The sequence below is a fragment of the Massilia cavernae genome, from assembly GCF_003590855.1.
Classification (GTDB): Bacteria; Pseudomonadota; Gammaproteobacteria; order Burkholderiales; family Burkholderiaceae_D; genus Telluria_A; species Telluria_A cavernae.
On sequence record NZ_QYUP01000124.1, the window covers coordinates 54469 to 96756 of the forward strand.

Below are 42288 nucleotides of genomic sequence, written 5' to 3' on the forward strand. Positions count from 1 at the left end.
ATGTCGGGCCGGGTCGGCGCCATTGACGTCCACCCGGGCAGCCTGGTGCAGCTGTCCACCTCGCTTACGACGATCACCCAGGTCGACCCGGTCAACGTCGCCTTCACGCTGCCGGAATCGGCGCTGTCCGACCTGCTCGCGGCCCAGCGCGCCGGCACGGTGGACGTGGTGGCCGAAACCGCGGGCGGCGAGCCGGCCGTCGGCAAGCTGAACTTCATCGACAACACGGTCGACCCGAAGGCCGGCACCATCCGGGTCAAGGCGCAATTCGACAACCGCGATTCGAAGCTGTGGCCGGGCCAGTACGTGTCCACCCGCGTGACCTTGCGCACGCTGAAGGACGCTACCGTCGTCCCGCAGAATGCCCTCATCATTAATACGCGTGGTACCTTCGTATACGTGGTCGGCGAAGGCCAGGCCGCGCAGGAAGTACCGGTGCAGCGGGTCCACGCCTTCGGCACCGACGCGGTCGTCACCGGCCTGTCGGGCAGCGAAAAAGTCATCACCGAGGGCAAGCAGAACCTGCGCCCGGGCGGCAAGGTACGCCTCGCGGACGAAGCCCCGAAGGGTGACGGCGGCAAGCGCGGCGGCGCCCGTCGCGACGGCGCACCGCCGGCACAGAAGGAAGCAACGACATGAGCATCTCCGAAATCTGCATCCGCCGTCCGGTGATGGTGGTGCTGTTGTCGATCAGCCTGGTGCTGGTTGGTATCCTCGCCTACATCAACATTCCGGTCGCGGCGCTGCCGAGCTATAACACCCCGGTCATCAACGTCAACGCCAACCTGCCCGGCGCCAGCCCGGAGACCATGGCTTCGTCGGTGGCGCTGCCGCTCGAGAAGCAGTTCTCGACGATTTCCGGCATCAAGATCATCACCTCCACCAGCACCCAGGGCAACACCAGCCTGACCCTGGAATTCGACCCGAAAATCGACGTCAACGAAGCCGCAGTCGACGTGCAGGCGGCGCTGCTCGGCGCCCAGCGCGCGCTGCCGCAGGAGATGACGGACCTGCCGTCGTACCGCAAGGTCAACCCGGCCGACGCGCCGGTGCTGTTCATGGCGATGACCTCGCCGTCGATGAGCCTGTCCGACCTGAACGACTACGCCGAAAACCTGATCGCGCCCAGCCTGTCGACCCTGCCGGGCGTGGCGCAGGTGACGGTCAATGGCCAGAAGCGCTTTGCCGTGCGCGTGCGCACCAAGGCCGACCTGATGAACGCGCGCGACATCTCGCTCGACGAGCTGGCCGCCGCGCTGCGCGCCGCCAATTCGAATTCGCCGCTGGGCGTGCTCGATGGCCCCAACCAGACCCTGACCATCCAGGGCAATGCCCAGCTGATGAAGGCGTCCGAGTTCGCCGAGATCATCGTCGCCACTCGCAACGGCCAGCCGGTGCGCCTGCGCGACGTCGCCACCGTCGAGGACAGCTTCCAGTCGGTCAAGGCCGCCGGCAGCTTCAACGGCGAACGCTCGATCGTGCTGATGGTGCAGCGCCAGCCGAACGCGAACACGGTGCAGGTGGTCGACGCGGTGCGCGCGCTGCTGCCGCGCTTCCAGGCCCAGGTGCCGGCATCGATCAAGCTCAGCCTCGTCAACGACGGCTCGGTCTCGATCCGCGAGGCGATCCATGACGTCGAGCTGACGCTGGCGTTCACGGTGGTGCTGGTGATCCTGGTGATCTTCCTGTTCCTGCACCGTGCCTCCGCCACCTTCATCCCGGCGGTTACGATGCCGATCTCGCTGCTCGGCGCGGTGGGCCTGCTGTACTGGCTCGGCTACAGCCTCGACAACGTGTCCCTGCTCGGCATTACGCTGGCGGTCGGGTTGGTGGTCGACGACGCCATCGTGGTGCTGGAAAACATCGTGCGGCATATCGAAATGGGCAAGCGCCCGCTGGCCGCCGCCCTGATCGGTTCGAAGGAGATGGGCTTCACCATCATCTCGATCTCGATCTCGCTGGTGGCGGTGTTCATCCCGATCTTCTTCATGCCTGGCGTGATCGGCCTGCTGTTCCACGAATTTGCCGTCGTGGTCGGCCTGGCGGTGCTGGTGTCGGCCGTGGTGTCGCTGACCCTGGTGCCGATGCTGGCCAGCCGCCTGCTGCCGGCCCATGGCGACCACGGACCGGGCAAGAAAAACTTCGTCGGCCGCCACTTCGAGGCGGGCTTCGAAAAGGTCCGCACCGGCTACCAGAAAACCCTCGACATCGCGCTGGCGCACCGCACCATCGTGCTGCTGGTCGCGGTCGGCACCTTCGCGCTGACCGTCGTCATGTACGCCACCATCCCGAAGGGCTTCTTCCCCGAGGAAGACCTGGGCCGGCTGCGCATCAGCGTCGAAGCGGCGGAAGAAACCTCGACCGACGCGATGGCGCAGTTGCAGGACAAGGTGGTGGCCATCGTGCGCGCTCATCCTGCGGTGCAGGATGTGACCTCGTTCACCGGCGGCGGCAATACCGGCCGCATGTTCGTGATGCTCAAGCCGCGCGACGAGCGCAAGAAGATGCCGGAAGTCGTCGACGAACTGCGCAAGGACACGCGCGCGGTGCCGGGCGTGTCGGTGTTCCTCAGCCCGACCCAGAACCTGCAGCTTGGCGGACGCCAGAGCAAGAGCCGCTACCAGTACACGCTGCAGAGCGTGCGCGCGGACGACCTGAACGAATGGGCCAACAAATTCCTCGACCGCATGCGCGCCGACCCGGACTTCCGCGACGTCACCAGCGATTCGCAGCAGGGCGGCCTGCAGGCGCGCCTGAACGTCGACCGCGACAAGGCCGCCACCCTCGGCGTGGAAATGGCCGACGTGCGCACCGCGCTCTACGCGTCCTTCGGCGAGCGCCAGGTCTCGACCATCTACTCGCCGGCGGCCAGCTACAACGTCATCATGGAAGCCGATGCGGCCGACCGCCAGTTCGACGACGCGCTGACCCGCGTCTCGGTGCGCAGCAACACCGGCGCGCTGGTCAAGCTGTCCAGCTTCGCCACGGTGGAGCGCACTGTGGGCCCGACCTCGGTCAATCACCAGGGCCAGCTGCAGGCGATCACGCTGTCGTTCAACCTGCCGCCCGAAGTCCCGCTGGGTAACGCCACCGCCAAGATCGACCGCATGGCCACCGACATGAAGCTGCCGGCCTCCGTCATCACGCGCTACGGCGGCGACGCGGCGGTGTTCGAGGAATCGCAGGCCAGCCAGGTGATCCTGATCGTCGCGGCGCTGGGCGTGATCTACGTGCTGCTCGGCGTGCTGTACGAAAGCTATATCCACCCGCTGACCATCCTGGCCGGCCTGCCGTCGGCCGCGGTGGGCGCGCTGCTGACCCTGGAGCTGTTCGGCCTCGACCTGACCATGATCGCCATCATCGGCATCCTGATGCTGATCGGGATCGTCAAGAAGAACGCGATCATGATGATCGACTTCGCGCTGCACGCGCAGCGGGTCGAGGGCAAGAGCCCGCACGACGCGATCCGCGAAGCTTGCCTGCTGCGCTTCCGCCCGATCCTGATGACGACGCTGGCGGCGATGATGGGCGCGATCCCGATCGCGCTGGGCATGGGCGCCGGCGCCGAACTGCGCCAGCCGCTCGGCTTGGCCGTGGTGGGCGGCCTGCTGTTCTCGCAAGTGATCACGCTGTACATCACCCCGGTGATCTACCTCTACCTCGACAAGTACAGCGGCACCGGACCGCTGTCGGACGAGCAGCTGGCCGCGCGCGACGCCGCCTCGCTGCCGCCGCTGGCCGAACAGCCGGCCCCGCGCGAGCCGGGCGACGCCGGGGCGCCGGAAGGCGGGCAGGTGGCCGCCCGCGCCCGCCTGCTGCGCGAGGAGCAGTTGAAGCGCGACGCCGCAGCAGGTTGAACTTGCCGCAAGGTTTCAATTGACCTGCAACAACGTGTGCGATTGACCGTCTGCCTACCATGGGCCTTGCTTTGGACATGGCAGGCGGTCGACTTGACATCCTCCCCTTCGTGAACGAAAGGGGATTCCCACTGCTGGCGTCTGATGCCCCAGACGGAGGCCGGACTGAAACGAGCCCAGCTTCTTATTCAATCCACAGGATATCTCTCGACCTCGCCTAAGGCGTCTGCGGATTGGAAAAAGCGGTACTAGTAAGTCATGCCCCAGCGCGTAATCGCATACTGAAGCACTTACGGAGTTTGACCGTGGACCAACACCAAAGTTCAAAACATTTTTTCACTTGGACGGCTGCGGGCGCGTCGCGCCCGGCTCCTTTCACTCCCTGCCCTGGAGGACAGGGTTTCTCGGAGCAATTCTGATGGAACGGTCCAGCGTCACCATCATCGGCATTGGCCCGCGCGGCATGTCCATCCTCGAGCGGATCGTCGCCTTCGCGCGCACAGTGCCGCTTCCCCTTCAGGTCAACCTGGTCGACCCGGGCGAATGCGGGCCCGGCGTGCACCTGCCGCGCCAGCCGCAGCACCTCCTGATTAACACCCTGGCCAGCCAGGTCACCATCTTCCCGTTCGCCGAAGCGGTGCAAATACCGTGCGCCTGCGAGGCGCCTTCGCTGACCGAATGGGCGCGCGCGCAGGGCTACCGCCGCTTCGGCGAACAGTTCGTCAAGGCCGGCGCCGCCGGCGGGGGCGAGGAAATCACCGACGACGATTACCTGCCGCGCCAGCTGCTCGGGCTCTACCTGTCTTGGGCCTACGCGCAGGTGGCGGGCGCGGCGCCGCCGTCGATGACCATCCGGCACCTGCGCCAGCGCGCCGCCGACATGGCGCCCCAGCCCGGCGGCGGCTACCTGGTCGAGCTGGAAAACGGCTTCTCGCTGGCCAGCGACTTCGTTTTCCTTGCCACTGGCCACTGCCGCAACAAGCTCACCGACGAAGAAGCCTGGTACCGCAACTTTGCCCAGGACCATGCGCGCTACAACAGCAAGCTGGGTTTCGTGCGCCACGTGTACCCGCTGGACCGGCTGGCCGGCATCGCCGCCGACGCCACCGTGGCGGTGCAGGGCCTCGGCCTTACCGCGCACGACGTGGTAGCCGAGCTGACGGTAGGTCGGGGCGGCGAATTCGTCACGGAAGACGGCGAGTTGCATCACATCCGTTCCGGGATGGAGCCGCAACTGATACTCTTCTCGCGCAACTGCATGCCGGCACTGGCGCGCGGCGTCAACCAGAAAGGGCTGGCGGGCCGCCACCAGGCCCGCTTCTTCACGCGCGACGCGGTCGCGGAAATGCGCGAGCAGCGCCTGCGCGCGGGGCTGGGCGGCCAGCTCGATTTCGACCGCGACCTGTTTCCCCTCGTGATCAAGGAAATGGGCTACGCCTGGCGCACGGTCGCCGACGGCGTGGCGCCCGACGCCGGCTGGTATGCGGTGGGCGAGGACGAGAAGGAAGCCATCGACGCCATGCTGTTCCCGCTGCGCGGGCGCAGTTTCGGCAGCGCCGCCGAATTCCGCGCCTTCTTCCGTAACTGCCTGGAACAGGACCTGTGCGAAGCCGGGCGCGGCAACCTTGGCAGTCCGGCAAAAGCCGCGGCCGACGTGCTGCGCGACGCCCGCGCGGTGCTGCAGGACGTGGTCGAAAATGGCGGGCTGGCGCCGGCCTCGCACCGCAAGTTCCTCAACGTGTATAACCCCGCCATCAACCGCATCACCTTCGGCCCGCCGTGCCAGCGCAACGCCCAGCTGCTGGCGCTGATGGACGCCGGCGTGCTGTCGGTGGCGCCGGGGCCCAACGCCGCGCTGCGCATCGACGAGGAACGCTCCCGGTTCGCGCTGTATACGAAAATCGGTAACGGAACCGTCACCGCGCACGCCGACGTGCTGGTGGTGGCGCGGCTGGATACCTACTCGCCCGAGAGCGACGATTCGGTGTTCACCCGCAACCTGGTCAAGCGCGGTATCGTGCGGCCGTACTTCAATGGCGGCTTCCATCCCGGCGGGCTGGATATCGATTACGCCAACCACCCGGTCGGACGCTCGGGGCGCGCCAGTTCCACCCTGTGGGCGGTCGGCTGCCTGGTCGAAGGCGCGCATTACTACACCCACGCCTTGCCGCGCCCGCGCATTCATTCGCGCCAGGTGCTCGACGCCGACCGCTGCGTGCGCGAGCTGTTCACCCAGCTGGCGGCGCGCCATCCGGCCGCTCCGAAAAAACGGGCTCCGCGCCTGGCCAGCGGACTCGCACTCCAGCGCTGCTGATACATCTTGTAACAACTATCGCTCTCCGCACCTTGTAAGCTCTACAAGGTGTCCTGCCCGTGCGCAATTATCCCAAAACGTATAGACTGCGCCCTCATCCCCCATTTCGACTTTGCTGCAGCCTGGAAAGCCGTATTTGAACTTGCGTGACCATTCCCATTCTTCCCCGGCAAACACCGGATACTGCGAGCACTGCGGCCAGGCGCTGCCGTCCGCGGTTCCCGTGTATGGAAGCGCGCGCGTCAACCGGGTCGGCCTGGCTGTCACGGTGGGGCTGCACCTGCTGCTGGTCGCGCTCTACCTCTTCAAGCCAGACAAGGACATCACCCTCAAGCCGCCGGCCGGCGGCGGGATGGTCTATGTTTCGCCCATCAGCGAAAGGCCGAAGGCGCAGCCGAAGCCGAAAAGCGAGCCGCGCAAGCAGGCCAGCAAGGCGGCCAAGGCCAGGCCGGAGCCGGTGCTGAACGTCGAACGCCTGCCGGACACGATTACGCTGCCGAACGAGAAGCCGGTCAAGCTGGCGGAGGAACCGCCGAAAAAGCTGGAGGCGCCGCAGGACGAGGACATGGCCGCGCGCATCGCAAGGAAGCGCGCGGAGCGGGGACAGTCGGAAGAACCGCCGGCGCCGGAAAGCGAAGCGGCGCGCGGCATGAGGAATGCGCTGGCCAACATCGCGGCGGCCAATGGGCGCGCCCAGAACGACAGCAACGAGACTGGCGGAATTTTCGAGGTCACCGACAAGACGTTTTCAAGCGCGCAGCTGAAATTCCGCGGCTGGAATCCGAACTTCAAGCGCAGGTGGCTGCAGCAGGTGAACGTGGAGCTGGGCCGCGAACCGGATATCGAGACGGCGATCGTCAAGAAGATGATCGAGCTGATTCGCAAGGAGAAGGTAGGCGATTTCGACTGGGATTCGCGCAGGCTGCAGCGGGTGGTGAGGATGAGCGCGCGGGTGCAGGATACGGCGGAACTGGAGGCGTTCCTGTTCAGGGAGATGTTCGAGGATTACAAGCCGCCGCGGGGCAGGCGGTAGGGGAGGCCGCATCGGGATCGTAGGGCGGATAAGCGAAGCGCATCCGCCGTTTTCGGTCCGGGCCAACACCGTTGACGAAAAAAAAAGCGGCGGATGCGCTTACGCTTATCCGCCCTACGGCCTTTCGGTCAATTACGCCTTCGACTTAAGAATCCGCGCGATATCTCGCGCGAAGTAGGTCAGCACCCCATCCGCCCCGGCGCGCTTGAACGCCATCATCGATTCCATCATCACCTTGTCATGATCCAGCCAGCCATTCTGCGCGGCGGCCTTGATCATCGCGTATTCGCCGCTGACCTGGTAAGCGAAGGTCGGCACCTTGAATTCGTCCTTCACGCGGCGCACCACGTCCAGGTAAGGCATGCCCGGCTTGACCATCACCATGTCCGCGCCTTCGGCGATATCCAGCGCCACCTCGCGCAGCGCTTCGTCGCTATTGGCCGGGTCCATCTGGTAGGTGTTCTTGTCGGCCTTGCCCAGGTTCGAGCCCGAACCCACCGCATCGCGGAACGGGCCGTAGAACGCCGACGCATACTTGGCCGAGTAGGCCATGATGCGGGTATGGATGTAACCCTTTTCTTCCAGCCCCTTGCGGATTGCACCGATGCGTCCGTCCATCATGTCCGACGGCGCCACCACGTCCACGCCTGCCTCGGCCTGGGTCAGCGCCTGGCGGATCAGCATCTCGATGGTGACGTCGTTCAGCACGTAGCCGTTGTCGTCGATCAGGCCGTCCTGGCCATGGGTGGTGAACGGATCGAGCGCCACGTCGGTGACGATGCCCAGTTCAGGGAAGCGGCTCTTGAGCGCGCGGACGGCGCGCGGCACCAGGCCGTCCGGATTGGTCGCTTCGATGCCGTCCGGCGTCTTGAGCGAGGCGTCGATCACCGGGAACAGCGCCAGCGCGGGGATGCCCAGGTTGACGCAGTCGTGCGCCAATTCCAGCAGCAAATCGACCGACACGCGCTCCACGCCCGGCATCGAGCCAACCTGCTGGCGCTGGTTGCTGCCGTCGAGGATGAATACCGGATAGATCAGGTCCGATGCGGTGATGGTGTTTTCGCGCATCAGGGCGCGCGAGAACGGGTCGCGGCGCATGCGGCGCATGCGGATTGCCGGGTAGGTGGCTGGTATCGTCATCTCAGGGTTCCAAAGAAGTGATAAAAATTATTTGGCGCCGTCGCGCGACGCTACGCCGGCCTCTTGAGCCGGTGCGTCGTCAGCAGGCTTGTCATTCAGGCCGAGCAGTTCGAGGATCTTGGCGTCCGCCTCTTCGATGCCGATGCGCTTGAGCGCCGAGAACATCTGCACCGTGAACGGGAAGCCTTCGCCGTTTTCGTCGACATAGCTGTCGAGCATGGCGCGCGCCTTGCGCAAGGCGTTGGCCGTCTCGTTGTTGTTGAGCTTGTCGGCCTTGGTCAGGATGCAGTGGATCGGCTTGCCGGTCGGGGCGAACCATTCCAGCATTTGCACGTCGAGGTCGGTGAACGGGCGGCGCGAGTCCATGATCAGCACCAGCGCCGCCAGCTGTTCGCGGCGCTGGACGTAGTCGCCCAGCAGTTTTTGCCAGTGCAGCTTGGCCGAACCGGACACTTCCGCGTAGCCGTAGCCCGGCAGGTCGACCAGCAAGCCCTGGATTTCCTCGACGATGGTCGGGTCCTTGCGGTGCTGGCCGACGTGGGCGCCGCCGATCGAGAAGTAGTTGATGTGCTGGGTTCGGCCCGGCGTCTTCGATGCGAATGCCAGGCCCTTCTGGTTTGTCAGGATGTTAATGGCGGTCGATTTTCCCGCGTTGGAACGGCCCGCAAAAGCGATTTCGGGGACCTGCGTATCGGGCAGGTCGCGCAGTTGGTTAACGGTCGTAAAGAAGCGGGCTTGCCAGAGTTTGGACATGGGGATGGGCAGAAATTGCAACAAAGGGGGCGATGACCCGAGAAAGCTATTGTACAATAAGGGGTTGCGTATTGTTGCGGCGCGGTAGCTCCAGCGTCGATGAGGCAATACGGTTGCACTGCCAAATTTTCAAAGAACTCAATTTTTACAAGTCAGGGTGTGTGAATGAATCGTGCGTTTTTCCCGGCCGCCGGTGCGGCGTTTGTGAAGTCCTTCCTGGTTGCCGCGCTGGCAGTATCGAGCCTCGCGACGGCCGCTGAACAACACGCGCAGCCAGCCGCCAAGGCCGATGCCGCCAAAGGCGCAACCCTGTACGACAGCGGCGATGCAGCACGCGGCCTGCCTGCCTGCGTGTCCTGCCACGGCGCCGGCGGCAACTCGACCATCGCCGCCAACCCGAAACTGACCGCGCAGTTCGAAGCCTACACCCACAAGCAGCTGGTCGACTTCACCACGCCGCAGCGCCAGCAGCCGGTCATGAGCCTCTACGCCAAGATGCTGACCGAAGCGGAAAAGAAAGATATCTCCGCCTACCTGGCAATCCAGAAGGCAAAGCAGGGCGCAGCGAAGAACAAGGACACCGTTGAACTGGGCAAGAAGATCTACCGCGGCGGTATCGCCGAACGCGGCGTAGCAGCATGCGCAAGCTGCCACGGCGCCAACGGCAACGGCATGCCGATCCAGTTCCCACGCCTGTCCGGCCAGCACGCCGACTACACCGTGGCCCAGCTGCAGGCATTCAAGGGCGGCGCGCGCAAGAACAGCGCACCGATGACCACCCTGGCCGAGCGCATGTCCGATCAGGAAATGAAAGCCGTTGCCGATTACATCGCCGGCTTGAAGTAACAGTACCGGCACCCGCGTGGTGCCTTAAAACTGAGCTTGCCGGGATTTTATCTCCCGATGCAAGATCCTCTAGGGCGGCGGCGCGCAAGCGGGCTGCCCTTTTTGTTTACGCGGATAAGCCCACCAAATGTCGTTTCTTTGTGGCCGCTTGAGCGCGAACTGGAAGTGAAATGAGCACCGCCACCGGAATTGAATTGAAGACGAAAAGGCGCCGGCTTGCCGAAGCGGTCGAGCTGGTATCGTCGATGCGCTTTGCGATCAGCCTGCTGACGATCATCTCGATCGCCGCCATGATCGGCACCGTGATGAAGCAGAACGAACCGATGACGAACTACGTCAACCAGTTCGGCCCGTTCTGGTTCGCCGTGTTCGACAAGCTGGGACTGTACGCCGTGTATTCGGCATGGTGGTTCCTGACCATCCTCGGCTTCCTGATCCTGTCGACCGGCCTGTGCATCGTGCGCACCACGCCCAAGCTGATGAAGGACATGCGCAGCTGGCGCGAGAACGTGCGCGAAATCTCGCTGCGCAATTTCCACCACAAGGCCGAATGGGTAGCGCCGCTGGGCCGCGCCGCGCTGGCGCAGCAAAGCGCGCAGCGCCTGCTCGATGCCGGCTATTCGACCAAAGTCGTCGACAAGCCGAACGCCACGCTGGTGACGGCCAAGAAGGGCGCCGGCAACAAGTTCGGCTACATTTTCGCGCACTCGGCCATCATCATCATCCTGGTCGGCGGCATGCTCGACTCCGACCTGCCGATCCGCTTCCAGCAGTGGTTCCTCGGCAAAACGCCATTTACCGGCAGCGGCCTGATCTCGGCCATTCCGGCGCAGCACCGCCTTGGCCTGGGCAACCCTACCTACCGCGGCAACACCATGATCCCGGAAGGGGCGGCCAGCGACGTCGCCCTGATCCCGCAGGCGTCGGGCGTGCTGGTGCAGGAGCTGCCGTTCACCATCAAGCTGGCCAAGTTCCACATCGACTTCTACTCGACCGGCATGCCGAAGCTGTTCGCCAGCGACGTGATCGTGCAGGACCACGAAACCGGCAAGACCTTCCCGGCCACCATCGAAGTGAACAAGCCGCTGATCTACAAGGGCATCGCGGTCTACCAGTCCAGCTTCGAGGACGGCGGCACCAAGCTGAAGATGACCGGCTTCCCGATGGCGGGCGCCGATGCGACGCAGTTTACGATGTCCGGCGAAGTCGGTTCGGCGACCGAACTCAGGCGCGGCGGCGAAACGTACTCGGTCGAATGGTCGGGCTTCCGCCCGTTCAACGTCGAAAACATCGGCAGCACCGACGTGCGCGCCGTGACCAAGACCCAGTCGCTCAACCAGCAGCTCGCCGAAGGGCTGGACAAGCAGCTTGGCTCCGGCGCCAAACGCGACACCAAGGACCTGAAGAACGTCGGCCCGAGCGTGACCTACAAGCTGCGCGACAAGACCGGCCAGGCGCGCGAATTCCAGAACTACATGCAGCCGGTGATGCTGGACGGCGCCCAGGTTTACCTGGCCGGCGTGCGTTCGACCCCGTCCGAGCCGTTCAGCTACCTGCGCATCCCGGCCGACGACGAGTACAGCGTGCGCGAGTGGATGCGCCTGCGCGCCGCACTGGCCGACGCCGGCCTGCGCGACTCCGCCGCCGCCAGCTACGCCAAACGTGCGCTGACCGGCTCCGGCAGCAGCGGCATGGAACAGCAACTGCGCGACTCCGCCGCGCGCAGCCTCGCCATCTTCGCCGGCGACGGCAAGCAGGGCGGCTACATGGCGGTGTCGCAGTTCCTCGAGAAGATCCCGCGCGACGAGCAGGAAAAAGCCGCCGGCATCTTCATGAAGATCCTCAACGGCACCATGTGGGAGCTGTGGCAGGCCGCGCGCGCGAAGGACGGGCTGGCGCCGGTGACGGTCGATGAAACGCACGCGCGCTTCCTGCAGCTGTCCACCAACGCGCTGTCCGACAGCGTCTTCTACGGCGCACCGGTGTTCCTGCAGATGGACGAATTCAACGAAGTGAAGGCGTCGGTGCTGCAGGTGACGCGCTCGCCGGGCAAGCCGGTGGTGTACGTCGGCTGCCTGCTGCTGGTGCTTGGCATCTTCGCCATGTTCTACATCCGCGAACGCCGCGTGTGGATCTGGGTGCGCGACGAAGAGGGTGGCAGCGCGCACGCCCTGATGGCGATGAGCACCCAGCGCAAGACGCTCGATTTCGAACATGAATTTAACGACCTGAAAGCGAAGCTGCCGCAATCGGCGTAAGCTGTAAGCCGCCGGATTCCGGCGGCGGTTCCTGGAGAAAACAATGGAAATTTCGCAAACCCAAACCTACACCCAGACGCCGGGCTACTTCAAGCGCCTGACGGTGATCGACTGGCTGTACGCCATCGCCCTGATGGCGGGCGCGCTGTACGGCCTGAGCCAGTATGGCGCCTACATGGACGGCTACGAAAAAGCCATCCTGCTGCTGTCCGCCCCTACCTTCGCCGTGGTCGGCTGGCACTGGAAGCCGATGCGCTGGCTGCTGCCGCTGGTCGCGCTGCTGGCGCTGGGCGCCATCGGCCTGTACGGCGGCGACCTGGCCAACGCCAACAAGAAATTCTTCCTCAAGTACATGCTGTCTTCGCAGTCCGCCATCTTGTGGATGAGCGCGCTGTTCGTGTTCTCGACCGTGTTCTACTGGGTCGGCCTGCTGTCCCGTTCCGACTTCGGCACCTCGGTCGGCTCCAAGCTGTGCTGGGCCGCGGTGGTGCTCGGCTGGACCGGCATGATGGTGCGCTGGTTCGAGTCCTACCTGATCGGCGCCGACGTCGGCCACATCCCGGTATCGAACCTGTATGAAGTGTTCATCCTGTTCGCGCTGATCACCGCCATGTTCTACCTGCACTACGAACAGCACTACGCCACGCGTGCGCTGGGCGCCTTCGTCATGCTGATCATCTCGGCGGCGGTGGCCTTCCTGCTGTGGTACACGGTGTCGCGCGGCGCTTCCGGCATCGAACCGCTGGTGCCGGCGCTGCAGAGCTGGTGGATGAAGATCCACGTACCGGCCAACTTCATCGGCTACGGCACCTTCGCGCTGGCCGCGATGGTCGGCTCGGCCTACCTGCTCAAGTCGCACGGCATTTTGGCGGACCGCCTGCCGGCGCTGGAAGTGCTGGACGACGTGATGTACAAGGCCATCTCGGTCGGCTTCGCCTTCTTCACCGTGGCGACGATCCTCGGCGCGCTGTGGGCGGCCGAAGCGTGGGGCGGCTACTGGTCGTGGGATCCGAAAGAGACCTGGGCGCTGATCGTCTGGCTCAACTATGCCGCCTGGCTGCACATGCGCCTCGTAACCGGCCTGCGCGGCCGCGTGGCGGCGTGGTGGGCGCTGGTAGGCCTGCTGGTCACCACCTTCGCCTTCATCGGCGTCAACATGTTCCTGTCGGGCCTGCATTCCTACGGGGCGCTGTAAGCCGGGCAGCCGTGTCTTGCCGCTCCGGCAAAATGGTGTAATGTTTAGATGTTACTACTCATTTTCCGGAGCACGCCATGCTGATCAAACGCAGTCCGAACGGTGCCGATATCCCGTTCGGATCGGAAATTACACCGCAAGAAGTCTACGAATCGCGGCGCCGCTTCATCGCACAGATGGCGGTCGGCGCCGTGGCCGGCAGCGCACTGTGGGAAATGGCAAACCGCCAGGCGTTTGCCCAGGTTCCCGCACAACGACTCGCCGGCAAACCCAATCCCGCCTACGCGGTTCCTGAAAAGCAGACGCCTTTCCGGGACGCGGCCAGCTACAACAACTTCTACGAATTCGGGCTCGACAAGTCCGACCCCGCCGAATACGCGCACACGCTGAAGACCCGGCCGTGGACGGTTTCGATCGAGGGCGAGGTCAGGAAGCCGATGACGATCGACATCGACAGCCTGGTCAAGCTGGCGCCGCTGGAAGAGCGCGTGTACCGGCTGAGGTGCGTGGAAGGCTGGTCGATGGTGATCCCATGGGTTGGCTATTCGCTGTCGCAGCTGATCAAGAAGGTCGAGCCCACCGGGAACGCCAAGTACGTCGAGTTCACCACGCTGGCCGACCGCACGCAGATGCCCGGCCTGGGCAGCCGCGTGCTCGACTGGCCGTATGTGGAAGGGCTGCGCATGGACGAGGCCAACCACCCGCTCACGCTGCTCACCCTCGGCATGTACGGCCAGACCCTGCCCAACCAGAACGGCGCGCCGGTACGGGTGGTGGTGCCGTGGAAGTACGGCTTCAAGTCGGGCAAGTCGATCGTCAAGATCCGCTTCGTGCGCGACCAGCCGAAGACCGCGTGGAACGAGTCAGCGCCGCAGGAGTACGGCTTCTATTCGAACGTGAATCCCGACGTGGACCACCCGCGCTGGTCGCAGGGCACCGAGCGCAGGGTCGGCGTGGACGGCTTCTTCAACAAGAAGCGCAAGACGCTGATGTTCAACGGCTATCCTGAGGTGGCATCCATGTATGCCGGCATGGACCTCAAGAAGTACTTCTGATGGCGATGACGTTCAACCCGGGTTCGAAGCAGCTGAGCGGCATCAAGGCGGCAATCTTCGTGCTGGCGCTGGTGCCGCTGGCGCGCATGGTGTGGCTGACCTACAGCGGACAGCTGGTCGAGCCGCTGGAATTCATCACGCGCGGGACCGGGGACTGGACGCTGCGCCTCCTGTGCCTGACCTTGCTGGTGACACCGCTGCGGCGCCTGACCGGAATGAACTGGCTGAACAGGCTGCGGCGGATGCTGGGGGTATTCGCGTTTTTCTACGCGTTCCTGCACTTCATGACCTTCCTGTGGTTCGACCACTTCTTTGACGTGGTGGCGATGTTCAGGGATGTGGCGAAGCGGCCGTTCATCCTGGTGGGGTTCACGGCGTTTGTGCTGCTGATACCGCTGGCGCTGACGAGCACGAATGGGATGATGAAGCGGCTGGGGGGCAAGCGCTGGATGTGGCTGCACCGGCTGATCTACATCATCGCGCCGCTGGGCATCTTGCACTTCTGGTGGATGAGGGCGGGGAAGAGCAACTTCACCGAGCCGTTCATTTTTGGCGTGATCGTGGCGGTGCTGCTGGGGGCGAGGGTGTACTGGAGCTTCTTTGGTTCGAAGCAGAAGCAGAAGCAGAAGGCGGCACAGGCGTCCGGCGGATGACTTCGTAAAGGTGTCAACCGCCGAACGCCAACGCGATTACTTGATCACCGACTCCAGCGCAAACAAATCCGCCGGATTCTCGCGCTTGCGAATGAGGTGAACCTTGTCGCCATCGACCATCACCTCGGCTGCGCGGCCGCGGGTATTGTAATTGGACGACATGGTCAAGCCATATGCGCCGGCCTGCATCACTGCCAGCAGGTCGCCCGCATTCACCGCCAGCGCCCGCTCGCGCGCCAGCCAGTCGCCCGACTCGCACACCGGCCCTACCACGTCATACGTCACCGTCTCGCCTGCGTGCGGCACCACCGGCTGCACAGCCATCCACGCCTGGTAAAGGGCAGGACGCATCAGGTCGTTCATCGCCGCGTCGACGATGCAGAAATTCTTCTCCGTGCCCGGCTTCAGGAACTCGACACGGGTCAGCAGCAGGCCGGTATCGCCCACGATCGAGCGGCCCGGTTCGAACGCCACCTTGATCGGCTTGCCGTCGTACTTCTCCGCGCGCCAGGCGTCGATGCGCGCGAACACGCGGCGCAGGTAATCGCCCACCGGCACAGGCTCGGCCTCGCCGGCTTCGCCGTAGTTGATGCCGATGCCGCCGCCCATGTCCAGGTGATGGATGGTGAGGCCTTCCGCGGCCAGCGTATCGATCAGCTCGATCACCTTGTCCAGCGCCTCCAGCAGCGGCGCGTCGTCCAGCAGCTGCGAGCCGATATGGCAGTCGATGCCGACCACCTGCAGGTGGGGCAGCGAGGCGGCGGCGCGGTAGGTATCGAGCGCATCGTCGAACGCCACGCCGAACTTGTTGGCCTTCAGGCCGGTGGCGATGTAAGGGTGGGTCTTCGCGTCCACGTTCGGGTTCACGCGCAGCGACACCGGCGCGGTCTTGCCCATTTCGCCGGCGACCTGGTTAATGCGGTGCAGTTCCGGGATCGACTCCACGTTGAAGCACAGGATGTCGTGCGACAGCGCCAGGCGGATCTCGTCGACGGTCTTGCCCACGCCCGAGAAGATCACCTTGCGCGGATCGCCGCCCGCCGCCAGCACGCGCAGCAGTTCGCCGCCCGACACGATATCGAAGCCCGCGCCTTCGCGCGCCAGCAGGTCGAGGATGGCCAGGTTCGAATTCGCCTTCATCGCGTAGCAGATCAGCGCATCGCGGCCGGCGCAGGCGTCGGCGTACGACGCGAAGTTCGCCAGCAGCGCCGCCTTCGAATACACGTAGGTCGGGGTTCCGAACTGGTCGGCGATGGCGGGCAAGGAAGTGCTTTCGGCGTGCAGGACGCCGTCTTGATAGGAGAAGTGCGACATAAGGTATTTACTGGGCGACGGAAGAAGAAACGGGAGGCATTGCGGGCGGCTGGGCCGGGACTGGCTGGGGCTTGGCGGGCGGCGTCGGCATGTACAGGGGGCCGGTCTGGCCGCAGCCCGACAGCAGGCCGAAGACCATGGCGGCGGTGCCGATATTCAGCGCAATGGAGGACTTCACGATTAGAATCACAGTTTGATTGAAGACCTTGGAGTGTAGCATGATGAGCGAAACCGAATTCCTGGACCTGGCCGAAAGCACGCTGGACAAGATAGAAGCGGCGATGGACAGGCTGAACGACGAAGACGTGATCGACGTCGAATGCAAGCGCAGCGGCAACGTGCTCGAGATCGAATTCATCGCCAACGGCACCAGGATCATCGTCAACAGCCAGGCGCCGCTGCAGGAAATGTGGGTCGCGGCCAAGTCCGGCGGTTTCCACTACAAGCGCGCCGACGGCCAATGGCTCAACACCCGCGACGGCAGCGAGCTGTTCGCCTCCCTCTCCGCCCTCGCCAGCGCCCAGGGCGGCACTCCCGTCACCCTCTAAAAACATTTCATTAATCGGGGTCAGACCACCATTTCCGTTAATCGGGGTCAGACCATAATGGCGTTGACTTAAGCTTTTGAAGCCCACTTTTTCGTGGCTCTGGTGTTGTAAACAATATTTTGTTGTGTTAACTTTGCGGCGTGATACTTTCAGACGCCATATTGTTTGCCAACGAAGTACCTGAGCCGTTCGACTGGAACCGACTCGGCGAACATTTGCCGTTTGAATGGATAGAGGCCGCCCTTGTGGAGCAAGGGAAGGCAAGCATACGCCATCGTCGCCTCCCGGCGCAGCAGGTCGTCTGGTTAGTGATCGCACTGGCGCTGTATCGCCATCATTCTATCGGCGAGGTACTCGCTGAACTGGACTTGGCGCTGCCAAACGTAACAGCGCCGTTTGTGACGGATGGTGCGGTGACACGAGCGCGCCAGCGACTTGGCGCGAAGCCCGTCGAGTGGCTTTGCCAGATGTCGGCGAAGGCGTGGAGCAGCCAGGACAAAGAAGCCTACCTGTTCAACGGCCTCGTTTTATTGGCAATCGACGGCACCACTCTGCGCACCCAAGACAGTGCGGCAAACCGGGCCCACTTCGGGGCGCAGGCCTATGCCAAGGGGACTGTCGCGAGCTATCCCCAGGTGCGCGGCGCGACCCTGACCCATGTGCCCACCCATCTGGTTGTCGACGCACGATTTGGTCCTTACGCCACCAGCGAAAAAGCCTTCGCAATGGAACTTATCGACAGCATCGCCGACGATTCGCTGACCGTCGTCGATAAAGGTTTCTTGTCTGCGGAGCTGCTGTGTCGAATCACCACTCGCGGGCGCAATCGTCATTTCCTCGTTCCCGCCAAGAGTAATACCAAATGGACCGTTATCGAAGGTGGTCCAGATGACGCGATCGTGGAAATGCAAGTGTCGGCAGCGGCGCGCAAGAAGGCGCCCGAGCTGTCCAAGACTTGGCGCGCACGCGCTATCGCGATGATCGATTCGAAAGGCCAAAAGCATTTCTTGCTCACATCCCTGACCGATCGCATCGCATTTAAGGCCGCTGAACTGATCGCGTGCTACGCCCGCCGCTGGCACATTGAAACCAGTTACCGCGAGCTCAAACAATCAATGATGGGCATGGCGTTGACGTTGCGTAGTCAAACGGTCGACGGCGTCATGCAGGAGATTTGGGGCGCGATTATTGCCTACAACCTGATTCGACTTGAAATCGCGAAGGCGGCGCTCGATGCCGGATGTGCCCCGACCGACATCAGTTTCGTGCGTGCGTTTCACACCATCCAATATGAACTGCTTTGGGCTGCCGCCACTCGGGCGCAAGGCAAGCTGCCATCCTTGCTTCAGAACATGCGGCAAAGGCTCGTCACCGAGCTCACTGTAAAACGACCCGGCAGGAAACATGACCGGGTCGTTAAATCGAAATCGCAGCGCTACCCATTCAGGAAAACTAAGAAAATAGCTTAAGTCAACGCCATTAGGGTCAGACCCTGAGCCTTCCCCTCAAAAATTGCTTGTAAACAGGCTGGATGCCTGTTAACTTCTAATCCCAAAAACGGCGCATGCATGGCTGTGTTAACCCTTTCGTTTGTAGCGACCAAACTGCGAACGAAAGGAACAGACTATGCATGCAGGACGAATCATACAAGATTTGTTAGCCGATCAATGCCCATCGATACACGCCAAACGCCGGCATTGCCTTGCCTTGATGATTGAGGCGGCGCGGAGTGGCGGGCTTGGTTTGCTGAAGATGAGTAAGTCTGTGCAAGGCTCGAGCTCATTGCGTCATCGCATCAAGCGCTGTGATCGGCTGTTGAGCAATCCCCATCTGGCGACCGAACGCGTGGAGATATTTCGCGCAGTCGCGCAGCGCGTCTTGCAAGGCCAATCGAAGATCAGCATTATCGTGGACTGGTCCGATTTGTTAGCCGACATCAGCCAACACGTGCTGCGTGCGGCTGTCGTTGTGAAGGGCCGCGCTATCGTCATCTATGAAGAGATACACCCCACCGCGCAGTATGGTGCGGCTTCGGTGCACCGCGAGTTCATGAAGACGCTACGCTCGGTGCTGCCAGCCCATTGTCAGCCCTTGATCATCACCGATGCCGGCTTTCGCGCCGCGTGGTTCAAGATGCTCGATCAACTCGGGTTTGCCTGGATAGGACGCATCCGAAACCGCGACATGGTGACCCCCAGTGGCAAAAGTGACTGGCGCGGTTGCAAAGAGCATTTCGCGGACACGAAGGGACGTGCACGCGACCTGGGGAGCTTCAATTACGTCCGTTCGAACCCTGTGCCATGCCGTTTGGTGATGATCAAGAGAGTACCCAAAGGGCGCACATGCAAGACTGTGTTCGGGAAAAAATCGCAGAGCCACCATAGTAAGAAGCAGAGCGCAGGGCAACGGGAGCCGTGGTTGCTGGCTGTTTCGCCACGCCTGTCGAGGCTCAGTGCCAAGGCGGTTGTTAATTTGTACCAGGGCCGCATGCAGATCGAGCAGACGTTCCGCGACCTCAAAAGCTCCCAATGGGGAATGGGGCTCAGCAGCAGCCAAACACGCAAGCCACATCGACTCACCATCTTGTTGCTCATCGCATCGCTGCTTGCGTTCGCGCTGTGGCTGATCGGCTTGGCCGTACGCCGCAACGGGTTCGCTGTTCACTATGGCAGTCGCAAGAAAGCGGCTGCCACCCTATCCATCCTGTCGCTAGCGCGCCACTGGCTGCAATATCACAGCTCGGCACTCTTAACGCGACGTCAAATCGCCGAAGCGTTGAACGAGCTCGGGTCCATGCTCGAGACGTACGAAATATGAGGGGAAGGCTCAGGGTCAGACCACCATTTCCGAAACATTTCGGAAATGGTGGTCTGACCCCGATTTAAGAAAGATTGCTGTTAGAACAGCTCGTTCTTGACCGCGTCCTTCACCTGCTCTTCGGCCGGTGTGCTGCGCACGCCGACGTCGATGCTCTGGACGCCCGTGCCCGGCGGGTTCTCGGCGTAGTAGTACTCTTCGCCGGAGTGCACCAGCCCTTGCGGTACCGGCCGCTCTTCCACCGGCACGCCCATCAGCGCCTTGTTCATGTAGCCGATCCAGATCGGCAGCGCCAGGCCGCCGCCGGTTTCCCTGTTGCCGAGGTTCTTGGGCTGGTCGAAGCCGATCCATGCAATGCCGACCAGCTTCGGGTTGTAGCCGGCGAACCAGGCGTCGACCGAGTCGTTGGTCGTCCCGGTCTTGCCCGAGATGTCGGTGCGCTTGAGCGACAGCGCCTTGGTCGCGGTGCCGTAGCGGACCACGTCCCTCAGCATGCTGTCGACCAGGAAGGCGTTGCGTTCGTCGATCACGCGGTTGCCTTCGTCGCCAGCCCGGTCCGGCGACGCCTGCGACAGCACCGTGCCGTTGCTGTCGGTGACCTTGGTGATCAGGTAAGGGCTGACGCGGAAGCCGCCGTTCGCGAACACGGCGTACGCGCCGGCCAGCTGCAGCGGCGTGGTGGCGCCGGCGCCCAGCGCGAGCGTCAGGTACGGCGGGTTCTTGTCGGCGTCGAAGCCGAAGCGCGATGTGTATTCCTGGCCGTACTTGGCGCCGATGCGGTTCAGGATCCGGATCGAGACCATGTTCTTCGACTTGGTCAGCCCGCGCCGCATCGTCATCGGTCCTTCGTACTTGCTGTCGTAGTTCTTCGGTTCCCACGGCTGGCCGCCGGTTTGCCCCGCGTCGAACGAGATCGGTGCGTCGTTGATCAGCGTGGCCGGCGACAGTCCGCGTTCCAGCGAGGCGGAGTAGATAAACGGCTTGAATGCCGATCCCGGCTGGCGCCATGCCTGCGTCACGTGGTTGAACTTGTTGCGGTTGTAGTCGAAGCCGCCCACCAGCGCCTTGATCGCGCCGTCCTGGGTGTCGGCCGCGATGAAGGCCGATTCGATTTCCGGCATCTGGGTGATGCTCCAGGTCGTGCCGCCGCCCTGGGTCACGCGCACCACCGCGCCGCGCTTGATGCGGCGGTTGGGCGCGGCCTTGGACGACAGCCCCGTTTGCGCGAACGCGAGTCCGGAGCCGGTGATCCTGATCTCTTCGCCCGACGCCGTCACCGCCACCACTTCCTGCGGCGACGCCTTCAGCACCATCGCGGCGATGATGTCGTCGCTGTCGGGATGCTCGGCCAGCTCGGTTTCGATCGCTTCGTCGGCTTCTTCCTTCACACCAGGGATATCGATGTAGGCTTCCGGGCCGCGGTACGCCTGGCGCCGTTCGTATTCCATCACGCCGCGGCGCAGCGCCAGGTAGGCGGCGTCCTGGTCGGCCTTGGTGATGGTGGTGAACACGTTCAGCCCGCGCGTGTAGGTCTCTTCCTTGAACTGCTCGTACACCAGCTGGCGCGCCATCTCGGCCACGTATTCCGCGTGCACGCCGAACTCGTTGGAGTCGGTCTTGATCTTCAGTACCTCGTCCTTGGCGGTCGCGTATTGCGCCGGTGTGATGTAGCCGAGGTCGCGCATGCGCTGCAGGATGTACTGCTGGCGGGTGCGCGCGCGCTTCGGATTGACCACCGGGTTGTACGCGGACGGCGCCTTCGGCAGGCCGGCCAGCATCGCCGCCTCCGCCACGCTGATGTCCTTCAGCTCCTTGCCGAAGTAGATCTGCGCCGCCGACGAGAAGCCGTAGGCGCGCTGGCCCAGGTAGATCTGGTTCATATAGACCTCGAGGATCTGGTCCTTGGTCAGGCTCTTCTCGATTTTCCACGCCAGCAGGATCTCGTAGGCCTTGCGCTTGAGGGTCTGCTCGGACGACAGGAAGAAGTTGCGCGCCACCTGCTGGGTGATGGTGGACGCGCCCTGGCGCCCGCCGGTGCCGGTGGCGTTGTGCAGCGCCGCGCGCAGGATGCCCTTGTAGTGCACGCCGCTGTGCTCATAGAAGCTGTCGTCCTCGATCGCCAGCACCGCCTTTTTCATGACGTCGGGAATGTCCTTGATATGCACCAGCGTGCGCCGCTCTTCGCCGAATTCGCCGATCAGCACGTTATCTGCGGAGAAAATCCGCAGCGGCATTTTGGGGCGGTAATCGGTCAGGGTATCGAGCGCGGGCAGGTTCGGATAAGCCATCGCCAGCGCGAATACCACGATCAGCAGCGCCACCAGGCCGCTGCCGGTGACTATGCCTAGCGCAATCAGGAGTATTCGTTTGGTGCTGCGTTTTGGGGAATGCGATTTTTCCGTTTGGGAAGCAGTCATGCGGGTGGATCTCTCACTATTGATTCGGGTCATTATAAAGCACTGCCAAAGCCGCGCCGTCCTGTAAAAACCGGGTTTTCCAGGTGCTTCGTGAACCTGCCGACAACTATGATGTCAGGGCGTTCACAGAGTGTGGCGTATCCGCCCATGGCCGGAAAGTTCCAATGCAGAAATACCTTTACATCCAATCGGCGTTGTTGCTACGATTTAATGTACTGTCTTATGTATGCCGCCTAAATAACGGTTTTATATCAAATTACCCGGAAATGACCTTCAATATTATTATTTCTGCAAAGCAATTTGCGCCGATATAATCAATTGATGGAAATGATGGGAGGAATGGGCTCGTGATGGTTAATATAGCTTCCTTGTTCGGGCAATCCAGTCCTCCCTTGATCGGGTTGGACGTCAGTACGTCGAGCGTCCGCCTTGTTGAGCTGGCTCAGCTCGGCAAGGGCGAATTGCGGCTCGAGCGTTATGCTTCCGAACCGCTGCCGCGCGGCGCCGTGGTCGACGGCAATATCGAAAACCTGGAGCAGGTCTCGGAGGCGGTGCGCCGCGTCTGGAAAAAGAGCGGCACCCGCGTCAAGCTGGTGGCGCTCGGCATGCCGCCCGCTTCCGTCATTACCAAAAAGATCATCCTGCCCGCGGGCTTGGCGGAGGACCAGCTCGAAGTGCAGGTCGAATCCGAGGCCAGCCAGTATATCCCTTTCGCGCTCGACGAGGTGAGCCTCGACTTCGACGTGATCGGCCCTGCCGCCAATTCGCCCGACGACATCGAGGTGATGCTGGCCGCGTCGCGCAAGGAGAAGGTCGAGGATCGCGTGGCGCTGGCCGAAGCGGCCGGCCTGACCGCGGTCGTGATGGATATCGAATCGTATGCGGCGCGCGCCGCGCTCGACCGCGTGATCGCGCTGACGCCGCAAGCCGGCGCCGGCCAGATCGTGGCGCTGTTCCAGATCGGCGCCCAAGTCACCCATATTTCGGTCATGCTCGACGGCGACACCATCTACGAGCGCGAGCAGCCGTTCGGCGGCAGCCAGCTTACCCAGGATATCGTCCGCACCTACGGCTTGTCGATGGAGGAGGCCGAGACGCGCAAGCGCGCCGGCGACCTGCCGGAAAACTACCAGGCTGAATTGCTGACGCCCTTCCTCGAGAGCGCGGCGCTGGAAATCACCCGCGCCATCCAGTTCTTCTACACCTCCACCCCTTACACCCGTATCGACCAGCTGTACCTGGCCGGCGGCTGCGCGCTGATGCCGGGACTGCTCGACATCGTGGCCAGCCGCACCCGCATCTCCAGCGCCGTGGTCTCGCCGTTCAAGGGCATGCAGCTGGCGCCCGCCGTGCGCGAGTCGCAGCTGCGCACCGAAGCGCCGGCCTACCTGGTCGCGTGCGGACTGGCCTTGCGAAAGGGCGCAGCATGATCAAGATTAACCTGCTTCCCCACCGGGAAGCGAAGCGCAAGCAGAAGCAGGCCGCGTTCGTCGCGCTGATGGCGCTGGGCGGCGTGCTCGGCGTGGTCGTGGTGCTGATGGTCGGCGGCTACAACGCCAGCCGCATCTCGATCCAGGACGAGCGCAACCGCGTCATCACGGCCGCCAACGCGGAGCTTGACGTCAAGATCGGCCAGATCGCCACCCTCAAGCTGGAAATCGAAGCGCTGAAGGCGCGCCAGCAGGCGGTGGAAGACCTGCAGGGCGACCGCAACCAGCCGGTCTACCTGCTCGACGAACTGGTGCGACAGACCCCGGAAGGCGTGTACCTCAAGTCGTTCCGCCAGGACGGCCAGCGCGTCATCGTTTCCGGCTTCGCGCAGTCGCAGGAGCGCGTGGCCGAACTGCTGCGCAACCTGGCCGGCAATTCGCAGTGGCTTGAGCGTCCCGACCTGACCGAAGTGCGCGCGGTGCCGCTGGCACAGGGCAAGGGCGGCCGCAAGGTCGTGGAATTCACGCTGGGGGTCTTCATCAAGCGTCCGCGCGACCTCGACGCCGCGGCAGCCGCCGTGGCCGACGGCAAGGCGGGTGACGGCAAAGCGGCCGCCGTCGGCGGAGACAAATCATGAACAAGAACATCGACCTGAAAGACCTGTCGCAGTCCATCGGCGCCCAGTTCCAGGGCTTGCAGGGCCGCCCTCCCGGCCAGTGGCCGCTGGCGCCGCGCCTGATGCTGGCGCTGGGCGTGATGGCCGCCGTCATCGTGGCCGGTTACTTCCTGTACTGGAGCGCGCAATTCGAGGAGCAGGAGGCCGGCGCCGCCAAGGAAGCGACGCTGCGCCAGGAGTACACCGTCAAGATCGCGGAAGCGATCAACCTCGAGGCGCTGCAGGAGCAGAAGCGCCAGGTCGACCAGTACGTCGAGCGCCTGCAGAAGCAGTTGCCGAGCAAGGCCGAGATGGCGGCGCTGCTGTCGGACATCAACCAGGCCGGCGTGGGCCGCGGCCTGCAGTTCGAGCTGTTCAAGCCGGGCCAGGTGGTGGTGCGCGACTACTACGCCGAACTGCCGATCGACATCAAGGTCACCGGCAGCTACCACGACATCGGCGCTTTCGCCGGCGACATGGCGCACCTGCCGCGCATCGTCACCCTGAACAACATGTCGCTGACCACCGCCAAGGATGGCTCGCTGGTGCTGGACGCGGTGGCCAAGACCTTCCGCTACCTCGACCCGGAGGAAGCGGCGACCCAGCGTGAAGTACGCAAGGAACGCGAGAAGGCCGAGAAGCAGGCCGCTGCGAAGAAAAAGCAAGGAGCTGCACAATGACGCGCCTGATCAAGACCGCCGCGCTGGCGCTGGCCGCCGCCGTGCTGGCCGGCTGCGGCGACAGCGACGTGCGCGAAGTCCAGCAGTGGATGGACGAGACCCGCAAGAACACCCCGGTCCGGGTCAAGCCGCTGACCGAGCCGAAGACTTTCATCCCGCTCGCCTACCAGGCCGGCGGCGCGATCGAGCCGTTCAGCCAGGACAAGCTGCTGGCCGAACTGGCACGCACCGACGCGCGTTCGGACAACCCGCTCAAGCCGGACACCGAGCGGCGCAAGGAATTGCTGGAGACTTTCCCGCTCGATACCATGCAGATGGTCGGACTGCTGCAAAAGGGCAGCGTCAACCACGCGCTGCTGCAGATAGACCGCCAGGTGCATCAGGTAAGGGCGGGCCAGCGCATCGGCCAGAACTTCGGCGTCGTCACTGGCGTGACGGAGCAGGCCGTGGTTATCAGGGAAGTGGTTCAGGACGCCACCGGCGATTGGGTCGAGCGCATGTCGAAGTTGGAATTGCAGGAAAGTAAGGAGACGGCAAAATGATCGCATTACGAATGAACGGCGCCATGACCCTGCGGGGCTGCGCGCTCCGCGTGGGCGCGTGGCTGGCCCTGGCCCTCGGCAGCAGTGCCGCGCTGGCGCAGGAAAATGCGATCGAGTCGATCACGGCGAACCAGCAGGGTTCGAACGTCATCGTCAACATCGCGATGAAGAATCCGCCCGCCAAGCCGCCGATCGGTTTTTCGATCACCAACCCGAGCCGCATCGCGCTCGATTTCGGCGCCACCGCCAACGCCACCGGCAGCAGCGCCCAAGAGGTCAACCTGGGCGACCTGCGCACGATTAACGTGGTGCAGGCAGGCGCCCGCACGCGGTTGGTGCTGAACCTGAAGCGTCCGCTCAACTATGCCACCGCGATCGACGGCAAGTCGGTGATCGTGACGGTCGACGGTTCCGGCGGCGTGGCGCAGGCGCTCGACCGCGCCGGCGTGCCGGTTGCAGCCCCTGTGGAGAGCGCCCGATCGGCTCCCACTGGTCGCCAATCGCTGCGCGACCTCGATTTCCGCCGCGGCCCGAACGGCGAAGGCCGCATCGTGGTCGACCTGCCGAACAGCCAGGTCGGCGTCGACGTGCGCCAGGCCGGCAACAAGGTGGTGGTCGACTTCCTCAAGACGGCGCTGCCTGAAACCCTGCGCCGCCGCCTCGACGTGTCCGACTTCGGCACCCCGGTCAGCCTGGTCACCACCGCCCCAAGCGGCGAAAACGTGCGCATGACGATCGAATCGAACGGCCTGTGGGAACAGAGCGTGTACCAGAGCGAGACCCAGCTGGTGGTCGACATCAAGCCGATCAAGGAAGACCCGAACCGCCTGACCCAGGGCACCCAGGGCTACCGCGGCGAGAAGCTGTCGTTCAACTTCCAGAACGTGGAAGTGCGCGCGGCGCTGCAGGCGATCGCCGACATCTCGGGCCTGAACATCATCACCAGCGATTCCGTCAGCGGCAACCTGACCCTGCGCCTGCGCGAAGTGCCGTGGGACCAGGCGCTCGACGTGGTCCTGCAGGCCAAGGGCCTGGACATGCGCAAGAACGGCAACGTGCTGTGGATCGCGCCGAAGGATGAACTGCTGACCAAGGAAAAGCTCGAACTCGAACAGCGCGCCCAGATCGCCGACCTCGAGCCGATGCGCTCCGAAGTCTTCCAGCTGAACTACCAGAAGGCTGAATCGTTCCGCACCGTGTTCGGCCTTGGCGCCGACGGCGGCGCGGCGGCGGGCGGCGCCGACAATCCGAACCGCGTGCTGTCCAAGCGCGGCAGCGCGGTGATCGACCCGCGCACCAACCAGCTGTTCGTCACCGACATCCCGTCCAAGATCGAGGACATCCGCAAGCTGATCCAGAAAACCGACGTCGCCTCCAAGCAGGTGCTGATCGAAGCGCGCCTGGTCGAAGCCAACGACGGCTTCTCGCGCAACCTCGGCGCCAAGCTCGGCTTCGCCGACCTGCGCGGCCTGAGCGGCGCCGGCCGGCCGGGCTTCTCGCTCGGCGGCGGCGAGCGCGTGGCAATCGGCGGCAACATGACCGGAGCGGGCCAAGTCACCGGCCAGACCCCGGACACCGGCGACGGCTTCACCAACACCCAGTTCATCAACCTGCCGGCCGCGGCGATCGGCGCGGTGCCGCCTGCGACGCTGGCCTTCAGCCTGTTCTCGTCGGCCGCCAACCGCTTCCTGAATCTGGAGCTGTCGGCGCTGGAAGCGGACGGCAAGGGCAAGATCATCTCCAGCCCGCGCGTGGTCACCGAAGACAAGATGATCGCCGTGATCGAGCAGGGTATCGAACTGCCGTACCAGGTCGCCACCAGCAGCGGCGCCACCTCGATCACCTTCAAGAAGGCCAACCTGCGGCTGGAAGTGACGCCGCAGATCACCCCGGACGGCAACGTGGTGCTGGAAGTGGACGTCAACAAGGACTCGAAGGGCGAAGAAACCCGCGCCGGCTTTGCGATCAACACCCAGCACGTGAAGACCAAGGTGATGGTCGAAAACGGCGGCACCGTGGTCCTGGGCGGCATCTACCAGCAAATCGAATCGACCAGCGAGAACAAGGTCCCGCTGCTGGGCGACGTTCCGGTGCTCGGCTACCTGTTCAAGACCACCGGCCGCAGCACCAGCAAGACCGAACTGCTGGTATTTATCACGCCGAAGATCGTCGCTGACCGTGTTTCTGCACGATAATTGAGGGTATTGCAACACACTCGGGCGAGATCGCGACCACCTTCCGCGTCAAGGCTTCGCTCGACAATGGCTTCTCACGCTGTTCGACTCGATCGTCGTCACCACCGGCCTGCCGGTGCAGCGCGCGTTCTCGGTGAGCGTGGGCTCGCCCAATGTCGAAGGCCTGAACATCGACAGCGCGCCGCAAACGCCGGCGACCAGCATCAACGTGCTGGTGGCCGACGAATTCGGCAACCCGGTCGCCGACGTCACCTCCGGCCCGCTGGTAGCACGACAAGGCTCATGGCACCTGCTCAAGGTGAGCGCCGCCGCGCCAGTTCCGTGCACCGCCGACCTCCGCGCGACCTTCAGCGTCAGCATCACAAGTCCACTTGGCAAGTTGATTACGACTTATCCGTTTACAATGCCAATAACCTGTCCATAAAGCTTGGCTGAAAAACCAGAAACGGCCAGGGATCACCTTGGCCGTTTTTTTTAACCAGACCAACTACTTCACGTGCTGGATCGCAAACACAACATCATCCTCGTCGGCCTGATGGGGGCGGGAAAGACCACCATCGGGCGGCTGCTGGCGCGCAAGCTGGGCATGGATTTCATCGATTCCGACCATGAGATCGAGGCGCGCACCGGCGCCTCCATCCCCTGGATTTTCGAAATAGAGGGCGAACCGAGCTTCCGCCGGCGCGAAGCGGACGTCATCCGCGACCTGACCGCGCGCAGCGGCCTGGTATTGGCCACCGGCGGTGGCGCCGTGCTCAATCCCGACACGCGCGCGCTGCTCAAGGCCAGCGGCACCGTCATCTACCTGCGCGCCAACGTCCACAGCATCCTGGCGCGCACCGCGCACGACAAGAACCGCCCGCTGCTGCAGACGCCCGACCCGCGCAAGAAGCTGGAGGAACTGACGGCCCAGCGCGAGCCGCTGTACCGCGAGGTTGCGGACCTCGTGATCGATACCGGCCGCCCTAACGTACAATCGATGGTCAACACCATCCTGGCCCAGCTCGAGGCGCTTGCCGCGTCGGCTGCATGGCCGCCCGTAAACCCTGACACGCGAGGCGCGATGAGCGAAGCAACCAGCACTACCCTGAACGTCAACCTCGGCGAACGCAGCTACCCGATTTCCATCGGTGCCAACCTGCTGGCCGACCCCGAACTGATCTCCCGCCACATCGACGGGCGCCAGGTCGCCATCGTCACCAACACCACCGTGGCGCCGCTCTACCTCGAACGGGTGGCCGGGCCGCTGCGCGCCGCCGGGCGCGAAGTGATCACCATCGTGCTGCCCGACGGCGAAGAGTACAAGACCTGGTCGTCCCTGATGCTGGTGTTCGACGCCCTGCTGGCCAACAAGTGCGACCGCAAGACCACGCTGGTGGCGCTGGGCGGCGGCGTGATCGGCGACCTGACCGGCTATGCGGCGGCCAGCTACATGCGCGGCGTACCTTTCATCCAGGTGCCGACCACGCTGCTGTCGCAAGTCGACTCCTCGGTCGGCGGCAAGACCGGCATCAACCACCCGCTCGGCAAGAACATGATCGGCGCCTTCTACCAGCCGCGCGCGGTCGTTGCCGACACCGGCACGCTGGCGACCCTGCCAGAGCGCGAACTGGCGGCCGGCCTGGCCGAAGTGATCAAGCACGGCGCCATCATCGACGCCGACTTCTTCGAATGGATCGAGCAGAACATCGGCAAGCTGGTGGCGCGCGACCAGGCCGCGCTGGCGCATGCGATCGCGCGTTCGTGCGAGATCAAGGCCGACATCGTGCGCCAGGACGAACGCGAAGGCGGCCTGCGCGCCATCCTCAACTTCGGCCACACCTTCGGCCACGCCATCGAAGCTGGCCTCGGCTACGGCAACTGGCTGCACGGCGAAGCGGTCGGCTGCGGCATGGTGATGGCGGCCGACCTGTCGTGCCGCCTCGGCTTCATCGAACCGGCTGCGGTCGAACGGGTGAGGGCGCTGGTGAAGGCCGCGGGCCTGCCGGTTGTCGCGCCCGACCTGGGCACGGAGCGCTGGCTCGAGCTGATGGAAGTGGACAAGAAAAACGAAGGCGGCGACATCCGCTTCATCCTCCTCAAGCCGCTGGGAGGCGCGAACATCAGGACCGTGCCGCGCGAACTGCTGCTTGCCACCCTCGAAGCCAGCGTGAAATAAGCATGACGCCGGAACAGTACCTCGCTCCCTATGCCGTGCAATCGGAAACGGCGCGGGGACGCCGTTTTGGAGAAACCGCGCACGCGTCGCGCAGCCAGTTCCAGCGCGACCGCGACCGCATCATCCACTGCTCCGCGTTCCGCCGGCTGGAGTACAAGACCCAGGTATTCCTGAACCACGAAGGCGACATGTTCCGCACGCGGCTGACGCACAGCCTGGAAGTGGCGCAGATCGGGCGCTCGCTGGCGCGCAACCTGCGCCTGAACGAAGACCTGGTGGAAGCGGTAGCGCTGGCGCACGACCTTGGCCACACGCCGTTCGGGCACGTGGGGCAGGACGTGCTGAACGAATGCATGAAGGAACACGGCGGCTTCGAGCACAACCTGCAAAGCCTGCGCGTGGTGGACACGCTGGAACAGCACTACGGCGCGTTCGACGGCCTGAACCTGATGTTCGAAACGCGCGAAGGCATCCTGAAGCACTGTTCGCTGACCAATGCGAAGGCACTGGGGCCGGTGGCGCAGCGTTTCATCGACCGCACGCAGCCGTCGCTGGAAGCGCAGCTGACCAACCTGGCCGATGAAATCGCGTACAACAGCCATGACATCGACGATGGCTTGCGTTCGGGGCTGATCACCATCGAGCAGCTGAAGCAGGTGGATTTCTTCGCGCGGCTGTGGCACGAGGTGCAGGCGGTGTATCCGGGCTTGTCGGGACGGCGCGCGATTTACGAGACACTGCGGCGCTTGATCACGGCGCTGGCGGATGATTTGATCGTCACGTCAACTGCGCTGCTGAAGGATGCGAATCCGGGCAGCGTGGACGAGGTGAGGGCGAGTGCGCCGCTGATCCGCTTTTCGGACGGGATGCGCAAGGACGCGACCGAATTGAAGCGCTTTTTGCGGCAGAACCTGTACCGGCACTACATGGTGAACCGGATGCGCGTGAAGGCGAGCCGCATCGTGCGCGAGCTGTACGAGGCGTTCATGGCGGAGCCGGTGCTGCTGCCGCCGGATTACCAGGACGCGTCGGGCGACGTGGGAAAGCAGGCGCGCATGATCGCAGATTACATCGCGGGGATGACGGACCGGTATGCGATCCGCGAGCACCGCAGGATTTTTTCGTTGGAAGAGTTGTAGGCCGGCGTACAAAAACGGCGGATGTGCGCTACGCGCTTATCCGCCCTACGTGTGTATTATTGTGGCGTCCCGACGTAGGGCGGATAAACGGAGTGCATCCGCCGAATTCAGCCGAACAAATTCGACGTCGCCAGTTGCGCCAGCAGCTTCTTCACCGGCGCCGGCAATGGCGCGTCGTCAATCCTCGCCAAGTCCCACCACACATACTTCGTAACGAGCTCCGCGCGCCTGGTGACACCCACACGGTACGGCGAAATATGCAGCTTGTAGTGCGTGAACACATGCACCAGAGGCAGCAGCGCCTCGGTCTCCTCGACCTCGCCAAACGTCCGCGCCGCAACCACAACCTCATCGATCGAAGCAGAAGCGTCATCGTCAAACGCCTGGTGCCCATCCAGCTCCGGCAGCGACATCAATCCGCCCCAGATCCCCGAATCCGGCCTTTGCTCCAGCAGCACCTGTCCGCGATCGACGACCGCGATCATCACCGCCTGCTTCTCCGGCACCGCCTTCTTCGGCTTACGCACCGGCAGTTCCGCCGTGCGCCCCGTGGCAAACGCCACGCAGCGCTGCTGCAATGGGCAGCGCCCGCAATCCGGGCTGCTGCGCGTGCACAGCGTCGCCCCAAGGTCCATCAACCCCTGCGTGTACGACTCGATGCCTTCCATCGGCAGCAGCGCATCCGCACGCCGCCACAGCGCGTCCTCCACCGGCTTAATCCCGGGGAACTGGTCGATGCCGAAGGTGCGCGCAAACACGCGTTTCACGTTGCCGTCCAGGATGGCCGCGCGGGTTCCGCTGGAGAACGCGGAGATGGCCGCGGCAGTGGAACGTCCGATGCCAGGCAAGTCCGCCAGCAGCGCCGGATCCGACGGGAACACGCCGCCGTATTCGTCCACCACGCGCTTTGCGCAGGCATGCAGGTTGCGCGCCCGCGTATAGTAGCCAAGCCCGCTCCACAGCGCCATCACGTCTTCGGACGGCGCGGCGGCAAGGTCGGCGAGGCTGGGAAAACGTTCGAGGAAGCGCGCGTAGTAGCCGAGCACCGCGCTGACCTGGGTCTGCTGCAGCATGATCTCGGACAGCCAGATACGGTAGGCGTCGCGCGTGTTTTGCCACGGCAGCGCGTGCCGTCCGTACGTCTTCTGCCAGCTGATGACGGCGGCCGAGAAACTGGGGTCGGCCAGTTCCTCGAATTCGGTGGCGCGCCTCACGCAGCTTCTTCCAGCGCCTGGAGGTCGGACTCGATGGCGACATTCACGCCGTACGCGAGCTGGGTCAGCTTCGACTTCAGCATTTCCAGCCCTTCCTGGGTGGTTTCGAACGACTGGATCTTCTGTTCCAGGCTGTCGGTCGCATCGTGGATGCGCTGGATCGACGCCAGCCGATGCTTGAGCTGATCCTTGTGCTGGCGGATCTGCGATTCGAGCGGCGCCATGATCACCTTCAGCCATGCCTCGACGTCCGCATTGGCGGCGCGGTAGCTGCGCCGCACGCGCGATGCGATCGAGTCGAAGAAGCGTTCCATGATCACGTTACGGCTGCTCATGATCAGCGTGGTGGTGCCGAACTGGCGCGAGTAGGCTTCCTCAATGGCGTCGACTTCGCGCTTGTATTTGTTCAGCGAGAACGGCATCGGCACCGACAGCGACAGGCCATGCTCGGCCGAGAACTTGCGGTACATCGTTTCCATCATCGCGCTGATCTCGCCGATCTTGATGTTCGATGCGTCGAGGTTGCGGCGGGCCTGGTCGAAGAACTGGCGCACCGGGCCGCGCATGCCGGTAGCGAAGCGCGTGACTTCCATCGCGTCGCGCACGGTGTTGATCTCGTTCTGCACCACGTCCATGCCGAGCGTGGTGTACAGCTCCGTCGACAGCCGCGCGAATACCGAGCGCGTGCCCTGGAGTTTCATCAGGCTGGCGTCGAATTCCCTTTTCTCGACGTCGATGCGGCGCATCATGTGCGCGATCACGGTCTGGTTCTTGCCGCGCAGGCTCTTCAGTTCCTGCAGCTGTTCGACGATGTCGCGCGTGCGCGAGCCGATCATGCTTTGCTGCGCGCCGACCACGCCGGCCAGTTCGTCGGCCAGCTGGTTGCGGATGATGTCCTTCTTCGACGGGATCAGCTCAAGGAACAGCGCACTTTCGAGCGCGGCGAGGCGGCTCTTTTCGAGCAGCGCCATGTCGCTGTTGATCTTGCCGACCAGGGCCTTCTGCGCCGACACCGGGTACACCTGGCGCGTTTCCAGCGCAAGCAGCTGGGCCACGCTGGCCTGCTGGCGCGCGATCTCGGCGTCGTTCTCGGCGTCGCTTTTCAGCTCGTCCCACATGGCGTCGATCTTGTTCAGCACCGCGATGCGGCCGGTACCCGCGCCGATGTGCGTGCGCCAGACTTCGATGTCGCTCTTGGTGACGCCGGTTTCGGCGGCCAGGATGAACAGCACCGCGTGCGCGTTCGGGATCAGGTTCAGCGTCAGTTCGGGTTCGGTGCCGATGGCGTTCAGGCCAGGCGTATCGAGAATCACCAGCCCTTGCTTGAGCAAGGGGTGCGGGAAGTTGATGATCGCGTGGCGCCACAGCGAAATTTCGACCAGGCCCTGGTCGTTCAGCGTGGCCGCCGCGTCCGGGTCGGTCTCGTCATACAGGCCGTAGCTGCGCGCCTCGTCGATGCTGACGTGGCGCGTCAGGCTGACCTGCTTGAAGGTGTCGTGCATGCGGTCGGGCGCATCGAGGTCGAGCGGCAGCACGGTCCACGCCGACGCATCGTCGCGGTAGTCGCTGGTCGACATCTGGCCGGCGCGGGTTTCGATCGGCAGCAGGCGCAGGCAGGGCGGGAAGGCGGGGTCGTACATCAGCTCCGTCGGGCACATCGTGGTGCGGCCGGCGGCCGATGGCAGGATGCGCTGGCCATAGTCGGCGAAGAACAGGGCGTTGATCAGTTCCGATTTGCCGCGCGAGAATTCGGCCACGAAGGCCACCGACAGCTTGTCGTCGCGGATGCGGTCGAGCGCGCGCAGCAGGCGCTGGTCGGTCGCCGCATCGCTCAGCTCGGCGGCGTTGACCCATTCCCGGTAGGCGCCCAGCGCCGCCATGACGTTCTGGCGCCATGCGCTGTACTGTTCGAAATCCTGCACCATTTTGCTCACATTGTCCCCGCGTGCCGGCTCTGCGCGGCCGGCGCTTCCCGTCATTTCTGACAATTTACACAATAAAAAGTCGACCGCTGGCCTTGCTTGATCTGGCGGATGTCTGCGCCACAGTTTCTGCAAGGTACTCCTGCACGATCATAGACGAAATATGTCTGCTGGAAATAGCCAGATTGTCCGTTAACGGCAATAAAGTCACGCAAGGTGCTGCCGCCCTGCACAATCGCCGCGGCCAGCACGTCGCGGATCGCGAGGGCAAGCTTGTCATATCGACCAGCTCCGATGCGGCCGGCCGGCGTTTTAGGGTTGATTCCCGCGTGGAACAAGCTCTCGCAGGCGTAGATGTTGCCGACCCCGACCACGATGTCGCCCGCCAGCAGCACCTGCTTGATCGGCGCGCTGCGCTTGCGCGTGGCGCGGTACAGCAGGTCGCCGGAAAAGTCCTCGCCCAGCGGCTCGACGCCGAGGCCGCGCAGCAGCAGGTGCTCGTCGAGCTCGCCTTCGCTCTTGTCGTGCCACAGCACGGCGCCGAAGCGGCGCGGATCGTGCAGGCGCAGGACGTGTTTCCCTCCGGCGCCGCTCACGACGAGGTCGAAATGATCGTGGGTGCGGTATGCGGTGCCGAAGGGCAGAACGCGCAGGTGGCCGGACATGCCCAGGTGAATGATCAGGGTGCCGTTGTCGAATTCGACCAGCAGGTACTTGCCGCGCCGCCCGGTGCCGAGCACGCGCCTTCCCACGAGGATCTCGCGCAGCCCTTCCGGGAACGGCCAGCGCAGGCCGCTGCGGCGCATCACGACATCGTCCACCACGCGCCCTTCGATATGCGGTGCGACGCCGCGCCGCGTGACTTCGACTTCTGGCAATTCAGGCATGGGGGAAACGTGAAATTGTGTAAATTGCGATGGCGGGTGCGCACGCGACCGGGAGGTTGGGCGTAGAATCAGAAATCATCGATGTCATTCTGGAATTGCTTTGAAAAACGCTTTCGTCATTGTAACCCTCGCAGGCCTGTTATCGGCGTGTGCTGTGGTGCAACAGCCGCAGCCTGCCTCGGTGCCGCCCGCAGAGGTCGAGCCAGCCGCGGTCGCCGACGAAACGAGTTCGCCGGCTGTGGAAGCCAGTGACGACGAAAAGCTGCCGAACGTCGCGCTGACCAGCGACCTGCTGTACAAGCTCATGAAGGCAGAGCTGGAATACCGCGAGGGAAAGTGGGAGCGGCCGTACGCCGACTTGCTCGACATTGCCCGCCAGACGCGTGACCCGCGCCTTGCACGCCGCGCCGCCGAAATGGCGTTGGGCGCCACCCAGCCGCTGGAAGCGATGGCGGCGGTGCGCACCTGGCGCGAGCTGGCGCCCGATTCCGAAGACGCTGCGCGCGCCTATCTCGGCCTGGCCGTCATGTCCGACAAATTGCCGGAAGCCGAGGCGATCCTGAAGCAGCGGCTGGCCGATGCCCCGATCGCGGAACGTGGCGCGGCAATGTTCCAGGCCCGCCAGTTCCTCAGTCGCGCCAAGGACAAGGAGGCGGCGTCGGCGATGCTCGAGCGCCTGATCACTCCGTACAACAACACGGTCGAAGCTCGCATCCTGCTGTCGCAAAACGCGTTTTCGCGCGGCGACAAGGTGCGCGCCGAAACCGAAGCGCGCGCGGCGCTCGCGCTCAAGCCCGATTCCGAAATTTCGGTGCTGATGCTGGCCCAGGTGATGGCCGACCCGGCCAGCGTCGAAACGCTGTTCACCAGCTTCCTCGCCACCCATCCCAAGGCCCATGAAGTGCGCGCGGCGCATGCCCGCCTGCTGGTCGACCAGAAGGAGTACGCCAAGGCGCGCGAATCGTTCGAAAGGCTGCTGGCGGAACAGCCGGACAACCTGGGCAACCTGTATGCGCTGGGCATCCTGTCGATGCAGCTGGATGAGTCGGAAGCCGCCGAGAAATACCTGTCGCGCTTCATCGACGTGCTGGGCGAAAGCCCCGACGACGAGCGCGACCCGTCGCGCGTGCTGCTGATGCTGTCGCAACTGGCCGAGCAGCGCGACGACCTCGCCGCCTCGCGCAAGTGGCTGGACAAGATCGACAGCGCCGATCCGGCCATGACTTTCGGCGTGCAGATCAAGCGTGCGCAGCTGATGGGCAGGACAGGGGACGTGGCCGGCGCGCGCAAGCTGCTGACCGGGCTTGCTCCAGCCGAAAAGACCGAACAGGCGCAGGTAGTGCTGGCCGAGGGCCAGGTCCTGCGCGACGCCGGCCAGTTCGCCAACGCGTACAAGGTGCTGGAAGTCGGCACGCGACGCTTCCCGGACAATCCCGACCTGCTGTACGACTTTGCGTTGCAGGCCGAGAAAATCGGCCGTGTGGAAGTGATGGAAAAGGCGCTGCGCGCGGTGATGGCGCTGGCGCCGGACAACCATCATGCCTATAACGCGCTGGGCTACTCGCTGGCCGAGCGCAATGTGCGGCTGGACGAGGCGCTGGCGCTGATCGACAAGGCGATGAAGATGGCGCCGGAAGATCCGTTCATCATGGACAGCCTCGGTTGGGTGCATTACCGCATGGGCAACCTTGACGCGGCGGAGCTGCAGTTGCGCAAGGCTTACTCGCTGCGCAATGATGCGGATATCGCGGTGCACCTGGGCGAAGTGTTGTGGCGCAAGGGGCAGCAGGCCGAAGCGCGCAAGCTGCTGCGCGAGGCGCGCGCCAAGGATCCGAAGAACGATGCACTCCGAAACACGCTGGCGCGGCTACAGCTGAAGCTGTGATCAGCGATAATTTCAACTATTACCACTAATTTCAAAACCGTCGTTCCCGCGCAGGCGGGAACCCATACTAAGCGTCCATCATCAGCTCAGTATGGGTACCCGCTTTCGCGGGTACGACGGATCGAACGATAACGAATGAATAAACGACTCCTTGCAGCACTCGCTCCGGCGCTCACCGCGATGCTGATTACCGGCTGCGCCACGACTACTCCTGCTGCGGTGTCCCAGGCACCGGTCGCCGCCTACCGCGACGTCATCGACCTCAACGGCAGCCTGTTGGTCAACTACCAAAAGGACGGCAAGCCGGAAACCCTGTCCGGCAAATTCAGCTGGTCGCAGAAGGGCGACCTCATCGACGTGAGCCTGGCTTCGCCGTTTGGGCAGACCCTTGCGCAAATCAGCGTCACCCCCGACTCGGCAACGCTGACCCAGACCGACAAAGTGCCGCGCGTGGCAAAGGACATCGACAGCCTTACGGCGCAGACGCTGGGCTGGTCGCTGCCGGTATCCGGCCTGCGCGACTGGCTGCAAGGCTACGCGACGACGCCCGGCGGCAAGCGCTTCACCGCCTCGCCCGCCACCAACACCGTCACCACCGCCGACGGCTGGCGCCTGACCTTCGTATCGTGGCAGGACGAAGCTGCCGCCCAACCAGTGCCAAAGCGGATCGACGCTGAACGCAACGCCACCGCCACCACCGACGAGTTGGCAATCCGCATCGTCATTTATCCGCAGGGCTGAGGCAATGACGCAAACAGTTTTGCGCGATTGCCCCGCGCCGGCCAAGCTCAACCTTTTCCTGCACGTGTGCGGCCGCCGTCCCGACGGCTACCACCTGCTGCAAACCGTGTTCCAGATGGTCGACCACGGCGACGTGCTGCACTTCGCCCTGCGCGGCGACGATCGCATCCACCGCGCCAACGACATCCCCGGCGTGCCCGAAGAACAGGACCTGATCGTGCGCGCATTGCGGCTGCTGCAGGCCGAGTTCCAGCGCCGCCACGGCCGCCTGCCTCCCGGCATCGATGTGACTGTCGAAAAAATCCTGCCGATGGGAGGAGGGCTGGGCGGCGGTTCGTCCGACGCCGCCACCGCGCTGATGGCGGCCAACCACCTGTGGCAGGCCGGCCTGGACCGCGACGAACTGATGGCGCTGGGCCTGCCGCTGGGCGCCGACATCCCGTTCTTCATCTTCGGCCAGACCGCCTTCGCGGAAGGCGTGGGCGAAGCGCTGCAGGCAGTGGACGTGCCCGATTACTGGTATGTCGTCATCGAACCTGGCGTGTCGGTGCCTACGGCCGCAATTTTTTCAGCCGAGGATTTGACAAGGAACACGGAACCCGTCACAATAGCGGACTTTTCCAGATGCCTCGTGAGTCAAACGAATCCGAGCGAGTATGGGAGAAACGACTTGCAAGCTGTAGCATCCCGCTTGTTCCCGCCGGTAGCCCGGGCGGTCGAATGGCTGGGGCGTTATGGTGGCGCCAGGATGACTGGTTCCGGAGCGTGCGTGTTTTGCGCGTTTTCCACTGAAAGCGAAGCCGACGAAGTGCTCTCAAAAGTGCCTTCCGAATGGGTCGCCTGGAAAGCGAAATCGCTGCCGAAACATCCACTGGCTGAGGTGTTGCAAGTTGATGGAGTTATAGACTAAAATTCGTTTGGCGTTAGATTCGACGTTGATATACGTCAAATATAACGACAAGCAGTAGGTTGCGTAGGGGAATCGCCAAGCTGGTTAAGGCACTGGATTTTGATTCCAGCATACCAAGGTTCGAATCCTTGTTCCCCTGCCATTAATTTTGCCTGGTCTGTCGATGCGAAGCTAGCGTCCAGCAGGTAAAGTCGGTGGCCTCGCTCTCGCGAGTCATCTTTAGCACAGCGCCGTAAGCAGGTTCTCGCGGCGTCTTTTCAAGTCATCAACGCTTTTTCTCTTTGGGACTCCCATGGCTTACGAAAACCTGATGGTTTTTACCGGCAACGCTAATCCTGCGTTGGCAGAAGGAGTCGCAAAAAATCTCGGCATTCCTCTCGGCAAAGCAGTCGTTTCGAAATTCTCGGACGGCGAAGTCATGGTCGAGATCAACGAGAATGTCCGCGGCAAAGACGTATTCGTGCTGCAGTCGACCTGCGCACCGACCAACGACAACCTGATGGAAATCATGCTGATGGTCGACGCGCTCAAGCGCGCTTCTGCCGGCCGCATCACCGCAGCGATTCCTTACTTCGGCTACGCTCGCCAGGACCGCCGTCCGCGTTCGGCCCGCGTTGCGATTTCCGCTAAAGTCGTTGCCAACATGCTGGAAGAAGCCGGCGTCGAGCGCGTCCTGATCATGGACCTGCACGCCGACCAGATCCAGGGCTTCTTCGATATTCCGGTCGATAACATCTACGCTTCCCCGATCCTGCTGGGCGACCTGCAGAAGCGCAACTACGAAGACCTGCTGGTCGTGTCGCCTGACGTTGGCGGCGTGGTGCGTGCCCGTGCGCTGGCAAAACGCCTCGGCTGCGACCTGGCGATCATCGACAAGCGCCGCCCGAAGGCGAATGTGTCGGAAGTTATGAACATCATCGGCGAAGTTGAAGGCCGTAACTGCGTGATCATGGATGACATGGTCGACACCGCAGGCACCCTGACCAAGGCAGCCGAAGTCCTGAAGGAACGCGGCGCCAAGAAGGTTGTAGCGTATTGCACGCACCCAGTCCTGTCCGGCCCGGCAATCGACCGCATCTCGGCGTCGCCGCTGGACGAACTGGTGGTGACGGACACGATCCCGCTGTCGGCGGCAGGCCAGGCCTGCACCAAGATCCGCCAGCTGACCAGTGCTCCGCTGCTGGCTGAAACGTTCAAGCGTATCAGCAAGGGCGACTCGGTCATGTCGCTGTTCATCGACTAAGCGGTAGAAAAACAAGCAGTATTCGAGCGGCGCGCTGGCGAAAATGCCAGCGCGCCGTTGTGTCTTGAAGGATTCATGGGTGCGATGTTGCACTCATTCTCGAGGGCCCCTGGTCGCGGGGGACCTCACAACGCAGGGCAGATGCCCCGCATTTTTTGGAGTTTCACATGAAAGTTATCGCATTCAATCGCACTCAGCAGGGGTCCGGAGCGAGCCGCCGCCTGCGCAATGCTGGCCAAACCCCAGGCATCATCTACGGCGGCGCAGAAGCCCCGGTGCTGATCGCCCTGGACGGCAACGCAATGTGGCACGCGCTGAAGAAAGAAGCGTTCCACGGTTCGATCCTGGACATGGAAATCGACGGCAAGACCCAGCAGGTCCTGCTGCGCGACTTCCAGATGCACGCATACAAGCAACTGGTACTGCACGCTGACTTCCAGCGCGTTGACGCTTCGAGCAAAGTCCACAAGAAAGTGCCGCTGCACTTCATCAACGCTGACGTTTCGCCAGCGGTCAAGCTGCACGGCGCAACCGTGTCGCACGTCCTGGCCGAGCTGGAAATCTCCTGCCTGCCAGCAGACCTGCCAGAGTTCATCAACGTTGACCTGGCAAACATCGACGTCGGCCACTCGATCCACGTAGCTGACCTGACCCTGCCAAAAGGCGTTACCGCGATCACCCACGGTTCCGACCTGACCATTGCTACCGCATCGGTACCAGCAGGCCACGTAGCTGCTGCAGCTGCTTCGAGCGAAGCTGCTGCTGAAGAAAAGCCAGCTAAAGGCAAGAAGTAATTCGTCCGCCGCAGCAATGCGGCAGCCGAAGAAACCCGCTGGCAAAATTGGCCGGCGGGTTTTTTTTCGCCTGTTTTCACTGATAATAACCATTTTACCGTTTGGAACAGCATGCCTATTCGCCTGATCGTCGGCCTCGGCAACCCCGGCCCTGAATACGAACTGACGCGCCACAATGCCGGATTCTGGCTGGTCGACAACCTCGCCAACAGCCTGCCCGGCTGCCGCCTGCAGCGCGAATCTCGCTTCAATGCGATGGTGGCCAGGACCTCGATTGCCGGCAACGAAGTGTGGCTGCTCGAGCCGCAGACCTTCATGAACCGCTCCGGCCAGTCGGTCGGCGGGCTGGCGCGCTTCTTCAAGATCAACCCGGACGAAATCCTGGTGGTGCATGACGAGCTGGACCTGGCGCCGGGCGTGGCCAAGATGAAGAAGGGCGGTTCGTCGGGCGGACACAATGGGCTGAAGGACATTACTGCGGCGTTGGGCACGCAGGAATACTGGCGCCTGCGGCTGGGCATCGGCCACCCGCGCAGCCTGAACCTGCAGCAGCCGGTGGCGGACTTCGTGCTGCATCGCCCACGCAAGGATGAACAGGTGCTGATCGAGGAATCGATCGACAAGAGCTTGCGCGTGGTTCCGTTGGCGGTGGAAGGCAAGTTCGATATTGCCACGATGCAATTGCATACGGCCTAGAATCCGGCACCGATATAATCCTGGAATGAACGCACTTTCATTCCACGCCGGCCCGACCGCGCTCGCCCATCTGCGGGCGCACGGCCTGCAAGCCAGCGACATCGCCGTCATCCCGGCCGCGGCCGGCGGCGCCAAAGGCCTTATCTTCAACGCCCTCGACCAGTGGCTGTTCGGCTCCTGGCTCCCGCAATCCGCGCGCGAACGCACCCTGATCGGTGCATCGATCGGCGCCTGGCGCATGGCCGCCGCCTGCCAGGCCGACCCGGTGCGCGCCTTCGAGCGCCTCGGCCGCTTGTATTGCGAGCAGCGCTACACCGCGAAGCCCTCGGTAGAAGAAATCGATGACGTCTGCCGCAAGCTGGTGTCGGAATTCATCGGCGGCCGCGAACACGAAGTCCTCAGCCATCCGCATAATCGCCTGAGCCTGCTGACCGTGCGCGGCCTGCGCGGCCTGAAGGCGCCGCCGCACCGGCGCGCCGAAATGCGCGGCTTTGCCGCCGCCTCGCTGCTGAACCTGGCGTCGCGCGACCGCCTTGCGCACATGCTCGAACGCGTCGTCATGAGCGACCAGCGTGAACAGGCGCCATGGCTGCGCGACAAGTTCGACGCTTTCACCACCCATTTTTCAACGCTGGACGCCGATAATCTTGCGCCGGCGCTGCTTGCCTCCGGCACGCTTCCGCTGATCATGAAACCGGTGCAGGGCATTCCGGGCGCCCCGGAGGGAACTTACTGGGACGGGGGTATCATCGACTACAACCTTGCGCTGCCGTACTCGCGCATGGCGGGAGCAAGTGAGGGCTCACTGGTGCTCTATCCGCACTTCACCGAGCACATCGTGCCCGGCTGGCTGGACAAGGGGCTGCCATGGCGCCGCGCCGCGCGTGGCCCGAACAGCGGCTGGCTCGACAACGTGCTGATCGTCGCGCCCACGCGCGAATTCCTGCGCAGGCTCCCGCTCGGCAAACTACCCGATCGCAAGGACTTCAAGCACTA

Annotated in this window: 35 protein-coding genes and 1 tRNA gene (1 of these 36 only partly in view); 28 read left to right on the top strand and 8 right to left on the bottom strand. The window is 63.6% G+C overall.

What is annotated here, in order from left to right; genetic code table 11:
* From D3872_RS16335 to D3872_RS16350, 4 genes are all read left to right on the top strand, one after another.
* Positions 1 to 639, top strand: partial view of an efflux RND transporter periplasmic adaptor subunit gene (locus D3872_RS16335; RefSeq protein ID WP_229459366.1) — the 3' portion only. The gene continues 306 nt to the left of window position 1, outside the view; the window shows 639 of its 945 coding nt (coding positions 307–945); its start codon lies off the left edge, out of view; its stop codon occupies positions 637 to 639.
* Positions 636 to 3857 (top strand): efflux RND transporter permease subunit, encoded by a 3222-nt coding sequence (locus D3872_RS16340; protein WP_119811800.1) that lies wholly within the window; start codon positions 636 to 638, stop codon positions 3855 to 3857. Before D3872_RS16335 ends, D3872_RS16340 begins: the two co-directional genes overlap by 4 nt.
* 418 nt (positions 3858 to 4275) lie before the next feature.
* Positions 4276 to 6171, top strand: a complete 1896-nt coding sequence (locus tag D3872_RS16345; RefSeq protein ID WP_119811801.1) for an FAD/NAD(P)-binding protein — start codon at positions 4276 to 4278, stop codon at positions 6169 to 6171.
* A gap of 136 nt (positions 6172 to 6307) precedes the next feature.
* Positions 6308 to 7204: a hypothetical protein gene (locus tag D3872_RS16350; protein ID WP_229459361.1), complete on the top strand. Its 897-nt coding sequence runs from the start codon at positions 6308 to 6310 to the stop codon at positions 7202 to 7204.
* Between the two features lie 132 nt (positions 7205 to 7336).
* Here the strand turns inward: D3872_RS16350 and hemB are convergent, their stop codons facing one another.
* Together hemB and yihA are read right to left on the bottom strand one after the other, a co-directional pair.
* Positions 7337 to 8344: a porphobilinogen synthase gene (gene hemB, locus D3872_RS16355; protein WP_119811802.1), complete on the bottom strand. Its 1008-nt coding sequence runs from the start codon at positions 8342 to 8344 to the stop codon at positions 7337 to 7339.
* 27 nt (positions 8345 to 8371) lie between these two features.
* The gene (yihA, locus tag D3872_RS16360) at positions 8372 to 9097 is read right to left on the bottom strand and encodes a ribosome biogenesis GTP-binding protein YihA/YsxC (RefSeq protein ID WP_119811803.1); all 726 of its coding nucleotides are present in this window, start codon (positions 9095 to 9097) and stop codon (positions 8372 to 8374) included.
* A 165-nt stretch (positions 9098 to 9262) separates the two neighbouring features.
* Here yihA and D3872_RS16365 point away from each other — a divergent pair, with 165 nt between their 5' ends.
* The 5 genes from D3872_RS16365 to msrQ all read left to right on the top strand — a co-directional run bounded on the left by D3872_RS16365 (position 9263) and on the right by msrQ (position 15104).
* Entirely contained in the window at positions 9263 to 9943 is a 681-nt protein-coding gene (locus D3872_RS16365) for a c-type cytochrome (RefSeq protein ID WP_119811804.1), read from the top strand.
* Between the two features lie 170 nt (positions 9944 to 10113).
* Positions 10114 to 12201, top strand: a complete 2088-nt coding sequence (locus D3872_RS16370; protein WP_119811805.1) for a cytochrome c biogenesis protein ResB — start codon at positions 10114 to 10116, stop codon at positions 12199 to 12201.
* A gap of 43 nt (positions 12202 to 12244) precedes the next feature.
* Positions 12245 to 13396: a c-type cytochrome biogenesis protein CcsB gene (gene ccsB, locus D3872_RS16375; protein ID WP_119811806.1), complete on the top strand. Its 1152-nt coding sequence runs from the start codon at positions 12245 to 12247 to the stop codon at positions 13394 to 13396.
* Positions 13397 to 13473: 77 nt separating this feature from the next.
* Entirely contained in the window at positions 13474 to 14451 is a 978-nt protein-coding gene (gene msrP, locus D3872_RS16380) for a protein-methionine-sulfoxide reductase catalytic subunit MsrP (protein ID WP_119811807.1), read from the top strand.
* A 5-nt stretch (positions 14452 to 14456) separates the two neighbouring features.
* Complete coding sequence (gene msrQ, locus D3872_RS16385; RefSeq protein ID WP_119811832.1) at positions 14457 to 15104, top strand: protein-methionine-sulfoxide reductase heme-binding subunit MsrQ; 648 nt, start codon at positions 14457 to 14459, stop codon at positions 15102 to 15104.
* 36 nt (positions 15105 to 15140) lie between these two features.
* On the opposite strand, the gene lysA is transcribed toward msrQ, so the two are convergent.
* Positions 15141 to 16418: a diaminopimelate decarboxylase gene (gene lysA, locus D3872_RS16390; RefSeq protein WP_119811808.1), complete on the bottom strand. Its 1278-nt coding sequence runs from the start codon at positions 16416 to 16418 to the stop codon at positions 15141 to 15143.
* A gap of 7 nt (positions 16419 to 16425) precedes the next feature.
* Positions 16426 to 16596 carry an LPS translocon maturation chaperone LptM gene (lptM, locus tag D3872_RS16395; protein WP_229459362.1) on the bottom strand — a complete coding sequence of 57 codons (171 nt, stop codon included), beginning with the start codon at positions 16594 to 16596 and terminating at the stop codon, positions 16426 to 16428.
* Positions 16597 to 16639: 43 nt separating this feature from the next.
* On the opposite strand from lptM, the gene cyaY reads away from it, so the two are divergent.
* The 3 genes from cyaY (at position 16640) to D3872_RS16410 (ending at position 19783) form a co-directional block, all read left to right on the top strand.
* Positions 16640 to 16966, top strand: coding sequence for an iron donor protein CyaY (cyaY, locus tag D3872_RS16400; protein ID WP_119811810.1), 327 nt, complete (start codon positions 16640 to 16642; stop codon positions 16964 to 16966).
* A gap of 143 nt (positions 16967 to 17109) precedes the next feature.
* On the top strand, positions 17110 to 18435 hold the full coding sequence (locus tag D3872_RS16405) for an IS4 family transposase (protein WP_119811147.1): 1326 nt from the start codon (positions 17110 to 17112) through the stop codon (positions 18433 to 18435).
* A 283-nt stretch (positions 18436 to 18718) separates the two neighbouring features.
* Positions 18719 to 19783, top strand: a complete 1065-nt coding sequence (locus D3872_RS16410; RefSeq protein WP_182915718.1) for an IS4 family transposase — start codon at positions 18719 to 18721, stop codon at positions 19781 to 19783.
* 80 nt (positions 19784 to 19863) lie between these two features.
* On the opposite strand, the gene D3872_RS16415 is transcribed toward D3872_RS16410, so the two are convergent.
* Complete coding sequence (locus D3872_RS16415; protein WP_119811811.1) at positions 19864 to 22200, bottom strand: penicillin-binding protein 1A; 2337 nt, start codon at positions 22198 to 22200, stop codon at positions 19864 to 19866.
* 350 nt (positions 22201 to 22550) lie between these two features.
* Between D3872_RS16415 and D3872_RS16420 the strand changes: the two genes are divergently transcribed.
* The 8 genes from D3872_RS16420 to D3872_RS16455 all read left to right on the top strand — a co-directional run bounded on the left by D3872_RS16420 (position 22551) and on the right by D3872_RS16455 (position 31000).
* On the top strand, positions 22551 to 23630 hold the full coding sequence (locus D3872_RS16420) for a pilus assembly protein PilM (protein ID WP_119811812.1): 1080 nt from the start codon (positions 22551 to 22553) through the stop codon (positions 23628 to 23630).
* On the top strand, positions 23627 to 24268 hold the full coding sequence (locus D3872_RS16425) for a PilN domain-containing protein (protein ID WP_119811813.1): 642 nt from the start codon (positions 23627 to 23629) through the stop codon (positions 24266 to 24268). The genes D3872_RS16420 and D3872_RS16425 overlap by 4 nt, the downstream gene beginning before the upstream one ends.
* Entirely contained in the window at positions 24265 to 24966 is a 702-nt protein-coding gene (locus D3872_RS16430; RefSeq protein WP_119811814.1) for a type IV pilus inner membrane component PilO, read from the top strand. Before D3872_RS16425 ends, D3872_RS16430 begins: the two co-directional genes overlap by 4 nt.
* A complete protein-coding gene (locus D3872_RS16435; protein WP_119811815.1) occupies positions 24963 to 25508 on the top strand; it encodes a pilus assembly protein PilP in 546 nt (181 codons plus the stop codon). The genes D3872_RS16430 and D3872_RS16435 overlap by 4 nt, the downstream gene beginning before the upstream one ends.
* Before the next feature lie 11 nt (positions 25509 to 25519).
* Positions 25520 to 27703: a type IV pilus secretin PilQ gene (locus tag D3872_RS16440; protein ID WP_119811816.1), complete on the top strand. Its 2184-nt coding sequence runs from the start codon at positions 25520 to 25522 to the stop codon at positions 27701 to 27703.
* 115 nt (positions 27704 to 27818) lie between these two features.
* Positions 27819 to 28127, top strand: coding sequence for a hypothetical protein (locus tag D3872_RS16445; protein ID WP_119811817.1), 309 nt, complete (start codon positions 27819 to 27821; stop codon positions 28125 to 28127).
* 111 nt (positions 28128 to 28238) lie between these two features.
* The gene (aroKB, locus tag D3872_RS16450; protein WP_119811833.1) at positions 28239 to 29861 is read left to right on the top strand and encodes a bifunctional shikimate kinase/3-dehydroquinate synthase AroKB; all 1623 of its coding nucleotides are present in this window, start codon (positions 28239 to 28241) and stop codon (positions 29859 to 29861) included.
* 2 nt (positions 29862 to 29863) lie between these two features.
* On the top strand, positions 29864 to 31000 hold the full coding sequence (locus D3872_RS16455) for a deoxyguanosinetriphosphate triphosphohydrolase (protein ID WP_119811818.1): 1137 nt from the start codon (positions 29864 to 29866) through the stop codon (positions 30998 to 31000).
* A 107-nt stretch (positions 31001 to 31107) separates the two neighbouring features.
* Here the strand turns inward: D3872_RS16455 and mutY are convergent, their stop codons facing one another.
* The 3 genes from mutY to mutM are packed head-to-tail and all read right to left on the bottom strand — an operon-like array spanning position 31108 to position 35023.
* Positions 31108 to 32214, bottom strand: a complete 1107-nt coding sequence (mutY, locus tag D3872_RS16460) for an A/G-specific adenine glycosylase (protein WP_229459364.1) — start codon at positions 32212 to 32214, stop codon at positions 31108 to 31110.
* Positions 32211 to 34139 carry a dynamin family protein gene (locus D3872_RS26600; protein WP_229459367.1) on the bottom strand — a complete coding sequence of 643 codons (1929 nt, stop codon included), beginning with the start codon at positions 34137 to 34139 and terminating at the stop codon, positions 32211 to 32213. Before D3872_RS26600 ends, mutY begins: the two co-directional genes overlap by 4 nt.
* Positions 34140 to 34189: 50 nt before the next feature.
* Positions 34190 to 35023 (bottom strand): bifunctional DNA-formamidopyrimidine glycosylase/DNA-(apurinic or apyrimidinic site) lyase, encoded by an 834-nt coding sequence (gene mutM / locus D3872_RS16470; protein WP_119811821.1) that lies wholly within the window; start codon positions 35021 to 35023, stop codon positions 34190 to 34192.
* Between the two features lie 154 nt (positions 35024 to 35177).
* Here mutM and D3872_RS16475 point away from each other — a divergent pair, with 154 nt between their 5' ends.
* The 8 genes from D3872_RS16475 to D3872_RS16510 all read left to right on the top strand — a co-directional run.
* The gene (locus D3872_RS16475) at positions 35178 to 36908 is read left to right on the top strand and encodes a tetratricopeptide repeat protein (protein ID WP_229459365.1); all 1731 of its coding nucleotides are present in this window, start codon (positions 35178 to 35180) and stop codon (positions 36906 to 36908) included.
* Positions 36909 to 37043: 135 nt separating this feature from the next.
* A complete protein-coding gene (locus D3872_RS16480; protein WP_119811823.1) occupies positions 37044 to 37649 on the top strand; it encodes an outer membrane lipoprotein LolB in 606 nt (201 codons plus the stop codon).
* Positions 37650 to 37653: 4 nt separating this feature from the next.
* A complete protein-coding gene (gene ispE, locus D3872_RS16485) occupies positions 37654 to 38559 on the top strand; it encodes a 4-(cytidine 5'-diphospho)-2-C-methyl-D-erythritol kinase (RefSeq protein ID WP_119811824.1) in 906 nt (301 codons plus the stop codon).
* A gap of 65 nt (positions 38560 to 38624) precedes the next feature.
* A tRNA-Gln gene (locus D3872_RS16490) sits at positions 38625 to 38701 on the top strand.
* A 150-nt stretch (positions 38702 to 38851) separates the two neighbouring features.
* Entirely contained in the window at positions 38852 to 39802 is a 951-nt protein-coding gene (locus D3872_RS16495; RefSeq protein WP_119811825.1) for a ribose-phosphate pyrophosphokinase, read from the top strand.
* 167 nt (positions 39803 to 39969) lie between these two features.
* Entirely contained in the window at positions 39970 to 40596 is a 627-nt protein-coding gene (locus tag D3872_RS16500) for a 50S ribosomal protein L25/general stress protein Ctc (protein WP_119811826.1), read from the top strand.
* A gap of 111 nt (positions 40597 to 40707) precedes the next feature.
* Complete coding sequence (gene pth / locus D3872_RS16505) at positions 40708 to 41292, top strand: aminoacyl-tRNA hydrolase (protein WP_119811827.1); 585 nt, start codon at positions 40708 to 40710, stop codon at positions 41290 to 41292.
* Between the two features lie 25 nt (positions 41293 to 41317).
* Positions 41318 to 42288 (top strand): patatin-like phospholipase family protein (locus tag D3872_RS16510; protein ID WP_119811828.1); only part of this gene is annotated, 971 nt, incomplete at its 3' end.

Bases quoted from the DNA above. Each gene is read 5' to 3' on its own strand.
- D3872_RS16340 (WP_119811800.1), top strand. From the start codon at position 636: ATGAGCATCTCCGAAATCTGCATCCGCCGTCCGGTGATGGTGGTGCTG.
- D3872_RS16345 (WP_119811801.1), top strand. From the start codon at position 4,276: ATGGAACGGTCCAGCGTCACCATCATCGGCATTGGCCCGCGCGGCATG.
- hemB (WP_119811802.1), bottom strand. From the start codon at position 8,344: ATGACGATACCAGCCACCTACCCGGCAATCCGCATGCGCCGCATGCGC.
- yihA (WP_119811803.1), bottom strand. From the start codon at position 9,097: ATGTCCAAACTCTGGCAAGCCCGCTTCTTTACGACCGTTAACCAACTG.
- D3872_RS16365 (WP_119811804.1), top strand. From the start codon at position 9,263: ATGAATCGTGCGTTTTTCCCGGCCGCCGGTGCGGCGTTTGTGAAGTCC.
- D3872_RS16370 (WP_119811805.1), top strand. From the start codon at position 10,114: ATGAGCACCGCCACCGGAATTGAATTGAAGACGAAAAGGCGCCGGCTT.
- ccsB (WP_119811806.1), top strand. From the start codon at position 12,245: ATGGAAATTTCGCAAACCCAAACCTACACCCAGACGCCGGGCTACTTC.
- msrP (WP_119811807.1), top strand. From the start codon at position 13,474: ATGCTGATCAAACGCAGTCCGAACGGTGCCGATATCCCGTTCGGATCG.
- msrQ (WP_119811832.1), top strand. From the start codon at position 14,457: ATGACGTTCAACCCGGGTTCGAAGCAGCTGAGCGGCATCAAGGCGGCA.
- lysA (WP_119811808.1), bottom strand. From the start codon at position 16,418: ATGTCGCACTTCTCCTATCAAGACGGCGTCCTGCACGCCGAAAGCACT.
- cyaY (WP_119811810.1), top strand. From the start codon at position 16,640: ATGAGCGAAACCGAATTCCTGGACCTGGCCGAAAGCACGCTGGACAAG.
- D3872_RS16410 (WP_182915718.1), top strand. From the start codon at position 18,719: ATGAGTAAGTCTGTGCAAGGCTCGAGCTCATTGCGTCATCGCATCAAG.
- D3872_RS16415 (WP_119811811.1), bottom strand. From the start codon at position 22,200: ATGACTGCTTCCCAAACGGAAAAATCGCATTCCCCAAAACGCAGCACC.
- D3872_RS16420 (WP_119811812.1), top strand. From the start codon at position 22,551: ATGGTTAATATAGCTTCCTTGTTCGGGCAATCCAGTCCTCCCTTGATC.
- D3872_RS16425 (WP_119811813.1), top strand. From the start codon at position 23,627: ATGATCAAGATTAACCTGCTTCCCCACCGGGAAGCGAAGCGCAAGCAG.
- D3872_RS16430 (WP_119811814.1), top strand. From the start codon at position 24,265: ATGAACAAGAACATCGACCTGAAAGACCTGTCGCAGTCCATCGGCGCC.
- D3872_RS16435 (WP_119811815.1), top strand. From the start codon at position 24,963: ATGACGCGCCTGATCAAGACCGCCGCGCTGGCGCTGGCCGCCGCCGTG.
- D3872_RS16440 (WP_119811816.1), top strand. From the start codon at position 25,520: ATGAACGGCGCCATGACCCTGCGGGGCTGCGCGCTCCGCGTGGGCGCG.
- aroKB (WP_119811833.1), top strand. From the start codon at position 28,239: ATGGGGGCGGGAAAGACCACCATCGGGCGGCTGCTGGCGCGCAAGCTG.
- D3872_RS16455 (WP_119811818.1), top strand. From the start codon at position 29,864: ATGACGCCGGAACAGTACCTCGCTCCCTATGCCGTGCAATCGGAAACG.
- D3872_RS26600 (WP_229459367.1), bottom strand. From the start codon at position 34,139: ATGGTGCAGGATTTCGAACAGTACAGCGCATGGCGCCAGAACGTCATG.
- mutM (WP_119811821.1), bottom strand. From the start codon at position 35,023: ATGCCTGAATTGCCAGAAGTCGAAGTCACGCGGCGCGGCGTCGCACCG.
- D3872_RS16480 (WP_119811823.1), top strand. From the start codon at position 37,044: ATGAATAAACGACTCCTTGCAGCACTCGCTCCGGCGCTCACCGCGATG.
- ispE (WP_119811824.1), top strand. From the start codon at position 37,654: ATGACGCAAACAGTTTTGCGCGATTGCCCCGCGCCGGCCAAGCTCAAC.
- D3872_RS16495 (WP_119811825.1), top strand. From the start codon at position 38,852: ATGGCTTACGAAAACCTGATGGTTTTTACCGGCAACGCTAATCCTGCG.
- D3872_RS16500 (WP_119811826.1), top strand. From the start codon at position 39,970: ATGAAAGTTATCGCATTCAATCGCACTCAGCAGGGGTCCGGAGCGAGC.
- pth (WP_119811827.1), top strand. From the start codon at position 40,708: ATGCCTATTCGCCTGATCGTCGGCCTCGGCAACCCCGGCCCTGAATAC.